This window comes from Lysobacter sp. 22409 (assembly GCF_052045105.1).
Taxonomy (GTDB): domain Bacteria; phylum Pseudomonadota; class Gammaproteobacteria; order Xanthomonadales; family Xanthomonadaceae; genus Lysobacter; species Lysobacter antibioticus_B.
Genome location: NZ_JBQEOE010000020.1, coordinates 33,366 through 90,451 on the forward strand (window position 1 = coordinate 33,366; position 57,086 = coordinate 90,451).

49 protein-coding genes and 1 tRNA gene are annotated in these 57,086 nt (G+C 63.4%); 30 read left to right on the forward strand and 20 right to left on the reverse strand.

All coding sequences use genetic code 11. The features are described from left to right. Positions 1-15 precede the first annotated feature (15 nt). Positions 16-1,086 (forward strand): CDP-glycerol glycerophosphotransferase family protein, encoded by a 1,071-nt coding sequence (locus ACTJJK_RS12150; protein WP_440730342.1) that lies wholly within the window; start codon positions 16-18, stop codon positions 1,084-1,086. Between the two features lie 10 nt (positions 1,087-1,096). On the opposite strand, the gene ACTJJK_RS12155 is transcribed toward ACTJJK_RS12150, so the two are convergent. The 4 genes from ACTJJK_RS12155 to ACTJJK_RS12170 are packed head-to-tail and all read right to left on the reverse strand — an operon-like array spanning position 1,097 to position 5,567. Beyond that, positions 1,097-2,608, reverse strand: a complete 1,512-nt coding sequence (locus tag ACTJJK_RS12155) for a PH domain-containing protein (RefSeq protein ID WP_440730307.1) — start codon at positions 2,606-2,608, stop codon at positions 1,097-1,099. After that, on the reverse strand, positions 2,608-3,174 hold the full coding sequence (locus ACTJJK_RS12160) for a PH domain-containing protein (protein ID WP_440730308.1): 567 nt from the start codon (positions 3,172-3,174) through the stop codon (positions 2,608-2,610). The genes ACTJJK_RS12155 and ACTJJK_RS12160 overlap by 1 nt, the downstream gene beginning before the upstream one ends. After that, complete coding sequence (locus tag ACTJJK_RS12165) at positions 3,174-4,613, reverse strand: tetratricopeptide repeat protein (RefSeq protein WP_440730309.1); 1,440 nt, start codon at positions 4,611-4,613, stop codon at positions 3,174-3,176. Before ACTJJK_RS12165 ends, ACTJJK_RS12160 begins: the two co-directional genes overlap by 1 nt. Positions 4,614-4,646: 33 nt before the next feature. Then, positions 4,647-5,567: a lauroyl acyltransferase gene (locus ACTJJK_RS12170; RefSeq protein WP_440730310.1), complete on the reverse strand. Its 921-nt coding sequence runs from the start codon at positions 5,565-5,567 to the stop codon at positions 4,647-4,649. A 154-nt stretch (positions 5,568-5,721) separates the two neighbouring features. On the opposite strand from ACTJJK_RS12170, the gene dtd reads away from it, so the two are divergent. After that, positions 5,722-6,162, forward strand: coding sequence for a D-aminoacyl-tRNA deacylase (gene dtd / locus ACTJJK_RS12175; protein ID WP_440730311.1), 441 nt, complete (start codon positions 5,722-5,724; stop codon positions 6,160-6,162). Positions 6,163-6,233: 71 nt separating this feature from the next. Then, the gene (gene rpoD, locus ACTJJK_RS12180; RefSeq protein ID WP_031372147.1) at positions 6,234-8,099 is read left to right on the forward strand and encodes an RNA polymerase sigma factor RpoD; all 1,866 of its coding nucleotides are present in this window, start codon (positions 6,234-6,236) and stop codon (positions 8,097-8,099) included. A 280-nt stretch (positions 8,100-8,379) separates the two neighbouring features. Here the strand turns inward: rpoD and ACTJJK_RS12185 are convergent, their stop codons facing one another. The 5 genes from ACTJJK_RS12185 to ACTJJK_RS12205 all read right to left on the reverse strand — a co-directional run bounded on the left by ACTJJK_RS12185 (position 8,380) and on the right by ACTJJK_RS12205 (position 14,042). Continuing rightward, on the reverse strand, positions 8,380-8,745 hold the full coding sequence (locus ACTJJK_RS12185; RefSeq protein WP_031372148.1) for a nuclear transport factor 2 family protein: 366 nt from the start codon (positions 8,743-8,745) through the stop codon (positions 8,380-8,382). Between the two features lie 728 nt (positions 8,746-9,473). Beyond that, positions 9,474-10,688: an AGE family epimerase/isomerase gene (locus ACTJJK_RS12190; RefSeq protein ID WP_440730312.1), complete on the reverse strand. Its 1,215-nt coding sequence runs from the start codon at positions 10,686-10,688 to the stop codon at positions 9,474-9,476. After that, entirely contained in the window at positions 10,685-11,695 is a 1,011-nt protein-coding gene (locus tag ACTJJK_RS12195; protein ID WP_440730313.1) for a carbohydrate kinase family protein, read from the reverse strand. The genes ACTJJK_RS12190 and ACTJJK_RS12195 overlap by 4 nt, the downstream gene beginning before the upstream one ends. Beyond that, positions 11,695-12,993, reverse strand: coding sequence for an L-fucose:H+ symporter permease (gene fucP, locus ACTJJK_RS12200; RefSeq protein WP_031372151.1), 1,299 nt, complete (start codon positions 12,991-12,993; stop codon positions 11,695-11,697). The genes ACTJJK_RS12195 and fucP overlap by 1 nt, the downstream gene beginning before the upstream one ends. Continuing rightward, positions 12,990-14,042 (reverse strand): LacI family DNA-binding transcriptional regulator, encoded by a 1,053-nt coding sequence (locus ACTJJK_RS12205; RefSeq protein ID WP_031372152.1) that lies wholly within the window; start codon positions 14,040-14,042, stop codon positions 12,990-12,992. Before ACTJJK_RS12205 ends, fucP begins: the two co-directional genes overlap by 4 nt. Before the next feature lie 239 nt (positions 14,043-14,281). Between ACTJJK_RS12205 and ACTJJK_RS12210 the strand changes: the two genes are divergently transcribed. From ACTJJK_RS12210 to ACTJJK_RS12230, 5 genes are all read left to right on the forward strand, one after another. Beyond that, the gene (locus ACTJJK_RS12210) at positions 14,282-16,663 is read left to right on the forward strand and encodes a GH92 family glycosyl hydrolase (RefSeq protein WP_440730314.1); all 2,382 of its coding nucleotides are present in this window, start codon (positions 14,282-14,284) and stop codon (positions 16,661-16,663) included. Between the two features lie 249 nt (positions 16,664-16,912). Then, positions 16,913-16,988 (forward strand) — tRNA-Ile (locus ACTJJK_RS12215). 472 nt (positions 16,989-17,460) lie between these two features. Next, complete coding sequence (locus ACTJJK_RS12220) at positions 17,461-17,811, forward strand: tail fiber assembly protein (RefSeq protein WP_440730315.1); 351 nt, start codon at positions 17,461-17,463, stop codon at positions 17,809-17,811. Positions 17,812-18,417: 606 nt separating this feature from the next. Further along, positions 18,418-18,786: a hypothetical protein gene (locus ACTJJK_RS12225; RefSeq protein ID WP_440730316.1), complete on the forward strand. Its 369-nt coding sequence runs from the start codon at positions 18,418-18,420 to the stop codon at positions 18,784-18,786. Positions 18,787-18,802: 16 nt separating this feature from the next. Beyond that, positions 18,803-18,964, forward strand: a complete 162-nt coding sequence (locus ACTJJK_RS12230; protein WP_440730317.1) for a hypothetical protein — start codon at positions 18,803-18,805, stop codon at positions 18,962-18,964. Positions 18,965-19,633: 669 nt separating this feature from the next. On the opposite strand, the gene ACTJJK_RS12235 is transcribed toward ACTJJK_RS12230, so the two are convergent. Both ACTJJK_RS12235 and ACTJJK_RS12240 read right to left on the reverse strand, forming a co-directional pair. Next, on the reverse strand, positions 19,634-19,843 hold the full coding sequence (locus ACTJJK_RS12235; protein ID WP_440730318.1) for a hypothetical protein: 210 nt from the start codon (positions 19,841-19,843) through the stop codon (positions 19,634-19,636). After that, positions 19,840-20,739 (reverse strand): hypothetical protein, encoded by a 900-nt coding sequence (locus tag ACTJJK_RS12240; protein WP_440730319.1) that lies wholly within the window; start codon positions 20,737-20,739, stop codon positions 19,840-19,842. Before ACTJJK_RS12240 ends, ACTJJK_RS12235 begins: the two co-directional genes overlap by 4 nt. 734 nt (positions 20,740-21,473) lie before the next feature. On the opposite strand from ACTJJK_RS12240, the gene ACTJJK_RS12245 reads away from it, so the two are divergent. The 4 genes from ACTJJK_RS12245 (at position 21,474) to ACTJJK_RS12260 (ending at position 25,062) form a co-directional block, all read left to right on the forward strand. Further along, positions 21,474-21,782, forward strand: a complete 309-nt coding sequence (locus ACTJJK_RS12245; RefSeq protein ID WP_440730320.1) for a helix-turn-helix transcriptional regulator — start codon at positions 21,474-21,476, stop codon at positions 21,780-21,782. A 712-nt stretch (positions 21,783-22,494) separates the two neighbouring features. Further along, entirely contained in the window at positions 22,495-24,105 is a 1,611-nt protein-coding gene (locus ACTJJK_RS12250) for a hypothetical protein (protein WP_440730321.1), read from the forward strand. A gap of 64 nt (positions 24,106-24,169) precedes the next feature. Further along, entirely contained in the window at positions 24,170-24,547 is a 378-nt protein-coding gene (locus tag ACTJJK_RS12255; protein WP_440730322.1) for a hypothetical protein, read from the forward strand. Between the two features lie 233 nt (positions 24,548-24,780). Continuing rightward, a complete protein-coding gene (locus ACTJJK_RS12260) occupies positions 24,781-25,062 on the forward strand; it encodes a hypothetical protein (protein ID WP_031370199.1) in 282 nt (93 codons plus the stop codon). A 130-nt stretch (positions 25,063-25,192) separates the two neighbouring features. Here ACTJJK_RS12260 and ACTJJK_RS12265 read toward each other — a convergent pair whose 3' ends face one another. Then, positions 25,193-25,264: a DUF3489 domain-containing protein gene (locus ACTJJK_RS12265; RefSeq protein ID WP_440730343.1), complete on the reverse strand. Its 72-nt coding sequence runs from the start codon at positions 25,262-25,264 to the stop codon at positions 25,193-25,195. Here ACTJJK_RS12265 and ACTJJK_RS12270 point away from each other — a divergent pair. The 10 genes from ACTJJK_RS12270 (at position 25,238) to ACTJJK_RS12315 (ending at position 35,976) form a co-directional block, all read left to right on the forward strand. Continuing rightward, positions 25,238-25,564: a hypothetical protein gene (locus ACTJJK_RS12270; protein WP_440730323.1), complete on the forward strand. Its 327-nt coding sequence runs from the start codon at positions 25,238-25,240 to the stop codon at positions 25,562-25,564. The genes ACTJJK_RS12265 and ACTJJK_RS12270 overlap by 27 nt on opposite strands. 579 nt (positions 25,565-26,143) lie before the next feature. Continuing rightward, positions 26,144-26,569 carry a hypothetical protein gene (locus ACTJJK_RS12275; protein ID WP_440730324.1) on the forward strand — a complete coding sequence of 142 codons (426 nt, stop codon included), beginning with the start codon at positions 26,144-26,146 and terminating at the stop codon, positions 26,567-26,569. A gap of 126 nt (positions 26,570-26,695) precedes the next feature. Next, a complete protein-coding gene (locus ACTJJK_RS12280; RefSeq protein WP_440730325.1) occupies positions 26,696-28,465 on the forward strand; it encodes a hypothetical protein in 1,770 nt (589 codons plus the stop codon). A gap of 557 nt (positions 28,466-29,022) precedes the next feature. Continuing rightward, positions 29,023-29,265 (forward strand): YegP family protein, encoded by a 243-nt coding sequence (locus tag ACTJJK_RS12285; protein ID WP_081930524.1) that lies wholly within the window; start codon positions 29,023-29,025, stop codon positions 29,263-29,265. 58 nt (positions 29,266-29,323) lie between these two features. Then, positions 29,324-29,923, forward strand: a complete 600-nt coding sequence (locus ACTJJK_RS12290) for a hypothetical protein (RefSeq protein ID WP_440730326.1) — start codon at positions 29,324-29,326, stop codon at positions 29,921-29,923. Between the two features lie 306 nt (positions 29,924-30,229). Beyond that, the gene (locus tag ACTJJK_RS12295; RefSeq protein WP_031370194.1) at positions 30,230-31,510 is read left to right on the forward strand and encodes a urate hydroxylase PuuD; all 1,281 of its coding nucleotides are present in this window, start codon (positions 30,230-30,232) and stop codon (positions 31,508-31,510) included. Beyond that, positions 31,500-32,459 carry a Rieske 2Fe-2S domain-containing protein gene (locus ACTJJK_RS12300; RefSeq protein ID WP_440730327.1) on the forward strand — a complete coding sequence of 320 codons (960 nt, stop codon included), beginning with the start codon at positions 31,500-31,502 and terminating at the stop codon, positions 32,457-32,459. Before ACTJJK_RS12295 ends, ACTJJK_RS12300 begins: the two co-directional genes overlap by 11 nt. 106 nt (positions 32,460-32,565) lie before the next feature. Continuing rightward, positions 32,566-33,567 (forward strand): urate hydroxylase PuuD, encoded by a 1,002-nt coding sequence (locus ACTJJK_RS12305; RefSeq protein ID WP_440730328.1) that lies wholly within the window; start codon positions 32,566-32,568, stop codon positions 33,565-33,567. 59 nt (positions 33,568-33,626) lie between these two features. Then, complete coding sequence (locus ACTJJK_RS12310) at positions 33,627-34,928, forward strand: MFS transporter (RefSeq protein ID WP_255611031.1); 1,302 nt, start codon at positions 33,627-33,629, stop codon at positions 34,926-34,928. A 61-nt stretch (positions 34,929-34,989) separates the two neighbouring features. Continuing rightward, entirely contained in the window at positions 34,990-35,976 is a 987-nt protein-coding gene (locus ACTJJK_RS12315; protein WP_036147804.1) for a Rieske 2Fe-2S domain-containing protein, read from the forward strand. A 180-nt stretch (positions 35,977-36,156) separates the two neighbouring features. Here the strand turns inward: ACTJJK_RS12315 and ACTJJK_RS12320 are convergent, their stop codons facing one another. Then, positions 36,157-36,576: an H-NS histone family protein gene (locus tag ACTJJK_RS12320; protein ID WP_031370189.1), complete on the reverse strand. Its 420-nt coding sequence runs from the start codon at positions 36,574-36,576 to the stop codon at positions 36,157-36,159. Between the two features lie 581 nt (positions 36,577-37,157). Here ACTJJK_RS12320 and ACTJJK_RS12325 point away from each other — a divergent pair. Continuing rightward, positions 37,158-37,367 carry a hypothetical protein gene (locus ACTJJK_RS12325; RefSeq protein WP_440730329.1) on the forward strand — a complete coding sequence of 70 codons (210 nt, stop codon included), beginning with the start codon at positions 37,158-37,160 and terminating at the stop codon, positions 37,365-37,367. Between the two features lie 112 nt (positions 37,368-37,479). Here ACTJJK_RS12325 and ACTJJK_RS12330 read toward each other — a convergent pair whose 3' ends face one another. Both ACTJJK_RS12330 and ACTJJK_RS12335 read right to left on the reverse strand, forming a co-directional pair. Next, positions 37,480-37,824 carry a 5-carboxymethyl-2-hydroxymuconate Delta-isomerase gene (locus ACTJJK_RS12330; RefSeq protein ID WP_440730330.1) on the reverse strand — a complete coding sequence of 115 codons (345 nt, stop codon included), beginning with the start codon at positions 37,822-37,824 and terminating at the stop codon, positions 37,480-37,482. Between the two features lie 64 nt (positions 37,825-37,888). Further along, positions 37,889-38,383, reverse strand: a complete 495-nt coding sequence (locus ACTJJK_RS12335) for a lipocalin-like domain-containing protein (RefSeq protein WP_440730331.1) — start codon at positions 38,381-38,383, stop codon at positions 37,889-37,891. 110 nt (positions 38,384-38,493) lie between these two features. On the opposite strand from ACTJJK_RS12335, the gene ACTJJK_RS12340 reads away from it, so the two are divergent. After that, positions 38,494-39,333 (forward strand): LysR family transcriptional regulator, encoded by an 840-nt coding sequence (locus tag ACTJJK_RS12340; RefSeq protein WP_031370186.1) that lies wholly within the window; start codon positions 38,494-38,496, stop codon positions 39,331-39,333. Positions 39,334-39,565: 232 nt separating this feature from the next. On the opposite strand, the gene ACTJJK_RS12345 is transcribed toward ACTJJK_RS12340, so the two are convergent. Continuing rightward, positions 39,566-41,794 carry a S8 family serine peptidase gene (locus tag ACTJJK_RS12345; RefSeq protein WP_440730332.1) on the reverse strand — a complete coding sequence of 743 codons (2,229 nt, stop codon included), beginning with the start codon at positions 41,792-41,794 and terminating at the stop codon, positions 39,566-39,568. Positions 41,795-42,472: 678 nt separating this feature from the next. Here ACTJJK_RS12345 and ACTJJK_RS12350 point away from each other — a divergent pair. Both ACTJJK_RS12350 and ACTJJK_RS12355 read left to right on the forward strand, forming a co-directional pair. Next, entirely contained in the window at positions 42,473-43,681 is a 1,209-nt protein-coding gene (locus ACTJJK_RS12350) for a urate hydroxylase PuuD (protein ID WP_440730333.1), read from the forward strand. Positions 43,682-43,815: 134 nt separating this feature from the next. Next, positions 43,816-44,856 (forward strand): alpha/beta hydrolase, encoded by a 1,041-nt coding sequence (locus ACTJJK_RS12355; protein ID WP_440730334.1) that lies wholly within the window; start codon positions 43,816-43,818, stop codon positions 44,854-44,856. Positions 44,857-45,049: 193 nt separating this feature from the next. On the opposite strand, the gene ACTJJK_RS12360 is transcribed toward ACTJJK_RS12355, so the two are convergent. Then, positions 45,050-45,577: a hypothetical protein gene (locus tag ACTJJK_RS12360; RefSeq protein WP_152566020.1), complete on the reverse strand. Its 528-nt coding sequence runs from the start codon at positions 45,575-45,577 to the stop codon at positions 45,050-45,052. Positions 45,578-46,015: 438 nt separating this feature from the next. On the opposite strand from ACTJJK_RS12360, the gene ACTJJK_RS12365 reads away from it, so the two are divergent. From ACTJJK_RS12365 to ACTJJK_RS12380, 4 genes are all read left to right on the forward strand, one after another. Beyond that, positions 46,016-46,366, forward strand: a complete 351-nt coding sequence (locus ACTJJK_RS12365; RefSeq protein ID WP_031370181.1) for a hypothetical protein — start codon at positions 46,016-46,018, stop codon at positions 46,364-46,366. A 359-nt stretch (positions 46,367-46,725) separates the two neighbouring features. After that, positions 46,726-47,961: a WG repeat-containing protein gene (locus tag ACTJJK_RS12370; protein ID WP_440730335.1), complete on the forward strand. Its 1,236-nt coding sequence runs from the start codon at positions 46,726-46,728 to the stop codon at positions 47,959-47,961. Between the two features lie 306 nt (positions 47,962-48,267). Beyond that, positions 48,268-48,408 carry a hypothetical protein gene (locus ACTJJK_RS12375; protein ID WP_223621278.1) on the forward strand — a complete coding sequence of 47 codons (141 nt, stop codon included), beginning with the start codon at positions 48,268-48,270 and terminating at the stop codon, positions 48,406-48,408. 762 nt (positions 48,409-49,170) lie between these two features. Then, positions 49,171-52,017, forward strand: a complete 2,847-nt coding sequence (locus tag ACTJJK_RS12380; protein WP_440730336.1) for a pre-peptidase C-terminal domain-containing protein — start codon at positions 49,171-49,173, stop codon at positions 52,015-52,017. A gap of 257 nt (positions 52,018-52,274) precedes the next feature. Here ACTJJK_RS12380 and ACTJJK_RS12385 read toward each other — a convergent pair whose 3' ends face one another. From ACTJJK_RS12385 to ACTJJK_RS12395, 3 genes are all read right to left on the reverse strand, one after another. Continuing rightward, positions 52,275-52,871, reverse strand: a complete 597-nt coding sequence (locus tag ACTJJK_RS12385; protein WP_440730337.1) for a hypothetical protein — start codon at positions 52,869-52,871, stop codon at positions 52,275-52,277. A 115-nt stretch (positions 52,872-52,986) separates the two neighbouring features. Continuing rightward, the gene (locus ACTJJK_RS12390; protein ID WP_031370174.1) at positions 52,987-53,496 is read right to left on the reverse strand and encodes a hypothetical protein; all 510 of its coding nucleotides are present in this window, start codon (positions 53,494-53,496) and stop codon (positions 52,987-52,989) included. 57 nt (positions 53,497-53,553) lie between these two features. Next, positions 53,554-56,430, reverse strand: a complete 2,877-nt coding sequence (locus ACTJJK_RS12395) for a hypothetical protein (RefSeq protein WP_440730338.1) — start codon at positions 56,428-56,430, stop codon at positions 53,554-53,556. Between the last annotated feature and the right edge of the window lie 656 nt (positions 56,431-57,086).

Consider the following 57,086-nt stretch of genomic DNA (forward strand, 5'->3'; position numbering starts at 1 on the left):
CCCGACTCCACCCCCATGTCCGATTACCTGCTGTTCGCGACCGAGCGCTACGCCTTGCCGATCCTGCGGCCGCTGGCCGATGCGCTGCATGCGGCCGGGCACACCGCCCACGCCTGGTTCGCCGATGGCGCCGCGGCTTCGACGCTGCCGGCGCCGGTGCGCATGCTCGCGCCCGGGCGCGAAGGCCTGCGCGCCGCGGTCGCGCTGAAGCCGCGCGCGGTGTTCAGTGCCGCGAACTGGGTGCCGCCGTTCGTCGCCGGCGCCAAGGTGCAATTGTTCCACGGCTTCAACGTCGAGAAACGCGAAGACGCGCGCGGCCATTTCCGCGTGCGCGGCCTGTTCGACCTGTATTGCACGCAAGGCCCGGCGACGACGGCGCCGTTCCGCGCCCTGGCCGCGCAGGCCGGGCATTTCGCCGTGGTCGAGACCGGCTGGCCCAAGCTCGATCCCTTGTTCGGCGACGACGACGGCGGCGCGGCGAAATGGCGCCGCCTCGCCGGCCGCCGCCAGACCGTGTTGTTCGCCTCGACCTTCACCGAACGCCTCAGCGCCGCGCCGCACCTGCTGGAGGCGATCGCCGCGCAGATCGCCACGGGCGAGCGCTATTGGCTGTTGACCCTGCATCCCAAGTGCGCGCCGGAGCTGTTCGAGCGTTATCGCGCGCTGGCCGGCGCGAACGCGACCTTCGTCGAGACCGAGGACCTGATCTCGGCGCAACGCGCGGCCGACGTGCTGGTCGCCGACACGACCTCGGTGGTGTCGGAGTTCGTCGTCCAGCGCAAGCCGGTGGTGACCTTCCGCAACCGCGCGCCGAAGCCGCACATGATCGATTTCGACGATCCGGCGGCGCTGGCGGCGAAACTCGAGCAGGCGTTCGCGCCGAGCCCGGAGTTGCAGGCGGCGATCGACGCCTATGCCGATGCGATCCATCCCTATCGCGACGGGCGCTCCTCGCAGCGCGTGATCGCCGCGACCGAGGACCTGCTCGCCGGCCGTCTCGGCCGTCTGCAGCGCAAGCCGTGGTCGTCGCTGCTGCGCGGCCTGCAGATCCGCCGCGAACTGGGTTACTGGGGGCGCGGCGCCTGAGCGCTGCGCCTCACCAGCGCAGCGGGCGTTGCGAAAGGATCGCCGCGAGCCGGGCGTAAATTTGCCGGGCCTCGTCTTCGGGCAGGAAGCGGATCCGCAGCGGCGGCGCCAGGGCGCCGGCGCCGGCGGTGTCGAGCCACAGGGTCGCGGTGCCGCAGCTGCGGTCCAGCGGCGAACGGGTGAGCTGCAAGGCCTGCAGCTTGTCGAGTTCGGCGAAGCGCCAGGAACGCCGCCACCAGCCTTCGCGCACCGCGATCAAGACCTCGCCGAACGCGTAGCCGATGCGTCGGGTGCGCCGCTGCGCCTTGAACGCCGCCCACGGCAGCCACAGCAAGGCGAGTGCGCTCCAGGCGCCGACCTGCCAATACAGCGAGAACACCGCGAGCAAGGTCCACGGCACGTCGGGCAGAAACAGCCGCCACCACGCCGCATCCGGCAGGGCGCGCCACTCCAGGCGATCCCAGTCGGCGCGCGGCAGCAAGCGTTCGATCAAGGCATCGCAAGCCTGCGGCGTCGCGATCGGCGCGAGCTCCTTCAGCGAACGGCCGTCTTCGTTGGCTTCGGCGCCGACCGTGTCCACGCTCAGGCCACGGCGCTTGAGCAAGCGGTGCATCAGGCCTTCCTCGAGCGTCCAGGCCTGGATGCGCCGGCGCGGCACGGTGGTGCGCCAGCGCCCGAGCAGGCCGCGTTCGGCGGTCAGGCGGCGGCCGTGTTCGCTGAGTTCGAAGCCGTAGTAGCGCAGCAGCGCCAGCACGATCGACAGCAGCTTGAGCAGGCCGGCGATCAGCGCGATCAGGGCCATCGCGATCAGGGCCACGCCGATCGCGTCGAGGTGGTAGGCCTCGACATGGCCGGACAGCCAGTGCGTCGCCTGGCTGCCGATGCGTCCGGGAACGCGCGCGTTGAAATCCGGGGTGTACTGCGACAGGCCGGCCAGGGCGGCGCCGATCAGGACCAGGCCGCCGTTGGAGACCAGGCCCAGGCGCAGCACTTCGGCCGGCGGCAGCCGCAGCAGCACGTCGGCGCTGTCCTCTGCCTGGCCTTCGGCGACGGCCGCGCCGCGCCGGCGCACCAGGGCTTCCAGCGCCAGCGCGTCGTCGAGCTTGAGCACGCGCATCTGCGCTTCGGGCTCCTTGCTGCCGGCCGATTCCATGCGCACTTCGGCGACGCCGAACAATCGGTGCAACACGGTCTGGTGCAGGGCCACATTCTGGATCCGCACGAACGGGATCACCCGCAGGCTGCGGTTGAACAGGCCGCTGCGCACCACCACGGCATTGCTGCCGATGCCGTAGCGGTAGGTGAAATAACGCCACAGCGCCACCGCCACCAGCGCGCCGACGCCGATCAGCGGCCACAGCTCGTTGCGGTCGCCGCGACCGAAGAACACCAGCGCGGCCAGCGGCACGATGAACTGCTTGAGCTGCTGGATCAGCACGAACAACCACGACATCGGATGCAGGCGGCGGTCGGCCCGCGTGCTTTCGTCGTCCGGCGATACGGTCGAACCCGGCGCGCTCATCAGGCGTCTTCGTCGTGGTCGAGCTGGCGGCCGAGGCGCTCGCGCAGGCGCTCGGCGTCCTGCGCGTCGAGGTGATCGATCGAGACCGCGTTGTGGCGGGTGCCGGCGGTGTGCACGACCAGGGTCGCCAGGCCGCGCAAGCGTTGCAACGGGCCGTGCTTGAGGTCGAGGTGTTGCACCCGGGTCAGCGGCACCAGGGTTTCGCGTTGCCAGGCGACGCCGCGGCGCACCGCGAAGCCGTGCGCGTCGAGCCGCCACAAGGTATTGCGGTAGCGGCGCAGGCCGATCCAGGTGCCGATGCCGGCGCCGAGCAGGGCGCCGCTGAGGCCACTGGCGATGCCGACCCAGGAGCCGACGGTGAGCACGCCGAGGACCACCCCGGCGATCGCGAACACGACCGCCAGCGACAGGCTGACGTCGATCGTGCACAACAGCACCGCACGCGAGGGCAGTTTCTGCCAGCCGGTCGAGCCGGTATCGGCCGTCGTCGCGGCGACTGCGGGCGGGATCGGGCCCGGCTCGATGGAGGTCGGTTCGGCAGCGGTGGGGTCGGGCGTATCCGTCATCAGGGTTCTTTGGCGTACAGCGGTTCGGTTTCGGTGTAGTCGCGGCCCTGACGATACAGCGCGAGACGGCCCTGCATGCGCTCGCGCGACTTCGGGTCGAGCTCGCCGTCCTTGAGCCGGGCCAGGGCATCGGTCTGGAACGCGATCGCCTGGGCGAAGTCGCCGTTGGCGGCGAGCGCGGCGGCGACGGTGTCGAGTTCGGCGGCGCGCAGTTGCTCGCGCCGGGCGATCATGTGCTGGCTCAGGGCCAACGATTGCTTGGCGTCGCGCTGGCCGGCGATCGGGCAGGTGGCCAGGATCCAGACCCGGTCGTTGCGTGCCTGCGCCATGCCGGCGTCTTCGGCCTTGCGCAGCCATTCGATGGCTTGGCTGCAGTCGCTGGTCAGGCCAGCGGCGCCGGCACGGATGAAATCGGCGTAGCCCATCATCGCCTGCGGGTTGCCGCTTTCGGCGCTGCGGCGCAGATGCGGCAGGGCGCGGCGCAGGGTCTGCGGGCTCAGCGACAGGCGGTCGTTGGTCGACAGCAGGATGTTCGCTACCGCCAACGCCGATTCGGCATGGCCGCTGTCGCTGGCGCGTTCGAGCACCGCCAGGGCGGCGTCGCGGTCGGCGGCAATGCGGCGCGACTCCAGCCCGGTGTAGAGCAGGCGTCCGTACAAGTACTGCGCCAGCGCTTCGCCGGCATCGGCCTTGCGCTTGATCGCGGCGATCTGGGTGTCGACGTGGGCCTGGTAATCCGGCCAACGCTCGTTGAGGCGATTACGCTGCGCGGCGTCGTCGCGCGGCGCCAGTTCCAGCGCGCTGAGGTTCGACGGCGCCTGGCCGTCGCCGAGGAAATCGCCGAGCAGGTGCTGCAACAGCGCGGTCTCGCCGCCCGATTGCGCGGCCACCGCGGTCATGAACTTCGACAGCTCTTCGGTCTGGCGTTCCGGACGGGTCTTCCAGCCCCCGCCTTCGCGCACGAATTCGGGGCCGAACACGTAGCGCTCGCCGGTCGGCGGTTGCACTTCGCCGAGCGCGCTATCGGCATCGATCATGGCGACGTGGCTCAGCGACGGAAAGTTGCCGTCGGCGTGGCGCATCACCACGTGGCAAAGCTTGTCCTGCACGCAATGGCGATACGTCGCGTGGCCGTCCCATCCGGCCAGCGCCGGCGCTTCGTACTTCGCGCGCAGGCCGTACACGGTCAGGCGGTCGGCGAGCGGCAGGCGGCGGACTTGTTCGGTCGAAGCGTACAGGGCGACGTCGCGCAGGAAGGCGTAATGCTGCGCGGTCGATTCGGCGATCAGCCCGGCGCTCGCGCCGTCGTCCTTGGCGGCGAGCCGGGTGTAGCGGTTCCAGGCCGCATCGACGGCGTTGACCTCGGCCTGGTCGTCGCCCTGCGAGGCGGCCGTGGCCGGGCCGCACAGCAGGGCAAGCAGCAATAGCGCATAACGCATGAGGCGTCCTTGTCGAGCCGACGGACCGGCGTCCTATCTCGAACGATAGGGGTTGTCGTCGCCATTGCCGGATGGGCGCAGCGTATAGCGTTTGTAGGTCCACTGGTATTGGGCCGGATCGCGGCGCGCAATACGTTCTACCGCCGCGTTGAGGGCGATGCAGGCGCGTTGCGGATCGGGATCGGCGATGCCGTCCGGCGCGGCTTCGATGCGCAAGGCGAAGGCCGGATGATCCGGATGCGTGTCGATGCGTTCGCAGTACGCGAACAACACCGTCGCGCCGGTGCGTTCGGCCAGGCGTCCGAGCAGGGTCATGGTCAGCGCGGGCACGCCGAAGAACGGCGCGAACTCGCCGTCGCCGGCCTTGGGCTGCTGGTCGGGCAGGATGCCGACCACGCCGCCGGCGTTGAGGCGCTTCCACAACTGGCGCACCGCCGAGCCTTCGGCGCGGACCTGGGTCACACGTTCGGCTTCGGTGTCGGCGCGCACCAGGTTGAGGAAGGCCTCGCCGATCGGCGACTCCGGCGGGCGATACAGGATCGCCAGCGGGGTGCGGAAGGCCAGCCACTGGTTCAGCAGCTCCCAGTTGCCGTAATGCGGCGCCGCCACGATCAGGCCGCGTCCGGAAGCGAGCGCGGCGTCGAACAGCTCGGTGCCGTGCTGCTCGCGCAGCAGTCCGAGATTTTCGGCATGGGGCCGGGTCCACAGGCGCAGGGTCTCGACCGCCTGGCGCGAGGTGGTGCGCACGATCGCGCGCTGCCACTGCTCGCGTTCGGCCGGCAGCAGTTCCGGGTAGGCCAGCTCCAGGTTGACCCGGGCGACCCGGCTCTCGCGGGCGTTACGGCGCTGCCACACCGCGGCGATGGCGTCGCCCAGGCGCATCTGCCAGGACCAGGGCAGGCGGCCGAGCGCGCTGGCGAAGACATACAGAAGGCGGGCGACGAATCGGGTCATCGCGCGAGTGTAGCCGCTGGCCTGTGCGCGACCGTGGCGGCCGGACCGTCCGATACGTGCCGGATGCCGCACAGATCGGGCCCGGCACGGCGCCGATGCCGGCACGATGCAGGCTTTACACTCGCGTCCGACTTTCCAGATCGTACGAGCCCGCATGCTGAGTCTGATCCAGCGCGTCACCCAGGCCTCGGTCGTCGTCGACGGCGAAACCGTCGGCGCGATCGGCCCCGGCCTGCTGGCTCTGATCGGGGTTGAACCCGGCGACGGCGAACCCCAGATCGCCCGCATGGCCGAACGCCTGCTCGGGTACCGGGTCTTCGCCGACGAGGCCGGCCGCATGAACCGCGGCCTGGCCGACACCGGCGGCGGCCTGCTGTTGGTCAGCCAGTTCACCCTGGCCGCCGACACCAGCAGCGGCATGCGTCCGGGCTTCAGCACGGCCGCCGCCCCGGGCCTGGCTGAACCGTTATTCAACCGTCTGGTCGAAACCTGCCGGCAACGTCATGCCGGAGGGGTGGAAACCGGCCGCTTCGGCGCCCATATGGTCGTCAACCTGGTCAACGACGGCCCGGTCACCTTTCTCCTCCGGTCCTAAGACCCGGCCTCCCAGGCCGGACCTGATATACTGGAGCGTTCCCTACCCTCAATAGCGCGGTGGCGCAGCCCATGGCCAACGAACGTCAGCCCCCTCCGTCCGATATCAAGCTCCTGATCAGCAAGGGCTTGGAGCAGGGCTATCTGACCTATGCCGAGGTCAACGATCACCTGCCCGACGATCTCGTCGACGCGGAACAGATCGAAGACATCATCGGCATGATCAACGGCATGGGCATCGAGGTGCACGAAGTTGCCCCCGATGCCGAAACGCTGTTGCTCGCCGACGGCAACACCGGTAATCGCGAAGTCGACGACACCGCGGCTGAAGAAGCCGCGGCGGCGTTGACCGCACTCGACGGCGAAGGCGGCCGCACCACCGACCCCGTGCGCATGTACATGCGCGAGATGGGCACGGTCGAGCTGCTTACCCGCGAGGGCGAAATCGCCATCGCCAAGCGCATCGAAGAGGGCCTGAACCAGGTCCAGGCTTCGCTTGCCCTGTTCCCCTCCACGATCCAGCTGATCCTCGAAGACTACGAGCAGCACAAGGCCGGCAAGAAGCGCCTGGCCGAGATCGTGGTCGGCTTCAACGATCACCTCGACGAAGAGCCCGAGCCGCCGGCACCGCCGGTGGTGGTGGCCGACGCCGATGCCGACGCGGACGACGACGAAGAAGTCGAAGCCGCCGGCGACGATGCCGAGACCGAAGAGACCACCTCCGGTCCGGACCCGGTCGAAGTCGCCGCGCGCATGGAGGCCATCGCCGACCTGTACGGCAAGTTCCTCAAGGCCCAGGGCAAGGGCGGCGCCGGCGCCAAGGCAGCGACCAAGCTGCGCGAAGACATCGCCGCCGTGTTCGTCACCCTGAAGCTGCCGCTGGCCCTGACCGACAACCTGATGCGCAACCTGCGCGACGTGGTCGGCTCGATCAAGGACCACGAGCGCAAGATCCTCGACCTGGCCACGCGCATCGCCAAGATGCCGCGCAAGGACTTCATCCGCGCCTGGGAAGGCAACCAGACCAATCTGGAATGGGTCGACGAGCTGCTCAAGCGCAAGCAGAAGTGGTCGTCGGGTCTGCGCGACGTCAAGGACCAGATCATCGTCGAGCAGCAGACCACGATCGAGATCGAGCAGGCCTCGTTCCTGACCCTGGCCGACATCAAGGAAATCAGCCGTGCGATGGCCTATGGCGAAGCCAAGGCGCGCAAGGCCAAGAAGGAGATGGTCGAGGCCAACCTGCGCCTGGTGATCTCCATCGCCAAGAAGTACACCAACCGCGGTCTGCAGTTCCTCGATCTGATCCAGGAAGGCAACATCGGTCTGATGAAGGCGGTCGACAAGTTCGAGTTCCGCCGCGGCTTCAAGTTCTCGACTTACGCCACGTGGTGGATCCGTCAGGCCATCACCCGTTCGATCGCCGATCAGGCGCGCACCATCCGTATCCCGGTGCACATGATCGAAACGATCAACAAGCTCAACCGCATCTCGCGTCAGATGCTCCAGCAGTACGGCCGCGAGGCCACGCCGGAAGAGTTGGCGAAAGAGATGGACATGCCCGAGGACAAGATCCGCAAGGTCATGAAGATCGCCAAGGAACCGATCTCGATGGAGACGCCGATCGGCGACGACGAGGATTCGCACCTCGGCGATTTCATCGAGGACACCAACGTCGAGTCCCCGGTCGAAGCCACCACCAACATCAACCTCTCCGAGACGGTCCGCGACGTGCTCGCCGGCCTGACCCCGAGGGAAGCCAAGGTGCTGCGCATGCGCTTCGGCATCGACATGAATACCGATCACACCCTCGAAGAGGTCGGTAAGCAGTTCGACGTCACCCGCGAGCGTATCCGCCAGATCGAGGCAAAGGCGCTGCGCAAGCTGCGTCACCCGAGCCGTTCGGAACAACTGCGCAGCTTCCTCGACATCGATTGATCGGCGTCGCTTCGGTTGCGTAAGGAAACAGGCCCCGCTCGCGGGGCCTGTTTCGTTTGAGGGGTCGGTTTCTATACGGTGCCTCGCGGCGCGCGGTTTAGCGTGCGGATGACGGCATCAGGTCGTCGTTGCCGATGTCGCGGGCGTTGCGCTGAGGCATGGGGCGCGGAATCCTCTCAGCGCATCACATCTCATCGCACAACAAAGCACTGCGCTGTATCGCGCCATGCCGGGCCGAGCGAATGAGCCGCGTCGCTGAGTGCAGGTTCCGGTGCCGCGCTCAGCCGTAGAAGAACTGCTCGTGCACGATCTTGCCGTCGCGCACCTTGTACACCGCGACCTCGGCCATCGGCATGCGGCCCATGCTCTTGTAGGTCGCGTCGATGCTCATGGCCAGGCTGAACCAGTCGCCGCCGACGGCTGGGTCGCTGCACCAGCTGTCGTGGATCTCGATCACATCGGCCATGAAGTCGCGGCCTTTCTGGCGGATCGCCGCCAGGCCTTCGACGTTGCCGAGCGGGCCGCCCTGATTGCCGGGCGCCTCGATGCTGACGGCGTCGTCGGCATAGAGCTCGTCCTGGATCTGTTCGTGTTTGCCTGCGCGGCACAGCTCGACATAGCGGTTGGCGATTTGCTGGGTGTCCATGGCGGGCGATCCTTGGGGGTGGAGGTTCAGGATAGGGCCGGGTTCGCCCGCTAGTGGCGGGGAGCGACGCGATTGCAGGCCCTCTCCCGACGAGCGGGAGATGAATGCGTCGTGCCGGCCGGCGTTGGCCTGTTGCGATTCGCATCGGGCCTACAGAAAACGACGCAACCAAGGATAGGAGCGGCGCAAGCCGCGACCGCGATCTTTCGGTTGCGGCGTAACCATCGGTTCGCGGTCGCGACTCGCGTCGCTCCTACTCAGAGGCAGGGTGCCGGTGCTCTGCATCTGCAGCCGCCGTTGCCGTAAGAATCTTGTAGTTGCTGTGCGCCGCCTCGCGCTAGCGAAGGCAATAGAAGACCCAAAGGGCGGCGCGCAGGGATGCGCGCCGTTTTTCATCGGGACAGGGATGTCCCGTATGTAGATCCCTGTGGAGCCATCGCTCGTGCCGGCCTTTGACTCAAAGAGAAGCATTTTTCTTTGGTTACCTTTCTTTTGTTGCTTATGACAAAAGAAAGTAACCCGACGCTTCAGCGGCGGAAGCTCTTAGCGTTTGATCCCGATCCCGATCCCGATCCCGATCCCGATCCCGATCTTGCTTGAGCGATACGCCGCGAAACCGAAGCAGCGCGGTCGCGACTCGCGTCGCTCCTACCCCGAAGCAAAGGCCACGTCGCAACGCAAACGGGGCGCAATGCGCCCCGTTTCGATCCCGCGATAACGCCGCGCGGTCAACCCTGACGCAGCAACCGCATCACTTCGTAGCACGCGCCCATGGTGTGGTAATCGGTCTTGCCGGCTGGGCTCTTCTCGTCGCTGTACTTGCGGTTCTCGCGATCGAGGATGCGGTACCAGGCGCCGTAGCGGTGATCGACCATGTGCTGCCAGGCGTAAGCCCACAGCTTGTCGTACCACTGCCAGTACAGGTCGTCGCCGGTGCGCGCCGCGAGCAGCGCCGCGGTCGCCAGCGATTCGGCCTGGACCCAGAAATACTTGTCGTCGTCGCAGACCGAACCGTCCGGGGCGAAGCCGTAGAACAGGCCACCGTGCTCGCTGTCCCACGAACGCGCCACCGCGAGGTCGAACAGATGCCGCGCGGTCGGCAGCAGCCACGCCGGCGCCTCGCCGCTCGGCGACAGATGACGGTCGAGGATCAGCAGCAGCTTGGCCCACTCGGTCTGGTGGCCGGGCTGGAAACCCCAGGGGCGGAACAGGTGCTTGGGGTCGTCGCGGTGGTAATCCCAGTCGATGTTCCAGTCGCGGTCGTAATGCTCCCACACCAGGCCTTCGGACTTCGCCGCCTGGCGCTGGGTCATGTTCTGCGCCAAGGTCAGCGCGCGGTCGAGGTAACGGCGCTGGCCGCTCGCCTCGTAGGCCGCCAGCATCGCCTCGCACATGTGCATGTTGGCGTTCTGGCCGCGGTAGTCGCTGAAGTTCCAGTCGGCGTCGGCTTCGTCGCGGTACAGGCCGTGCTGCGCCTCCCAGAAGCGCGCTTCCAGCAGCTCCCAGGTTTCGTCCATCCAGGCCGCGGCTTCGTCGATGCCGGCCTTGAGTGCGGTCGAATAAGCGAGCAGCACGAAGGCGCCGCCGTAGCAGTGGTTCATCCGGTCTTCGGGCTGGCCGTCGCGGATCGTCCAGGCATAGCCGCCGGTCTGCGCATTGCGATGCTTCTCGCGCAGATAACGCAGGCCGTGACGCGCGAGCTCGCGATAGTCCTCGCGCTCGAACTCGATCGCGGCCATCGCGTAGTTGAAGACGAAGCGCGTGCTGCTGACCAGATGCCGGTGCGAGGCGTCGTAGACCGAGCCGTCGTCGCGGAAATAGTGGAAGAAGCCGCCGTCCGGGTCGCGCGCGACCGGGTCGTAGAACGCCATCGTGTCGGCGATGTGCGCGCGCAAGGTCTCGGCCTTGCGGAAATCGGGAAGCGGGTGCAGCGGAAGATTCATGACTGTTCCTGCATCAGGCGTTCGACATCGGCCGCGCTCGGCATCGCCGCGAAGGCGCCGTGTCGGGTGGTGGCGAGGGCGCCGGCGGCCGCGGCATAGCGCAGCGCGTCGATGAAGTCGGCTTCGCGTTCGAGGAAATCGGTGAAGCCGGCGGCGTTCACGCCCAGGGTCGACAGCCGGTGCAGCAAACCGCCGACGAAGGCGTCGCCGGCGCCGGTGGTGTCGGAGGGGGCGACCCGGAAAGTCGGCACTTCGCCCTGGCGCGTGCGCGTGTGCCAGCGGATCGGCGTGGCGCCGTCGGTGATCAGCACGCAGGTGGCGTAACCGTGCCACAAGCGTTGCAATGCGGCTTCTTCGCCGCCGAGGTGGCGGGCCAGGAATTCGAACTCGCTGCCGCACAGTTTGATCAGGTCGGCTTCGAGCAGCGCCGCCAGCAGGCGCGGCGCCGGGTCGAAGCCGGCCGGCCACAGCGACGGCCGCAGGTTCATGTCCATGCTGACCAAGGCGCCGGCCATGCGCGCGCGGCGCATCCCGGCCAGCGTGGTCGCAGCGATCGATTCCTCGGTCAGGCTGTTGGAGCAGACGTGGAACACGCCGGCCTCGGCGAAGCTGTCGCCGCTGAAGTCCGAGTCGCGGAACAGCAAGTCGGCGGCAGGCGGCCGGTAGAAGCTGAAGCTGCGTTCGCCGTCGCCGTCGAGCGAGACGAAAGCCAGCGCGGTCTTGGCCTCGGCGGTGCGCAGCAGGTGGCGGGTGTCGACGCCGTAGTCCTGCAACTGCGCGGCGATGAAGTCGCCGAACATGTCTTCGCCCAGCATGCCGACGAAGCGCGCGTTGCCGCCCAGCCGCGCCGCGGCCACGGCGACGTTGGCCGGCGCGCCGCCGGCGTATTCGACGAAGTGACGCGGCTCGCCGGCGACCGACGAGGGACGCGCGAGAAAATCGATCAGGGCCTCACCAAAGCAGACGATTGCGCCGTTGCGCGGTTCTGCGGATAGCACAACGGACATCAATGCATCACTCCCGAAGCCTGGGCGGTGACGTGCTGGCCCTGGCCGGCAAGCACGCGCGAACCGCGCCAGCCGTACCAGACGATGAAGGCGTAGCACACCACCGGAATTACGAACGAAGGTTGGATACCGATCCGGTCGGACAACACGCCCTGCAACCACGGAATGACCGCGCCGCCGACGATGCCCATGATCAGCAGGCTCGAAGCCTTGCTGGTCATCGGCCCGAGGCGCTCGATGGCGATGGTGAAGATGGTCGGGAACATGATCGAGTTGAACAGGCCGATCGACAGCACCGCCCACATCGCGACCGAACCCTTCGTGCTCATGGTCAGCGCCAGCAGCGCGATCGCGGCGACCGCGAACAGCGCCAGCAGGCGGCGCGCATCGAAGCGGCGCAGCAAGGCCGCGCCGATGAAGCGGCCGACCATCGCGCCGCCCCAGTAATAGGCGAGGTATTCGCTGGCCTGGGCGTGGTCGATGTTGCCGATTTCCGGTGCCGAGATGTAGTTGATCAGGAAGCTGCCGATCGAGACCTCGGCGCCGACGTAGACGAAGATCGCGACCACCCCAAAGAACAGATGCCGCTGGCCCAACACTTCGGCGAAGCTGTGGTGCACAGGGTCGGCGCTCTCGGTGGCTTCGGCCAGCGAGGGGATGCGCATCTGGTACACGAACACCGCGAGCAGCAGCAGACAGCCGGCGATGATCATGTACGGCATCTGCACCGAAGCCGCTTCATGCGCGCGATACGCGGCTTGTTCGGCGACCGACATCGCCGCGAGTTCGGCCGTGCCGAGCACCGCGGTCGACAGGATCAGCGGGCCGATCACGTACGGGAACAAGGTGGTACCGAGCGAATTCAGCGCTTGCGCGAGATTGAGGCGGCTCGGCGCGCCGGCCGGGTCGCCGAGCAGGCTGATGTAGGGGTTCGCCGAGACCTGCAGCAGGGTGATGCCGCTGGCGAGCACGAACAACGCACCCAGGAACAAGGGATACGAGGGTATGCGCGCGGCCGGGAAGAACAGCGCCGCGCCGGCCGCCGCCACGATCAATCCGATCACGATGCTGTTCTTGTAGCCGACCTTCGCCACCACCTTGCTCGCCGGCAGCGACATCAGGAAGTAGGCGCCGAAGAAAGTCGACTGGATCAGCATCGACTGCGCGTAGTTCATCTGGAACACGGCTTTCAGATGCGGGATCAGCACATCGTTGAGGCTGGTCAGGCCGCCCCAGGTGAAGAAGATCGTGGTCACCACCGCGAGTGCGGCGGTGTAGGACATGTCGCGACGGGTCATGCGGACTCTCCGGGCGGCGGAACGAGCACCTCGCTGCTGCTGCGTGCCTGCAGCCGGACGGGGGCGACGGTATGGGCGGGCGGCATGTCGGGATCGCGCAGGCGCTTGAGGATCAGCTCCGCGGCCTGGCGGCCGCGTGCGCGCGGGTCGACCGCGATCGTGGTCAGGGTGGGCGAGGCGACCGAGGCTTCGGGAATATCGTCGAAGCCGATGACGGCGAAATCGCCGCCCGGGCGGCGCCCGCGTGCGACCAGGCCGGCCATCAGGCCGAGCGCGACCGCGTCGTTGTAGCAGACCGCCGCGGTCGGCGCCGGATCGCGCACGAACAGCGCACCGGTCTGCTGCGCCGCTTCCAGACGCGTCGGCGCGCATTCCACCAGCCACTGCGGCTCGGGATCGACGCCGGCCTCGGCCAAGGCTTCGCGATAGCCCTGGCGGCGTTGCCGGCACGAGCTCGAATCGCGATGGCCGCCGAAGAAGGCGATGCGGCGGTGGCCGCGTTCGAGCAGATGGCGCGTCGCCAGGCGCGCGCCGTGGGTGTTGTCGAGGGCGAGGAAATCCCAGTCGGTGGAATCCAGCTCGCGGTTGAACACCAGCACCGGCGTGCGTTCGCCGACCTGGGCGCGCACGCGCGCGCCGTCGCTGCCTTCGGCGGGCGACAGGATGATGCCGGCCGGGTCGTGCTCCATCAGCGAAGTCAGCACCGCCTGCTGGCGTTCGACCGATTCGTTGGTGCTGCCGAGCAGGGTGACGAAGCCGGCCGTGGCCAGCCATTCGTCGACGCCCGCGGCGAATTCGGCGAAGAAGGGGTTGGACAGGTCGTTGATGACCAGGGCCACGCCGGTCGAGACCTTGCGCCGCAGATTAGCCGCGCCGCGGTGGTAGACGTAGCCTTGGCGCTTGAGTTCGGCCTCGACCCGGGCGCGGGTGTCGGCATGGACCAGCGGGCTGCCGCGCAGGACCAGCGAGACCGTCGCACGCGACAGACCGCAGGCACGGGCGATGTCGGCCAGGGTGACCCGGCCGCGGGGAGCGGGCGCGTCGTTCATCGTTGACACCTCACAAGGGGTGGTCGGTCGGCAATCATGGCGTTCGGCGGCTTTTGGATCGTTCTAAATGCCGTCATCCTGCGGCCTCAGGCCCGTCCCTGCATTCTGCATTGCAGCATGAAGGGGCCTAGGTCGCGTGTTAGCTTGCCCGCATTTAGAACGATCTAAAAGTGGCCGCCGGGATTTTTGCCGGTCCGGCCGTGTCCGGGCCCCTGTGCCCTATAGACGGAGTGCCCCGGATGACCCGGCCGACCCAGCCTCTCACCTCCCGCCGCGCCTGTCCCACCCTGCGCTGGCTGGCCGCCGCCGCCCTGGCCGCTTGCGCCCTCGGCGCGAGTGCAGGTCCTGCTGATGAAGCCGGCCGCCGGGCCTACGAATCGGTCGACCCTTTCATCGGCACCGGCGGCGAGGGCCACACCTTTCCCGGCGCGGTGGTGCCGTTCGGCATGATCCAGCTCAGCCCCGACACCGAGATCCAGCCGCGCAAGCAGGCCTACGGCTGGGCCGCCGGCTATCGCTACAGCGACAGCAGCATCGTCGGCTTCTCCCACACTCACTTCTCCGGCACCGGCCATTCCGACCTCGGCGACGTGCTGCTGATGCCGATCGCCGGCGAGGTCAAGCTCGAACGCGGTGACTCGAAAGTGGCGCGCAGCGGCTACCGCTCGCGCTTCCGTCACGACGACGAAGTCGCGCAGCCCGGCTATTACGCGGTCACCCTCGACGACTACAAGATCCGCGCCGAACTCACCGCCACCGAGCGCGTCGGCGTGCATCGCTACCGCTTTCCGAAAGGGCAGCCCGCGCACGTGCTGGTCGACCTGCGCACCAGCCTGTACGACTACCCGGGCAAGATCCTGTGGTCGCGACTGCGCCTGCGCGCCGACGGTACCGTCACCGGCTACCGCGAAACCCGCGGCTGGGCGCCGGGCCGTCAGCTGTATTTCGCGATGCGCTTTTCGCGCGCCGTCAGCGGCCACGGCTTCCACGACACCGAGGCCGACGTCGCCTACAAAGGCTTCCCGCCGCCGGGCGAAAAAGACTCGACGAAACGCGCGCAGATCGAAGGCCGCCAGGTGGTCGGCAGCCTCGATTTCGCCGACGCCGACGGCAAAGACCTGGTCGTCAAAGTATCGATTTCGCCGGTCAGCGAAGACAGCGCCATCGCCAACCTCGACGCCGAAGTGCCCGGCTGGGATTTCGACGGCGTGCGCGCGCAGGCGCGCGCGATCTGGACTGAAGCGCTGTCGGCGATCGAGACCGACGCGCCCGAGCCGATGCGCAAGAGTTTCTACACCGCGCTGTATCACACGCTGATGGGGCCGAGTCTGTTCATGGACAGCGATGGCCGTTATCGCGGCCCCGACAATGCCGTGCACCAGGCCAAGGGTTTCCGCTACCACTCGACGTTCTCGCTGTGGGACACCTACCGCGCGCTGCATCCGCTGCTGACCCTGGTGCAACCCGAGCGACGCAACAACGACTTCGTCAATTCGCTGCTCGCCTCGCGCCGCCACAGCCCCTACGGCATCCTGCCGGTCTGGTCCTTCCACGGCCAGGAAACCTGGTGCATGGTCGGCTACCACGCCGTGCCGGTGATCGCCGACGCCTACATGAAAGGCATCCGCGGTTACGACACCGGCGAAGCGCTCGACGCGATGGTCGCCAGCGCCAGCTACGGCCCCTACGACGGCATCGCCCAATACATGGAGCTCGGCTACGTGCCGATCGACGAAGAAGGCGAGGCCGCCTCGAAGACCCTCGAATACGCCTTCGACGACTGGACCATCGCGCGCATGGCCGGCGACATGGGCCGCCAGGACATCGCGGCGAAGTTCGAAAAACGCGCCGGCAACTGGAAGCACGCGTTCGACCCGAACAGCGGCTTCATGCGCGCACGCAAGCGCGACGGCGCCTTCCGCGAACCCTTCGACCCCACCGCCAGCGGCTACGGCACCGACTACACCGAGGGCAACGCCTGGCAGTACTCCTGGTATGTGCCGCAGGACGTCGCCGGCCTGATCGACGCCCACGGCGGCGACGCCAAGCTCGTCGCCAAACTCGACCAGGTCTTCGACGCCAAGGTCGACCCGAAAGTGTTCGAACACATGGAAGACATCACCGGCCTGATCGGCTGGTATGCCCACGGCAACGAACCCAGCCACCACGTCGCCTACCTGTACGGCTACGCCGGCCAACCCTGGCGCACCCAGGAGCGCCTCAAGCAGATCATGGCCAGCCAATACGCCCCGCGCCCCGACGGCCTGGCCGGCAACGACGACCTCGGCCAGATGTCGGCCTGGTACGTCTTCACCGCGCTCGGCTTCTACCCGGTGGCCCCGGCCAGCAACGAATACGCCATCGGCCGCCCCTTCCTGCCCAAGGCCACCCTCAAGCTGCCCAACGGCAAACGCTTCACCGTCGTCGCCGACGGCCTGGACGACGCCCACACCTACATCGGCGCCGCCACCCTCAACGGCCAACCGCTGGACCGCAGCTTCCTGCGCCACGAAGAGATCATGGCCGGCGGGGAACTGAGGTTTACCATGCAGGGGGCGCCGAATAAGGCTTGGGCCAGCGATCCGGAGCAGCGGCCGTATTCGATGAGTGCGAAGCGCTGAGGGGGGCGGTCGTCGCCTATCTCTGTCCCTGCACCGATGAGCGCTGTTTGGTAAGGCGCTTCGACTGGTGAGGTGCCTCGATTGCGCCTCGATACGGTCCATCGATTGGCAGGAATCGATGAGGCAGGCCACACCGCTGCAGCGCGCCGTCTCTGCGTCGAGGGCCATGGGCCCCCCGTGCGACGGCGCTGGCACATAACCGCGCCGCTTACGCCTGCCCCGCCCAACCATTAGAATCCCTGCTCGCGCGGGCCTATAGCTCAACGGTTAGAGCAGAGGACTCATAATCCTTTGGTTCCAGGTTCGAATCCTGGTGGGCCCACCATAAAACAAGGGGTTTCGTGATACCCCGCCGCAAGCCTCTGGAATTGCCTCTGGAAATGAGGTCACTTTGCAGAAGGTTTCACGAGCGGCCGGCTCTTATCATAGACCGTCATCATCGCTTCGCTGAGGCCTGCCGCGTCTTGCTTCGCCGCCTTCGTTCCGGGTGTGTCGGTCACGCCCTTGCGCTTGAGGTCGTGCGGGGCTGAACCGCTCGTCCTCGGCGATCTTCCCGAGCTCGATCGCCAGTTTGATAAAGCGCTGCCACAGCGTGTCGAGCCCCGACTTGTCCAGCGGCCGACCATCGCGGGCTCTGGCGCAGCCGGCACGGATTTCACGTGCGTGGCCAATCCAAAGCAGGTGATTCCAATCGAGCTCCCGCTCGGTGCAAGTCAAACTTTCAACTACCAGGCAGTTTCGTCGACCAGCACCGGTCTATACGCCGACGCCCTCGGCTACACATTCGAGCTCTGACCATGTACGCAGTGACCACAAACGGCTACCGCTCGATCGCTCCAGGAGACGTGCTTCAGTCCGGCGAGCGCGTGTTTGCTGAAGTCCCTCTGGAGACGCTCCGCGCCATCGAGATCGCCGAGAAGCGGCTCCTTCGAAACGACATCCTTCGCGGGTGCGACTGGACGCAGGCACCGGACTCGCCATTGGCGCTGATCGACAAGCAGGCCTGGGCGACGTACCGAGCCGCGCTCCGGGCGCTGCCGCAGCAGCCGGGCTTCCCGGACGTCGAATGGCCGAGGCCGCCGAATCTGGCCGACGGCACGGCGGACCAGCCTGACCCCAGCAGTAGGACTTCTCCGACCAGGGCATAGGCAAGCGCCGACGCCGTCGACGAGGATGTAGCGGCAATCTAGCCTCGCTGGCGGCGCGGACCTTTGGTAAGTCCCACCGCGGGATAGGGATGTCCGGGACGGCACCCCGCCAGCGTTCAGCTACGTGGTGCCGAGGCGAGCTTGGCCCGTGCCATGCGTATCGGGCGCTCCCGGATGACCGCCCGTCGGGACGGGACGACGGACCTGTTCAGGCGGGGTCGCGGGTATTGCGATCCAGCAATGGAACAATCCCTCGTGGCTACGCAACAAATACTTCACTAGCGGTTGCGTTGCTACGTTGTAGGGTGTAGGCATGACCTGAGAAGGCCCCCACCGCCCCCCCTAAATCCCTTCGTCGGGACATGGCCGGTAGCACAGTTGACTTTCGTGTACTTATGTTATCGTGCCGGCCGCTGGTACAGCAGTTGCTAGCTGAAAGCTGAACAAAACGGCAAAAATCTGACTTTGAGTACCATTTTTGGGGAGAGGATCCCCATATGTCGAGCACAGGGAAGCGCTCACCATCCGTTTTGGCCGCGCCGATCGTAAGCCGACGCATTGTCGGCTATAGCTGTGTCTACGATCTGCAATCCAAGGGGGTGGTTAATGGCAGACATGCCAGAAGCAGGGCAGCAAAGCGTGAATGAAGCTCTTGAGCTGATCACGAAGATTTGGTGGGAGGTTGTGACCACAGCTAGCAAGCTGCTTGAAGCCGATGGGAAGTTCGGGTTTCACATGATTGAGGGTAACCTCAACCCAAAGCTTGAAGATATAGCGCGTGGTTTAGGTTTTTTGGAGCACATCCTGAACGCTATGGCCGACAGCCCTTATCTCGGACATGACGAAAGAAGGATGGCACTGAATAGCAAACAGTGCATCTTGATCATTCGGCTTCTAGCAGACGCTTTGAAGGCGAAAGACCAAGAGGAATATGACAAGGCCATCAGGCTCTTGGACTTGCAAGCGAAAATTTGAACTTAGGAGTGACCGTATGAACGCCGCCGCCTTGAATTTTGACCTGTATGCGCTCGCCTCTCCGAAGTCGATGCAGGATCTTATTGCTCTGGCTCATGAGGCGTTGTTCGAGATCAAGCGTATCAACGGCTATCTCGATGGAATGTTTGCCGAGCTCGACTGCCCGGTGGACGCGTGACAGGGGAATAAATTTCAAAGAAGGCCCGCTTCGGCGGGCTTTCTTTTCATAAGAGATACCCCACAGGGACCCCCGCCAGCACTGAATGATTCACTGGCCGCGACGACCGGGCGCACCCTGTGAGAAGGCCGGGGACAAAATGCGGCTCATGGTCACAGAACTGCCGCCCCCGGGTTCCCGGGAACTCACTCCCCACGATCTAGCGTCCTTGCCGGCGCTGCCGGCTGGCTTTGAGTGGGCGCGGCCCAACCTCGGCAATAACATCTCCACTATCGACTACGTGGAAATCCGGGTCGCGGGCCAGATGGTGGCGTCAATTGTCCCCCTCGCAACCCGGCGAGGGTTGGCTGGCTCAGATCGGCTGCCATCGGGAGTCAAGGGAAGGCCGGCATCACATCTGGACAAGGTCCTTCGGACGGGGTGTCGACTACGTGGGCGGCTGGGTCCGGCGGTACGGCCCAGCCATTGCCCTTGAGGCTACAGCCCAAGACGAAGCCCTCCTCGGCCGCCATACGCGCCGAGACCTTGCGGGCGGACGCGCAGAGGCTTCCTGACTGGGCCGGGGGCCCGTACCGGCCCTGCGGCGGTGTCCGCATTCGTTGAATTAGCGCCGCCCACAGCAAAAACCCCGCCGGGGCGGGGTTTGAATCGGCTTGCTTATTGGTTCAGCTAGAAGACGAGTTCGCCCTGCTCGGCAATCTTCACTCGAAGGCCGTGGAAGAGGGCAGGTATTTGCAGCCTGTTCTTCCAGTCCCGGGTTACGAAAACTGTTAGAACGTCGCCCTTGGAATCGCTGCCCGCCATCACGTTCACATGCTCTGACGGAGCATGCAGCGATTCGCGCAGTTGCTCAGCAATGTGTCGTGTTTTTGGCTTCATATGTTGTGTCCGCTAACCAGGGTCATTCCTAGGCGTGCCAGGATCGGCTGCAGCGGTAGCACGAGGGAGTAACCGCCGCCCTTTGCGGAGCTGCTCTGCATGCCGCCGAAGACTATACCAACTGCATGTCGAGCCCCATGTGAATCCATGTGCGTCACCAGCGACCCAGAATCGCCACCCTCTGAGAATCTGGTCGCCAAGCCCTCAATTAAGTAGACAGGGGCCAGGTGCACAGGGCCTTTGAAGTCGTAGACCGCCGCGTGGTAGGGCATGCTCAAGCTTCCGGCCATAACTCCGACGACAGTGCCAACTGTATGCCCAGTGGTTCTCCCTACCTTAGACACGCTCATCCCGTCTGCAATCGGCAGAACGGAGGCAGGGGTGTCGTAGAAATTTTGCTGTGACGAGGACATCGCCCCCATGTTCGCCACTTCGAAGAACGCCACATCGCAGTTGTCCTTCCATGGCACGGTATCAGGTGACCCAGGTATCAGCGGCAGGCCGCCGGCATAATAGCCAATCGTGAAAGGAGCGATGTTTTGCGCGCAGACATCAACAATGCCTGGGGCAACAATAGGTGTGCGCAAGGCGGCATGATTACATCCGGAAACTACGTGTCCATTGGATAGTCCGTAGAACCTTTGCCCATTGCTAAGCAGCGCGCCTAACGTCCCAGCTTCCCTATAGTTTCCAACGGATATCGAGCTGCCGCATGTGTAGTAGTTGATGTTGTTCAATTGCTTCAGTGCATATGGCGCTCCGGCAAATGTTGTAGGGGCATCCGGACCGATTGGTGTCGTGACACCCTGCTTGTAGATCACAGCGACATCATCGACGAGTGATGGGAGCTTCTGCAGTAGCTTTTTAGTTTTCGGAGCTGCTTTCTTCAGATACACGAAGATCTGATGTCCGGAAGCGTCAGACGCAACCGCTTGCACAAGGCGGTCACGAAGGATCTCTTTGGCTTCAGCGCTGACTGCGGCAAGAGGGTGCGGCGGAGGCGGAGGGGGGACAGGCTGCGGCGGAGCGTCGAGATTCGAAAGCCCCTCGGAGTAAGCCCAATGCAGAAATAGCTGTGCGGCATAACTTGGCTGCATAACATCCCCTGTTTGGCTGCGATCGTCGCAGCCGTCCCCTTGCCTACGTAAATTGTGCCCCGGTCAGGCCATGACTCTGCAAGCTTCCGCAGGCGCAGCTCTCAAACCGCCTTCATCCCCAGCACCGAGACGACTTTTCCGGTGGTCAGCGGCCTACCTGTCGTGGCTCCGATCCGGAGATTACCTGTGTTAATAGGGGTTGTGCAGGAGAGCGCCTTTTCGCCGGCACAGCCGCGATTCTCAGGCCGTGCGAATCAGCGCCTCTAAGCTCAGTCCCATGACTGTCGCAGACAAGATCCCGTGGCAAGAACTTGCCCTCACCGCCCAGGAGTGCGGCGAGTTGTGGGGCATCTCGCCGGAGCACTTCCTGGCGACGATTGCCTGTAAGCCAACATTCCCGGTTCGTACTACACGGAAGCCGGCGACATGGAAGGCTGGAGAGGTCATCGAGTGGCGAGATAGCAATAGGAGCGGCCACCGGCAGCGGAGGATGCGTCGCATCACCTTAAAGCTCAAGGATGAGGGGGCGGCAGATGGCCAGTGAGTCCCTTCTGACACGCAAGCAGGTGGAAGCGCGGATAGGCTTCAAGCACTCGACGCTGTACAAGTGGATCGCTGCCGGCGAATTTTCCCGATCGCGTCGCGATCCGCTCACCGGATCTGTTCGTTGGCTGGAGTCGGAAATTCAAGCCTGGATAGAGGCCTGGATTACCAGGTCTGAAAACGGAGGGCGAGCGGTTGGCGGTCGTGCCAATAGATTGATGAGTAAAGGTGGAGGGCCATGCCGTGAACCGATCCATCGAACCCGAATCACCCGGTCCGAGCCGCCGGACGCCGTCTGAGCGTCCCGAGGGGCTCTGGAAAACTCCGAACCGGACTGTTACGTAGCAATGGTTCCACGGCCCGCCCTCTGGAAATGAAAACGGCCGAAAGCCTTGGTATATAAGGCTTGCGGCACGGACTCATAATCCTTTGGCTCCGAGTGCGAATCCTGGTGGGCCCACCACTTCGCTCGGAAGTGGCCTTTATCTCCCCCTCCGTAGGTCGAGAAAACCCTTATTTCACGGGTTCCAGCGTAAGCCGTGGTTTCGGAGAATCGGCGAAAAACGTGACCTGGCGAAAAAATCGCCACCCGGTCCTCTGGCTCCACATCGGCTTCTTACGCTGCACGCTCCTGGCCCATAAGGCGCAGGAAATCTCAGGTGGCGATAAATGCCGAAAACCGACTTGACGGCCCCGACGAACATCGCCCGCGCCAGACTCTGGGCGGGAGCCAAGTCCGGCGCCGACATATTTGTCGCTTAGGGCGATTTGCCGCTGCCAGGCCAAGCCGAGTCACGACATTGCTCGCCGGCCGCGCAAGCACGACGCAGGATTATTTGCGACGCATCGGCGTGATCGCGGTCACGGCGAAAAACGCCGTGTGCGGCAGTGATCGGGCTCGAAGCCGCGGCCGCGCAGGCGTCGCCGCGGCGCTAGGGTCGTTCCTAGCTTGCGGGCGCCCGAGCCCCCATTAAGGTTTCCGGCAAACCCCACTCGCGCTCGCGTCCGTCCATGACCGACCCCACCCATCCCGTCGCACCTCCGCCGATCTTTCCGCTGCCCACCACCGGTTCCAGCTACGACGCTGCGGTGCTGGCCGAAGCCGACCGTATCGTCTCGACCCACCAGTACTGCGGCCGTACCGATGTAGAAGGCATGGCCTACGCGGTCGCCGACTATGCGCGCCAGCATCCCGAGCAGGGCCAGCAGCTGCAGGACGCGATCGGCTCGCGTCTGCTGCCGATGGATCAGATCGCCCTGACCAGTGCGGTGCAGACCGTGCAGCGCCTGGACCAAGCCAAGCCGATCGGCACTCAGCACGGCGTCGCCGTCGACGTCGCCCCGGGCGACAGCGAGCGCAGCGTGCTCGACAAGGGCTACCGGCAGATGGCTGCCGACGCCGGGCTGTCGCCGCAGGCCGTCGCCGAGTTCGCGCGCCGCGCGCCGGCGCTGGACGACGGCACGCTGCACGCGCCGTCGGGCGATCCGCAAAAGCAGGGCCCGGCCATCGACTTGTCGGCCGCACGCGACGGCAAGATCGAACTGGCGCCGACCTCGGCGCAGTCGGGCCTGCTCAAGCTGCTGGCCGCGCAGGACCGCTCCAGCCTGGATCCGAGCGCGCCGACCGGCGCCGCCGCCGGCATTCCGTTCATGCCCGACGGCAGCCGCGCCGGCGCGCCCGGCAACGGCGCGGTCACTCCGGAAATCGCCGCCGAAATGCTGCGCAACGTTTCCGAGGGCAAGCCGCCGTTCCGTCCCGACCTCGGCAAAGTCGGCCCGGTGTCGTGGTTCGTCACCGAAGGCAATCCGCACGTCGGCGTCGGCAACGACAAGAGCGTGGTGGTGCCGGTGGAAGTCGCCAACACCAGCGGCAAGCCGCCGCTGCAGTTCGGCGAGCGTGAACTGCTGGAGATCTACGACCGCAAGTACGCCGCCGCTGCCGAAGCCGTGGAGCAACAGGTGCGCGAGAAGGCCGGCAAGGGCCCCGACGAGCCGCTGTCCAAGCGCAACCAGAACACCATCGAACGCAGCGCCAGCAAGATGGCTGAGCGGCAGATGTGGACCGAGGTCGGCGAAGCCGTGGCCAAGTCCGAAAGCGGCGTCGGCAAGGTCAGCCTGCAAGACAGCATGTTCTCGCGCTCGGCCAACGGCGAGTTCACCCTGACCAGCCGCCCCGAGAACGTACGCGTCCAGGGCGGCGCGCAAGGCCTGCTCGACGTGATCAAGAACCACGGCGTGAAGGCCGACCCGGAGGTGCTCAAGTCGGCCAACGACCTGGCTGCGCGCGAAGGCTGGGCCGGCAAGGTCGAAGGCGCGTTCCGGGTCGGCGGACGGGTGCTGATCGTGGTCGGCGTGGCCGCCGACGCGTACCGGATCTACACCGCCGAGGACAAGGTCAAGACCGTGGTCGAAGTGGCCGGCGGCTGGGCCGGCGCGGCCGCCGCCGGCGGCACGTTCGCTTCCGTCGCCGCGCCGGTCAACGCCACTGGCCCCTGGGGCTGGGCCGCGTACGGCCTCGGCACGCTCGCGTCCGGTGCGGTCGGCTACATGGCCGGCTCGGAAATCACCAAGACCATCTACGAGCTGGTGGTGGAAGGCAAACCGATCGAGGTCGGCGGCTGACGGCGCGGGCCGACAGCGGTCCGCCCCGATCCGATAGCGACCCTATTCCGGCAAGATGCAGGCCATGAACGCAGAACATCGATCGCACATCCTGCTGCGCGGCCCGGTCGGGCGCTGGCAATCGGCGCTCGGCACCGCCGCCGGCCTGACCGGCGACCGCATCGAATTCCACGACGGTGGCCGCGGCGTGCTGCACAGCTGGTCGCCGGCATTCGGCCAGGAAGTGCTGCCGTTCGAATGGCGGATGCAGGCGCCGGGGCATTTGTTGGTGCGCCAGATCTACGACGACGGCGACGACGAAGTCGAAGCCTGGACTGCACTGGAGCTGGAGTTCCGCGAACGCGCCAGCGACCTCGGCGCGCAGATGGTGCTGGCGGAAAAAGGCGCCGAAGGCTTCTGGCTGTTGCTCGATCCGCTGGCCTGGGTCGGCCCGCCGCAGTGATGCGGCGGCGCGCGGCTCAGAAATCACAGGCTTCCCAGCCCCGCGCGGTGCCGTCGGTGGGGCGACCCTTGAAGCCCGCATTGAGGGTGTTCTGCGCCCAAGCGAGTCGCCAGACTCGCATTCGCGACACTAGATAGCGGTGCCAGTCCTGTTTGGGCTATCTGCGGCGGCAGGGGTTCACACAGTCGTCACGATCATTTCGCAGCCTTCAAACTTCACTCGCAGGAGCACGTATGAAGATGAATAAGTATCGCGCCGTCGGCACTGCCTTCCTGATGTCGATCGTGTTCAGCGGCGCCGCTCTTGCGGACCGGCATCACTACCAGGTTATCGGCGAGGGCTACGGCCACGACCGCGATCAAGCGTACGAAGCCGCATCGTATTACGCGAACCAAGCTTGTTACTTGGGATGGGGAGAATCCACTCAGGAGGAGACGATCCTCGTCGAAGAGTTTCAGCCGGCATCGGGCTACTGGTACGTTAAGCTGGCGCAAGGCTGCTTTTCGGACGACTAACCGAGTGCGGCCAGCGTAATTCAAGCGGCAAGCCGGGCAACGCCCGGCTTACCGTCGGCGCCGAGTTGCGTGGCCTTGGGCTGGATGCCAGTAGGCCCGCTCCTCCTTCTTCCTTAGTAGAGCTTAGCGGCTAGCCCCTCTTCTTCAGGGCGCCCGCAAAGAATCCGCGCACCGAGTGCTGCTGCCATTCGGTCGTTGCCATCACTTGCGCGATGGTCGCCCGCCTCCGGACGCAGCAGCAGGCCGGCCGCTTGATGCAGCTTACTCTGAACGCGTTTCCGGTGGGTTGGGCCTACTGGCCCCGGTGCTGCCGGTGCTGCCGGCATCTATGTCCCGGCCCCAGGTCAGAACTGACTGTCGCATCGATCGCAGTGTTTTCGCCTGCGTCGTCGTCGGCGTTGCCGAGCTCATCGCCATCGGCGTGTTCGGGCTGTGCGAACGCCTCGATTTGGCTGCTGCACGCACGGAACTTCTCACTCGTTGGCTGCTGATTCTTTTGTGAGTCGAGTCGCATTGGGGCGAAATAGAAGCCGAATTTTGTGAGACGTATCAAGCATCGGTCAAAAAGATTGGCCGCGGCTTCCGCCTAACAGCGTAGTAGCTGGCGATGCGCTAAGACGCAGATGCTTGAACCTAAGGCGACGGTGCTTCCGTCGAATCACAGAAAGGCCATCCAGGAACCTTAAGACTACTTCGTCACTTGTCGCCCTGTGTCGTTGACTAAGGAAAGTCGCTGCGCGAAGCGCCAGGTTCTGATTCAGGCCTGCGTGTTTTGACGGCAGTCGAGCTGGGCCGTGATGTGGGTATGGAACGAGGCTCCTCTGAATTGTGGAACTGTCGCCGGAACGGTAGCGGCCATTCGGAGTGTCCTTGCAATAGTTCTGCACCGCCATGCACGACGCTGTCGACGTGAGCCGGCGGAAGAAAACTCCGTGCTCCACAAACTGCTCGACGACACTATTGCGGTAAGCAATGCCATGCGGCGCGGGTTCCGCGAAGCCCGCGGCGTGACAGCCGATGAAGGCAGCAGCGGTGCCTCACTCAATCCTGGAAGCCAATCAAGATAAAAGGAGATTTAATTATGGCAAACATCCAATGGTCGAACCCTCAATCCCTGGAATACATCCCCGACGGCAAGCTCGTGACGTTCACGGCGATGCATCAGGCCTCATATACGCAATACGTCCAGGTCATCGACTCCGGTGGCAATCCCATCAGCTTCAATCTTCTCGATGGCACTCAGGAGACCTTCCCGATCTCGGGAAGCGGCGTCGAAGTCGGCTTCCTCCAGAACGGAGCCGGCAGGTTCATCATGGCGGAGGGGATGCAGGTGCAGTTCGGCAGCAGCGGGCCGTACATTCCGAAGGTCTCGGCGGGCGACCCAATCGAGTTCTTCGGCGACAGCAAAATACTCGGTGGGGGCACTTTATACGCGACGGAAGACGGTACCGATAACGATTACAACGATACCAGCTTCGTGATCCAGTGGTACGCGCTCGCGGGCTGACCCGCCTTCGTTCCCGTTCCCGTTCCCGGCTGAGGTGGGGGCGGCACGATAACTCATGAATTCCCATGGCTGCCGCGATGGATCGCATGGATTCACCACGGGGCGCAACAATGACGGAGTGCAGCAATGAAGACCCGCATCATTATCTTCGGTGCACTCGCCGGTACGCTGGCGATGTCCACATCGTGTACGAAAACCGAGCCCACTGTCGCCGCTTCATCGATCTCCAAGGATCAAGAAGCATCGTTTCCGGGCGGAAAAAAAATCACGCCGACTGACCTGACCGCGACCCCGGCGCCTCTACCCGCCGCCCCGCCGGCGTACAACTACGACCCCTACAAGCCCAACATCACTCACGAGGAATACGCCCGCTTTGCCTGGCGGCAGTTCATCCATTTCAATTCTCCCGCGAAGAAAAACGGCGTCGATGCCGCCGGCAAGTCTCCGGTAGTGCGGGGGAGTATCGATCCGAGCCGCAACTTCGCCGCCTCCGGCGCAAGCGACTTCCACCAAAGCGGCAGAAGCGCCGGTTCCAACTTCAGCAGCAATCAGCTGGTCTGGGAAACCTTTGCTCACCGGTCCGAGCTGTTCCCGGCGGGATCGGCCCCCAGAGGGAACCTTGCCACCCTGGACCCTGAGTACGTCTTCCAGAAAAAACTCAAGGTCGCGTCGACCGATGCCCGATTCAACAATCTCGACGAAAATACCCAGATCGGCCAGAACCAGATCTTCTTTCCGAAAAACGGCAACACGCCGTCGGCCAATCCCCAGGAAGATCACATCATATTGTTCCAGGCCAAGGTGAACCCTGTTGAATATGATTATGTGAAATCCATCTACAACGCCAACAATCCCCCGACTTCACTGGAACTGCCCCCCAACGGGACGAACCCGGGAGAGTCCGTGGAGGTCAAGTCGGCATGGCGGGAAATGACCCCCGAATTGATCGCGTCCGGCCGTTATCACACGGCCGAAGCCCTGTACTACTACAACGAGAATGGTCAGACCAAGGCTAAAGTGGCCACTTTCGGTCTGGTCGGCGTACACATCCTGCGCAAGATGGAGAACTACCCGACATTCGTCTACACCACCTTCGAACAGGTGGACAGCCTGATCACGCCAGAAAAGAAAGACACCGGGTTGTATATCGTCAACCTCTATGACCAACTGCAATACGATGCATCGGTACCGCCAGGGACGCGGCCGTCGGCCATCCTCAATACCGGATCCAACCGGACCCAGGTCGCGCTGCCCTTGGCAGGCGCAATAGACAGTGCCCACGGCTACGATGTCGTTCCCGGTAAATTCGACGTGCCAAAGGGGTTTTCGGGGCCGATCAAGGTCCAGAATCCACCGGTAACGACATTGGCTGTCTATAACGTCAACACCGAAGTCCAGCAAGCCATGGCCAGCACGCCCGAGTTCAAGAATTCGGTGTGGCAGTATTATCGTCTCGTGGGGCTGCAGGTGTTGCCGACGAACGAGGACAGCTCCATCACGCCGAAGACGCCCGATCCGCTTACCCAGGACTTTTACCTGGCGAATATCGTGGTCGAGAGCAGTCAGCCTGGCATCCAGTTGTTCAAGGGCGGAGTCAAGGATCCCCACCCCGACAAGAAGGATTTCACCCTGCTTGCCAAGCGCGGGTTGCCAAGCATCCTGGGCGTGAAGGCGAAGGGGTTGCCTCCGAATGCCGACCAGTTGGTGATGGGTGGATGCATGGGTTGCCACGGCAACGCGCAATACCCCAGGGACAAAGTTACCGGCCAGGGGCCGAGTATCTTCAGCTTCCTGATCGACGGGAACACCATGGGCGGCCAAGGCTTCAGTGCCGACGTGCGCAACGAATCGGCTGCGGAGTTGAGCGCGAAACGTCTGGAGTATCTGTCTTATTAGGTAGGGCGTGAGCCCGGAAGCGTTCGCGCTTCCGGGCGATGCGCAGCGGTTACGCGGCGCCTTCGAGCCTGGGCCAAGCCGCGGAAAGCCGGGGTGGCTCAACTTCGCTCGCTCATGCCGACTTGTGTTGGCCTTTGCTTTCTCATCTGGCTTGGCCCGGGATTTCTGTCGGTGGCCATGTCTGTCTAGGCGCGTGGGGCCGAACAATTCATTCAAGCCGAAGCCGAAGCCGCTGCGTGGTTTGACGTCCACCAGGCTAGGTGGGCGGACCGGTTGGGATCAACGATTTCCGGCGCCTGAGTCGTCATGCCAAGCACTCTCCCGACGTAGCTGACGTCTACCCGCCTTCCATGCAGTGTGCTTTCTATTGCGGATAACACCATTCGCGGCGGCGGCTGCATCAGCACGTTCTGATTCGAAGCACGCCAGGCATAAGCCTCGGCAAGCGGGAACACTCGGCCAAGCCGCCCAACGCCAAGGCCCCGGCCGCATCGGATGACTATTGGCCGCAAGCAGCATCGAGCGCCGTTGTCCCAGTAACCAGGGGAGGGAGCGCCATGGCTGGTAAACCGCATTTCGAGGTTTATCGGGAAGGCATGAAAGCCGGTGGGCAGCGCTCGTTGTCCAATGCGTTCTTGGCGGGATCTCCGACCGATGGACAGTGGCATTGGCGACTGGTCGGTGGAAATGGGGAGCCGATGGCCTATGGCGAGTCCTACCCAGACAAGGACTCGATGCTGCGGACCATTACCCTCATTGCGAACTTGGGAGGCGCTGAGATATTGGAAGTCAACGGCTAAGGAATTAGCAGCCCTTGTTCCTTCTGTGCGCTCGGCCAGTCTAAGGACGGAACCATTCATGAGGATTCACGTCAGCTATCACCCGTTTGCGCCGGCCGACGCGCACAGCTTTTGCTTCGACGATATGGGCCGCGATGCATGCATCGAGCGCTTGACCCAGCAGCTAGGGCTGGAGCCGGACGCCTCGGTCACGCTGAAAGCCGTCCTGTCGCACGGCGGTTGCGTTCGCCCCGAGGGGATGAGCCTTCGCCAAACGCATGCATACAACATGGCGAAGGTGTCGGACTTGCTATGCAACTGCTGGTATACGAGTAACTACCGCTTTTCCGCGTTGCTGGAGTTTCCCGATTTCGGCCGGTACGTGACCGATTGGCGGTACCTCATGCCTGAGGGGAGTGGTCGCGAGCCCTCTGCCCATGAGAGGTTCGTGCCCCGCAACGACGTTGTTTTTCTAAGCTGCGCAGGACTGAAGCGGTTGCGTGCCGATTACGCCGAACATGGGGCCGTGCGCTCGCAGTTGCATCGTGCGTTTCCACGCGGCTGGCTACCGATTTTCTGGGCAGCGGCGGACTACGCCGTCGCTCGCGATCGTGGGCTGATTGAAGCGAAAAACCTTGTACGCCCTGACGCCATCGCGCCGTCGTCGCTTATGGCGTAGTGAGAAATGGTGAGCGTCCGACGTTATGAGGATGGGTGCACAGAAGTGTCCAGCGTCCTGTCCTATAGCGTTGCCACACGTACCGCATCCGCAGCGCGGACCTGGCAGGGAAGGGGGATAGAGGGGGTTTGTAAAACGATCAGCGCAGCTGCTGCAAGCGGCTCGAACGGTTGCACTCGTTTCCCGGGGCTCCAGAAGTCGTCTCTCGCCGTGGCTACAGCGGCCGAGCGTTAAGTCCGTATGTCGAGCCCTCGGCGCACCGGAGTCGTGCTTGAGTCGCCCTGAGACAGGCTAGGAGATTGCGCAATGATAGGCACTTTGCTCGACTTGGCGGCCGATGTGGCCCGTTGGCTGCATGTACTCGCTGCGTTCGGTTGGTTGGGTGCCGGCCTTTGGATAAGGCGCCTGACGCTGCGGGCCAAACCGCTCCTGGATCAGCGCTCCGAGCTGGAGGTCTGGGACACGCACAGTCTGTCGTTTTGGCGGACCTCAAAAGTCGCGGCGCCTACCGCAGAAGAGCTGGACGGCCTGGTTTGGTCGTTCAATCAGATTCGCTGGCTGGTCGGCTCTGGCATCGTGTTGTTTTGCCTAATCTACTATCGGCAACCCCTGGCGTATTTGGTCGACCCGAGCATCGCTCCGCTATCGGCTCGGGAAGCGATTGTGGCCTCGCTGCTTGGCCTGGTAGGCGCGCCTGCGATCAACGAGCTCGTCAATCGCATACCGCTGCATTTCAAAACTCTATACATGACCGCGACCATCGCCCATGTCCTCGGTTGGGTGGGGCTGTACGCGAACCTGTTCTCCCAGCACGGCGCCATGATCCAGATCGGCGCCATGCTGGGTGTAGTGATCGCGTCCAATGTTATCTGGTGGCTCTATCCCAGGATGCGTAAGGCGTATAACGCGGTGCTGAAGAGCGAGCAGCCGGATCCCATCGACAGGCTGTACTGGGATCGGCGGGGCCGCCATGCGTACATCACTTTAGCGATCGTCTTCCTGATGCTTTCCAGCCACATGGGAAGTCTCGTCCGGGCTAACGGCCACCCTTTCCTTACCATCACCGCCGTACTCGCTTTGAGCGTGGTGGCCCGATGGGTCCTCGACGCCACCCACCAGAACGGCGGGGTCACGCCGATAGAACCCCGCTGGATCGCTGCGACAGCAGTCCTGGCGCTCGGCCTGGGGATAACCTGGATGGCTTTGCCGCGGATTCCAGCCAAGCAGGTCGGCACTCCCGCCAGTACCCAGGTCTCGGCAAGCATCGCTACGCACCCGGCCATGCACCGGCCTGAGCACCCGATAGCGAGTTCGATCGCGAGCTCCGCCGCCATGAGCGCCGTCCCATTGCGCGCCGATGCGATCGTTCAACGGCGCTGCGCGGTTTGCCACGCCGCGCAACCCAGCTACCCAGGCATGGCTTCGCCTCCGCGCGGAATCGTCTTCACGTCCGAAACCCTACCGCTGTATGCAGGCCTCATCGCCGCTGTAGTGCAGAGCGAACGCATGCCGCCCGGCAACGCCACGGACATGCAGCCGGACGAGCGCAAGGCCGTGACTCAATGGGCGAGCGAGCATGCACGCTGAGCTGCTCCCCTATTGGTACCCGATAGCGCGCAGCGAAGACGTGCGCGAAGGTCCCGTCAGCGTATCGCTGTTGGAAACCGATCTCGTGCTGTATCGGTCCGGCCAAGACATCGTGGTGGCCGCCGATCGTTGCCCGCACCGCGGCATGCGGCTCAGCTTGGGACAGCATCGAGAGGGTGCCTTGATATGCCCCTATCACGGTTTGGCATTCGGGCAGCAGGGGCGCTGCGTCCATATACCGGCGCATCCGCACCTCACGCCATCGCAGCAGTTCCGGCTCTCCACATATCCTGCGGTGGAGCGCTATGGATTGGTCTGGACCTGTCTTGGCACTTCGCCTTCGCCGTTTCCGGAGCTGAGCTCCGATTGGGCCGATCCCGCATTTCGCAAGGTGACGCCCGATCCCGTACCGATCGCCGCCAGTGCGGGGCGACAGGTAGAGGGCTTCATAGACGTGGCGCATTTCGCACACGTGCACACCACGACGTTTGCCGATCCCGCCAACACCGCGGTGCCTGCCTACGCGGTCCAGGTCGACGAAGATGGGTTGCGTTTCGATTACTGCAGCACGGTCTCGAACTACGCCGTCGGCAGTGGGATGACTGCGAAGGGCTTCGTGTGGCGTCGAAGCTTCGATGTTCGCCTTCCATACCTGGCTCACCTGACCGTGCATTTCCCCAACGGGCGCCTGAATATTTTGAACGGCGCCAGCCCGGTGGCGAGCGATCGTAGCGTACTGTTCTCGCCGGTGTGTTTCGATTTCGAGATCGGCACCGACGAGGCGGTCAAGGATTTCAACGCCCGCATCTTCGCCGAGGACCGTCTGATGGTCGAAAACCAGCAGCCGCGCCATCTTCCGTTGGAGGCCGCCGAAGCCTCCTTCGCCGCGGACCTCGCATCGGTTTATTACAGGCGCCTGTTACGACAAATGGGGTTGTCCACCGCATAAGCAGCACCTCTCCACTTCGGTCGAATTCTTAGTGCCGACGGAAGTGGGGTGGCACCAACGCAGCAGGATAGGACGCCTGCCGGATTACCCGGAGGAGGCCATCACGATGGATGCTTTGATCGATTTCATGACCGACATCGTGCGCTGGCTGCATGTCATTGCCGCGATCGCCTGGATGGGCTTCGTGCTGTGGCTGCGCAGGCTGGTGATGAGGGCCCGCCCATTCGCCAGCCCGCCGGCGGATCTTGAGGTCTGGGACACGCATAGCCTCGGGTTCTGGAAAACGGAAAGAATCGCTCATCCCACAGCATCCGATCTCGAAGGACTTATCTTGTCTTTCAATCTGATCCGTTGGCTGTTCGCTACCGGCCTGGTTCTTTTCGCGCTGATCTATTACCGGCAACCCCAGATCTACCTGCTCGACCCCAGCGCCCCGTCGCTGTCGTCTCGCGCGGCAATCGCCCTTTCGTTGGTCGGATTCATTGGCGCTCCGCTGATCAATGAGGCGATCAATCGTATCTCCCTGCAGCGCAAGGCCCTCTATTACTTCGCATGCGCCGTTCATCTTCTGGCCTGGACCTCGCTCTACGCGAATTTGTTAGCGCAGCAGGGTGCGATGATTCAGATAGGGGCGATGCTTGGAATAACCGTATCGGTCAACATACTGGGTAATCTTTATCCGGCGACGCGTGAGGCGATGGCCGCGGCGATACGGGGCGAGCGAACCGATCCGGCCAAGAAGCAGTACTGGGATCGACGCAACCAGCATTCATTTCTGCTGCCCGCTATCGTCTTCCTGATGCTTTCCAGCCACATGGGCAGTGCCATAAAGGCCAATGGCCATGCGTTCTTGACCATCGTCACCGTACTGGCCCTCAGCCTGGCTTCGCGCCATGTGCTGGAGATAATCCATCGCAACGGTGGCACGTTGCCGACGCGACTTCGCTGGGTGGCTGCCTCCGCCGCGGTCGTTCTGGCGATGGCAGTGGCGTGGTTGCTAAGCATCGAGCACAAGGCCGATCCCCAAGCCAGGATATACGCCCCTTCCGGCGTTGCCGAAGCCAGCACACCTTCCGCAAGGACGGTCCCGCGCAGATCCGCTTTATGAGCCCCCCGCGCGTATCGCGACGAGTGTGGTCTATCGGTCTGGTGTCCGGGATGGGCGGCATGCTGGTGATGCTGGACGCCACCCTCGCCGCACTCGCTCTTATCGCTGTCCAGGCGGATCTGAACGCACCTCTCGAAGACGCGCAGTGGGTCGTTTCCAGCTATCTGATATCCATGGCCGTTTCGCTGCCGACCTCGACATGGTTCGGCAACCGGTTCGGGCACGGCCGCATCTGGGGCGCCGCGCTGGCCGTCTTCATTGCGGCGTCGATAGGCTGTGCGTTTGCGGCCAGTCTCGAAACACTGATTGCCGCTCGTATCGCCCAAGGGCTGGCTGCCGGCATCTTGCTGCCGACCGGGCATGCCATCCTGATAGCAGGCGCTCAGCGCGACCAAATAGGCCGTGTCTTAGGCGTTGTCGGCACCTTGATCAGCCTGGCCGCTGCGATCGGGCCTGGCATAGGCGGTTGGTTGGTCGACGTCGCCTCGTGGCGCTGGCTGTTCTGGATCAACGTGCCGTTAGGAGCGATCGCCGCGGTGTGGGCGGCGAAGGTGATGCCGGGCGGCGTCGCCCAGCACGGCCTTAAACTTCCTCTAGGGCAGCTTTTCCTCATCGTGACCGGGCTGCCTTTGGCTCTGTACGGCGCGTCGGAGATCGCCTCCCGCTATCCATCCGGAAACGGTTGGCTGTCTATCGGCGGCGGCGCCCTGTTGCTGGCCCTCTTCATCGCGGTTGCCCGTACGAGCAAATCGTCGCTCCTGGCGCTCGAGCTGATGCGAAATCCCCAGTTCCGCGCGTCGTCGCTGCTGGCCGTGGGAAACAGCGCAAACCTGTTCGGAGGATTGCTGTTGTTCCCGCTGTACTTTCATGCCAAGGGGATGAGCCACTCGCAGATCGGTGTGATGCTGCTATTCATGGGGGCCGGAACGTCCTGTGCGCTGTATCTCGCCGGCCACTTTGTGGATCGCTTCGGCCCCCGGCCGGTGGTCCTGGCCGGAGCCGCCATGCTGGCGGTATCTGCGGCGCCCTTTGCCCTGGTATCCGTGCCATCCGACATCGCTGCGGTGTTCATGTTCGTCCGCGGCATCGGGCTGGCCTGGACTACGAACCCGACCACCGCGGCCGCCTATGCCGCGGTGGACCGAAAGGACATCGGCGGTGCGGCCACGCTGGTCAACATCGTGCAACGCGTCAGCGGCGCGCTGGGCGCGGTAGCGGTAGTCGCAATTATCGGATGGCTGGACGGAGGCGGGGGGCATGGCGAAGTCCGTGCGATGGGACTCATGGTCGTCCTGCCTCTGCTGCAGGCCTGGTGGGGAACCTATCTGACCGGATATCGCGCCATGCGCGAACCGGGTTAACCCTTCCTCGCGTCAAGCCGCACGCTGTCGAGGCGTTACCGACAGAGCGGTCGGAGGCTTTATGAGCTACTCGCAGAAACTCATGGATTACTATTACCCGGTTGCCAGACTGCAGGATCTCGAGGCAGCCACGATAGAGGGTAAGCCGCTGGCGGCCGTGCTGCTCGGCAAGCCCCTGGTGATCTATAAAATTCAAGGCGAAGTGGTGGTTGCAGATGACCGCTGCCCGCATCGCGGCGAAATGCTCTCTGCAGGAGCCGTGAGCGAAGCAGGGTTGCAGTGCCCTTACCACGGCTTGCAATTCGCCCATCTGGGGGCATGCGCAAGAATTCCAGCGCATCCCCAAGTGCAAAATTTGAAGCGGTTCGATCTCTGCTCCTATCCGGCCGTGGAGTCTCACGGGCTGCTGTGGACCAGTCTTGGAGCAGGCGCATTCTATGAGCTTGGGCTTGGGCTTGGGCGCGAGAGCGAAAGCCAGCGGCTGGTCGTGGCGCCACCGGTAAACGTCAATGCTTCCGCTGGCCGACAGGTCGAAGGCTTCATGGATATTTCGCACCTGCCATTCGTACATCGCACAACATTCAGCGAATGCACTGCAGAGGCTATGCCGGCGTATAAGGTCGAATCGTTCGGTCGGGGTTTTAGTTTCGAATACAGTAGCTCGCTTGGAAATTATCCGTTTGAGCATGCGTCGCCAAAGGATTTCACCTGGCGCCGCGCCTATCGAATACACGCGCCTTTCATCGCCATTCTGGATATCTATTTTCCGGACGGGCTATTTACCATCTTCAACTGCGCATCCCCCGTCAGCGAGGAGCAGTGCGTCTGGTTTTATCCCATCCAATTCGATGAATCGTTGGGGTTGGGCTCGGATGCGGAGGTCAATGCATTCTCGCAAAAGGTGCAGACGGACGATCTTACTGTCGTGGAAAGGCAACGCCCCAGATACATCGATCTGACCAGCGACTCCGAGCAATCCTTCGGCGCAGATTTGGCATCCACTGCCTATAGGAAAATGTTGCGAAACCTTGGGCTGGTCAAAGCCTGAGCTTCTGCGGCGTTGCCGGATTATTCAGATCAACGGGCACAGCTAAAGCTCCGTGATTTTGACGGTTCACAGCGTTGCTGGGTTGGCACATCGACTGAGCGGCGATCGCGGCGCGCCTGTCGATGCATAAGAGACCGAATGGATCCCGCGTGAGCTTCCTCGCGCATCAAGAATTCTGCGTCAACCCTGCTTGATGAGCGTTCGTTGGCCTATTGGACTGTTCTTACGGGCGGTGGGCTTTGCCAGGCCGGGAATCAGGAAGTCAGTGACGCTCCGGCCATACTTCGTCTTCTGGGCCAACCACACCGGCATCCGGCCACGGCCCGACCAAGTGTTGCGCTTGTTATCCGGGTCGCGGTACTTGGCAGCCACCTTGCCCGTCTTTCGCCGCGGCGCCCGCTTCTTGCCGGCAATCTCGGTTACCGGCCGATCCCCATAGAGTTCCTCGATCGTGTAACCGTGCTGGGCGACCAGTGCGATCACGTTTCGACGCACCAAGGCAATGGGCCGGCGGCTGGATATCAACTGCCTCCGCCGCTCCGCGGCGGTCAGAAGGGACGTCAGTTCCGACAGGCTGAGCTTTTCGATATCGATATTCATAGCGCGCAGGGTCCAGCTCTACCCGGCAACCTGTCAAGCAGCAGCGCCGATGGCCCGGGGAAGCCGCTTCGGGCCGGCAGCTGCAGCCCGTCGGAGCTGGGGCTGCGCAAGAGGGGGCGTATGAGCCTCGGATGCCATTCCTCTTGGCCCTCACCGCCCTCCAATCGCCCTATCGGCCCGCCAAGAGGGGGGGCGGGTACCTGTGGCGCCACCGTGCCACCGCGTCGAACTGAGGCTGGCGTAACGGGTGGACGCCTGGTGATGCGGGTCGGGCGCCATATCGGCCAAGCGATCAGTTGGATACGCTAACGTCTAACAATTCGTTCAAACCGAACTCGCGTCGTGGCCTCGGCACTCGCGCCGTAGCTGCAGCCGCGTCGGCTCCCTGCTGTTCGCGCTGCGGGTCGGGCTTAATATAAATATTTAGGAGTGAGTCGATGGAATGTTTCGCGCACCCCAACACGGCAGCCGTGGGGGTCTGCAAATCCTGTGGCAAGGGTGTCTGCCGCACATGCGCTGTCCAAGTAGAGCGAGGACTCGCTTGTTCCGAAAGCTGCCGACCATTCGCCGAGTCTTTGTCGATGGTGCAGCAGGCGTCCATCCGCAATATAGGTTTGTTGTCCGCCCAGCGCGCCGTGCAGCCTCTATTCGCGGCATTATCTTTTGGTCTTGGGCTGTTTCTGGCCGTTACCGGTCAGAGAGACATCTTTACTTGGTTCTTTCTCGCTTTGGGTGCCGGCCTCGGCGTCGCCTTCCTCCTGTTTCGCCAAAAAAAAAGGGGTGGCAGGTGAGCGGCGTCACTCCTGACAATTCATCAAGCCGAAGCCGTTTCGCGGCCCGGTGGCATATCTATCAATCGATGCGGATCGCCGCGCCCAGCCGCGCCCGAGCCTGACCGGTGAGTCAGATCATCGCGCGATTGAAGTAGGTCGTCTGCTCGAATTCGGCGATATTCGCGGCAATGCGGGGAAGCATCGGGAACATCTCGGCCAGCTCGCTGACGATAGCCTTCGACAGGGCAGCGCGTTGCTCGACACTGCGTCCCTGCATGATCCAGGCGAAGGTGTGAATGAAATCTTCCCGCCCGCCACCGACGGCATGAATTCCGAAAGGGCGTACGCGGACCTTGATGTCCGCTTCCTCGAACAATCCCGAAGAGCTCGCCACTCGATGCAGCCGAGCGATGATCGATTCTTCGTCGTGGATCTGAAGTATTCCCTGAGAACAATCGACTACGAAGTGCGGCATGAGGGTTCCATCGGCTAAAGGGTGAATCGAGGGCGCGATCGCCTCAGAACGAGGCGGGCAGGGCTTAATCGAGCCGGCGCCACACCGACACCGGAATACTCCCATCCGCCCGCGGCGGCACCTTGTAACGCAGTTCCGCGCCGTCCAACTTGTATTGGCGCTTCTGGGTCGTGCCTTCCCAGTTGGGGAAGGACGAGCCTTCGATCGAGAACGCCAGCAACCCCGCCCGATCGTCGATCGCCATCGTGCCGTAGTGGGTGCTGCTGCCCATGACCGCGGACTTGAATTCGTCGGCACTGCCATCGGCCTTGCTCTCGCTGGCGAAACGCAGGCGTTCGGACTTGAAGATCTGCAGCGAATACCGCCCCTTGGTATCGACGACGAGCCTGCCCTTGGGGCTCTCGCCGTAGTCCCGCGTCGTCTTCCCATCCGGCAACAGCTTGTCCGCGGCGACCAGTGTCCAGGTGCCTTGCAATGGGAAGACGTTCGTCGGCATTGGCGCGTCGCGCGCGGCCAGCCCCGCCAGCATTGCGAGGAATGCGCCGGTCAATGGTTTCATCGCGATAAGTCCTTATGGGTTGAGATCGACCGGCCCATCCTAAGCCGCTTGATCGATATGAAAAATGCATTTACAAAGATATCTGGCATTTCAAAATCGAATCCTTACAGATGAAAGCGATGGACGTGGACGCGGTCAGGGCTTTCCTGCTGGCGGCCGACTTGCAGAGCTTCACCCGCGCGGCCGACGTGCTGGGCACCACCCAGTCCGCGGTCAGCCTCAAGCTGCAGCGCTTGGAAGGGCAACTCGGCCGCCGCTTATTGGAACGCACGCCGCGGCACGTTCGCCTGTCGGTCGAGGGTCTGGCCTTTCTCGGTGTGGCGCGCGAACTGGTGTCGTCACACGACCGCGCGGCCGCCGCCTTCGAGACCGAGCAGCGTCGGTTGGCGATCGGCATCAACCAGCAACTGGTCGGCAGCGAACTCCCGTTTCTGTTGCGGCAGATACGCGACCACGATCCGAACCTGCTGGTCGAGATGCGCATCGGCGGCACCAAAGAACTCATGCAAGGCCAGGAGCGCGGGGAACTGGACGCCGTGTTGGTGCTGCGCCCCGAGGATCGCGGCAAGCGCGGCAAGATCGTTTTCGCGGAGCCCTTTTCGTGGTTCGCGGCGGCCGGCTGGGAGCCGCGCGCCGGTCAGCCATTGCCGCTGGCGACGCAAGGCGAGTCGTGCCGCATCCGCATCGAGGCGGTGCGTGCGCTCGACCGGGCCGGCGTTGCATGGCGCGAAGTCTTCGTCGGCAAGGGCGCCGCGATCCTGGGGGCCGCCGCCGTCGCCGGCCTTGCGGTGGCGCTGCTGGCGCGGCGCGCCGCGCCGCCGGGCACGGTCGACGTCGGCGGACTCCTGTCGCTGCCGCCGATTCGCTCGCAGGACGTGATGCTCTATAGCAACCTCAGCGACCGGCGAACGCGCGATGCATTGCGAGTCCTTACGTTGGCGTTTCAGTGAAGGATTTGGGTCGCGGCGCAGGGGTTGTGTCAGCAGCGACTCGTCGCCCATGTGAAACGGCAATGACAGTGAATCAGTTCTGGCTGTCCGGACCGACTAAGGTGTTCCGTCGCATGGCTACGCCTTCACCTTCGAACTTTCCAAAAAGAAACCCCGGCCGAAGCCGGGGTCCTTTACCTCATCTGCAAGCGCAGTGATGGAATCGCTTCACGATTCCTGTCGGCTGCCTTCATCAGAACTTGATGCTCCAGCTTTCGAGCGTGCCGATGTCGTTGGTCGCGTTGTCTTGCACGCGCAGCTTCCAGGTGCCATTCAAGCCTTCGGTGGTCAGGCTGAACGTCTTGGTGCCGCGAACATCGTCGGCGCTGTCGTTGGCATTGAAGCCCTTGATGGAATAGAGCGAGCCGTCCGGCGCGACCAGGTCGACGCGCAGGTCGCCGCGGAAGCTGTGGTCGATCGCCACCGTAACCAGCGCGTTGCTGGGGGCGTTGCCCGTGCGTCCGGCCACCGTGATCGGGCTTTCGATCGTGGTGTTGTCCTTGATCGCATAGTCGGCGTCGTTGGTATAGGTCTGCACGCCGCCGCCCGGGGCCGCCACCGTGACCGAGGCGGTCTTGGTGTGGGTGGCGCCGGCGTTGTCGGTAACGGTCAGGCTGACGTTATAAGTGCCGGCCGCCGTATACGTGTGGCTGGGATTGGCGGCGGTGGAGGCCGCGGTGCCGTCGCCGAAGTTCCAGCTGCGCGAGGCGATGCTGCCGTCGCTGTCGCTCGAGCTGTCGGTGAAGGTCGCCGTCAGGCCGCTGACGGCGGAGCTGAAGTTCGCCACCGGCGCCTGGTTGCCCGGGCCCGGGCCGCCGCCGATCAAAGCGTCCACGGCTTCGAACGCGCGCACCATGCCGAAGCCGTACTCGTTGTCGCGACCGGCCGTGCCCAGGTCGAGTGCGCTGCTCGTCAGCGCATTGCGCACTTCCGTGGCGGTCGCGCTGGGCTTGGCGCTGAACAACAACGCAGCAACGCCTGCGACGTGCGGGCTCGCCATCGAGGTGCCGCTCAGCACGGCATAGGCGTTGACGTCGAAGGTGTAGCTGGGGGTGATGGAGGCGGTCTGGCCGGCCAAGCCGCGCAGCGCTTGCCCGCTGCCCTGACTGACGGCGACGGCGCTGAGGGTGGTGGTGGCCCCACCGGGAAGGCCGGTGTTGTAGGGGAAGGGGTCGGAGACGTTGTTGTACAGAATGATGCCGCGACCGCCGCCGCTCTTGACGAAGTTCACCTTGTCGGACGTCGTGTTGTCGCCACGCTCGCACAACACGATCTTTCCGCTCCAGGCGCCGGCCGCGGCGCAACGTCCGCCATCGATCAGGGCGCCGCTTGCGGCCGCCGAGGCCGAACCCACCATCGGCAGGCTGTCGAAGCTTTGGCTGCCGACGGTGACGGGCTGGCCGATCTTGGGATAGGTGCTAGAAATATCGGAGCCCGGCGCGGCGATATCCACCGCATCGTTGTACTGCGAGAACGAGGCCTTGGCCTTGTTGGCGTCGATCGCCGCGACCGAGATCACATCGGGATAGGAGGCCGGATAGCTCTTGGTGGTGTTGCCGGAGTTACCGGCGGCGGCTACCGACACGATGCCCTGGTTGAACAGATTGGTGAACGCTGTGCTCTCGTTGCTGCTGGGCAGGCCGCCGCCCAGGCTCATGTTGATGACCTTGGCGCCGGCCTGGGCGCAGCGGTTGGCCGCGTTGACCAGGTCGGAGGCGTAGCTGAAACCGCAGCTGGGGCCGTCGAAGTACTTGACGATGTGCAGGGAGACTTTGCCCGGGCTGACGCCGATCACGCCCTTGCCGTTGTTGCCGACCGCGGCGATGGTGCCGGCCACATGGGTGCCGTGGCCGCAGGTGTCGGTGTTCCAGGTCTGGCCCGTGCTGGCATATCCGCTGACGGTAATGCCGGCGAAATCCTCGTGGCTGGCGCGCAAGCCGGAGTCGATCACGCAGACTTTGACGCCGTTGCCGTCGGCGCCGCTGGCGACAGTATCGGGCGCCTGCACTTGCGGAATGCCGTAGGGCAGGTACTCCGCCATCGGGTATCGCGGTACGTCGCGCTCCACCACCAGGTTCGGGTTGCTGCGCAGCTTGCGCAGAACCTGCTCGGGCAGCGACACCACCATCGCGTTGAGATGGTCGAATTCGTAATGCGTCTTGCCGTTGGAAATGCTCGGCGCGGCCGCGCCAGCGGCTCGCGCCATGCTGGCCGTCTCCGCGCGCACCGCGCTCACGGTCTGCTGGATCTGCGTCTTGACCTGGGCCTTCTGGCCCGGTTGGAAGCGGACCCACACACGGTTGGGATCTCCTCCTTCCGGCCGGTTTTCCGGCAGCTGCGCGCCGGCGATGCCGGAGACGCACAGCGCTACCGCCGCCGAAAGCGCGCAAATGCGCGGATGTCGCTTGAATGCACTATTCATATTCACTCCCCTAGAGTTTGTTTTATGTAGTTAGTAACGCGGCGATTGGATTGGCCGCGCAGTGCTGGAAAGATCGGGTGGCACGATCTGAATCCATACTTCGGGAGGGTGTGCGCGAATAGAAGACCAAGACACCGATGACAATCACAGATAAACGCGGGATCAATCACACTTGCGGAAGGAGATGTTTCGCGTGCGAACGCTCGTCTTCTCGATTGCGATTGCGGCCATGAAGCAATCTGTGCCAAGACTTGCACATGAGTGGCGAAAGCGACCGGTGATTGCACTCGCGGTTAGATCCGATCCTGCAGCCGAGGATCAAGCGGGGCTATCGGTCAATGACTAGACGCCGATATATGTGTGTGGGTGAGATCCGGCGAACGCCTGAGAACAATCGCCGCTGCACCGCATCGGATTTCATTGGCGATAAGTATCTCAACTTGCCAGGTGGCCGACCCAATCCAGGCAACCGATTCTTGGCCAAAGTTCAAGGCACCTGTGCGGATGCTTTAAATGGCGATTCTGTGCGACGACCCCATTTGTAGGGGGTAGCGAGAATGCGTGCAGTGAGAGTGCGTGAGTGAAACGCCGCGCTGTTCGGCAGTAGCGTTTTGCAGCGATAGGAGCAGGGACCAGGAAGCGCTCGATTATCGAGACAGGGTTGAAGGAGATCTCGTGATGGTGGACGCCTTGCTCGATTTCGCTGCCGACATAGCCCGCTGGTTGCATGTGCTTGCTGCGGTGGCATGGATGGGGTTCGGCTTGTGGCTTAGGCGCCTGGCATTCCGGGCTCGTCCACTGATCGGTCCGCAAGCCGAGTTGGAGGTTTGGGATACTCACAGCCTGGGTTTTTGGCGGACCACGAAAGTGGCCGCGCCGACGGCTTCGGAGCTCGAAGGCCTGGTCTGGTCGTTCAATCAGATTCGCTGGCTGTTCATGACGGGCCTGGTGTTACTCGGCCTCATCTATTACCGCCAGCCGCAAGTCTATCTGATCGATCCCGGTGTTCTTTCCATGTCGGGGCGAGCGGCCGTCGCTTTCTCGTTGTTGGGGTTGTTGGGCGCCCCGTTGATCAACGAGGCCATCAACCGCATTCCCCTTCGTTATCGGCGCACCTACATTCTTTCTTGCGCGATCCATGTCCTGGCCTGGGTCTACGCATACGCCAGTTTGTTCTCGCAGCAGGGCGCCATGATCCAGGTCGGCGCGATGTTGGGTGTGACCATCACCGCCAATATTCTGTGGTACCTCCACCCGGCGACGCGCGAAGCTGTGGACGCCCTGATCAGGGGCGAGCGTCCCCATCCGGTAAAGAAGCAACTCTGGGATCGGCGTAATTATCATTCGTTCCTCCTGCCGGCGGTGGTTTTCCTGATGCTGTCCAGCCATATGGGGGCCGTCGTGCGGGCCAATGGCCACGCATTTCTCACGATCGCCACGGTCCTCGTCCTCAGCGTGATCTCGCGTCGGATACTGGAAGCGACGCACAAGAACGGCGGCGTGATGCCGGCGCGATTTCGCTGGATCACCGCTGGTGCGGTGCTGACCCTGGGCTTGGGAGTTGGCTGGCTTGCATCGGCCCGGCACGGGTTCGATCGAGTTCGCGTCGAAGCCCGTGCGCATAGTGCCGCAACCGATAAGCGCCCATTGCACGCAGAAGAGATCGTTCTGCGCCGGTGCGCGGCCTGCCACGCTGCGCAACCCAGTTTTCCGGGCATGGCCTCGCCGCCTCGCGGGATCGTCTTTACTCCCGATAACTTGCCTCGCTACGCCGGTCAGATCGCGATAGCGGTGGGAAGCGAGCGCATGCCGCCCGGGAATGCCACGGACATGCTGCCGAGCGAGCGTAGGGCGCTGACAGAATGGGCGATCCGTCATGCGCGATGAGCTCTCGCACTACGGCCCGCGCGGCGTCTGGCTCCGCGTGGCCGGATAGGCCACGTCAACCGTTCGCTTGGTGGTGCGTTGGATGCGATGTCGGCCGCGTCCCGCGCGCCGGCGATCAATCATGGAGCGAAACGATGATTCTGGAAAAGGAAGCAACGAGGCGTAATACGAAGTCGCGCCTGTGGGCGGGCCTGGTGTGCGCCGGGGCGGCGTTGGCCTTATTTGCCACCGGTGCCAGCGCGTGCGTACCGACGAAATTACCGATGGGCGCGAAGGGACCGGGGCTTTGCTACGGGGCGGAGGTCTGGACGGAGCCGACGCTGGGAGGGCGAGCGCTGGAGCAGGAGTTCGACTTCTACCGGACGCCCTCGACAACGCCGACACCGTTGATCGTCTGGGCGCATCCGAACGGGATGAGCAAGGCGTTGCCGGAAGACTCGCCGATGTATCAGGCGCTGATCGTCCCGGCGCTGCGGGCGGGCTTCTCGTTCGCGTCTGTCGAGTTCCGGCATCCGGTGACCAACGATGCGCTGCCGAACAGCGATACCGATCCGCGCGTTCCGCATTACGATCTCGCCTATGCGCTGCAGTTCATTCGCGCCAACGCCGATGCGTTGAATATCGACAAACGCAACGTGTTCTTCGTCGGGCAGTCGCGTGGGAGCTTGGCGGTGTGGACGGCGCTGCAGGACGATATGCGCGATCCCGACAGCCCGGACCCGGTCGCGCGTCAATCCACGCGAGTGAACGCGGTCTATGCGGTGAACGCGCAGACGACATATTCTGGTACGGAATTCGCCAATCGGTTCTTGATTGCAGGCGATCGGGCCAAGTTCATCGCCGCGTTCAATCAGCAGCACCCGAAGCACGTCCAATTCGGCAGCGCGATAGGCAGCGTCAACGCAGGCGTCAAGGCGGATCCTCCGGTCCGCTTGATCTACGACAGTCCGGAGGTGGGGCGGCTGTTGTCGCTGGAGGAAATGAGCAAGCGCGATCCGATCCACTACCCGGATTTCGGACCAGCGCTTTGTCGCGCGTACGCGAAAGCGTTCGGCAGCAGCGCCCACTGCACCTACGATGCGGACACACGCTATGAAGGCGACCCGATAGCGGCATACGCCGGCTATGTCGACTTCTTCAAGAGGTATATCCGCCCCGGCGCGTCCAGCCCTTAAGGCGTCCGTGGCCCAGCCTGGGGCCGGAACGTTGAGTCATTGCACCGAATAGCTGGGCGCAGGCTGGGGGCAACCGAGTCACGCTCCCTGTGTCCCCCAGGACGCCTTTAGGTTCCGGCCCCCCGGGCCAGCGCAGCTATGGCGCTGGCCCGGGGTGTCGGTCGCATCGAACCGACTAGGGTGCTTGCGTGTCCTAGCCGAGGTACCGGAGCGTGAAATCCATCTCGGCGTTATTGCCGTCGATCGAGCCCGGCATGTCGAGTTTGTACCGGTTGTTATCGCTGACGCCGCCGCCATCGGAATTTCTGCCGTTATAGGGATCATCCCAACTCACCGATACCGAGTTCCGCGACTGGTCGAGGATGTAGTAGCTCACCGATCCATACGTCCCGGTCCCGAAGCGGTCGGACTCGGACTTCCACTCGCCTCTTTCTCCAGACCTGATGACCGTCGGAGGATAGTCGTCCCATTTCCCGTCCGGCAGGCTCTCCGAATTGCTGTTGAGTTCCAGGTCGTAAGGCGTGTTGTTCTGCAGGGTCACGACTACCGAGCGTGCGGCGTCCTTGGACTGCTTGCGAGAGGTTAAGTCCGACATGGCGGCTGTCTCCTTCTTTGGGGGCGAGGGTGCGATCTCTCTCTCGGCATCGGCGAGCGCCGACCGGTCGCGTCGCGATCGTTGCCTGGCAGGATGGAAGCACTGGCCGGCCGTAATGTTGCTCACGAATCTTCATTCTGTGATCGCGTGAGCTGGATTCAGATTGCGTCCTCCTCGTGTAGCGGCCATCGCAGGGTCTTCCAACGGGTGCCTTGTGCCGCGTCTGCAAGGAGGGCCACCCCGCAGCGATCGCCTGGTCGCGACTTGTGCGCTGGGCTCGCAATCGACTGTGACCTCGGCCCTAGAACCGAATACCCGTGTCGTCGGAGGTAGGGGATCCGTTAGTTCGAGTTCGTCTGTATAGGCGATGTGGATCTCCACATCCGGCGCCACACCGACTCCGCGTGCAGTTCTTGAACCGGGCCGCTCGCAGGCCCGGAAAATAATTGTCGTCGCAAGCTTGTTCCGCGGATTCCGGCGTCCGACCTACGTCACGAAGAACGGAGCCGTCGCACCTCCAGTGCGGTCTATTGCTCGCTGTTCTTAATCACATGGAGCGTAACTATGAACATCACGAAGATCGCTTTTGCTGGCGCGCTCGCTATCTCAACACTGCTGGGCGCGAACAACGCAGCGGCTGCAACGCCGTATCCCACGGCGACAGTGCCGACCTCGGCGAAGGTAGCCCCATCCCCCGAATCGGTCGAGTTCTTCCGGCAACTGTGGGATAACGCGATGCTTTTTGCATACCGCGGATACGGGAACTTCGCGCAGTCCACCTGCGATATCTATCGGTCGCAGGTTTGGCCGGACCCCGGCGCCAATGAGGTCGTACCGCTCCTGCATCATCAATGCCGGATCAGCGTTGTCAACATTTACATCCACCACACCAATCCGCTGCCGTTCCCCCTGTGAACCGCGCCAGTCGCCAAAACGCTGATGTGGCGGCATCGAGGGCGACAGTCCGATGGCACCGATCGGATCGAAGGGCGAGGACGGCCACCGTTCTCGCCCTTCGCCCTATCGCGAACCCGCGCCGCTCAACCGGGCGATGTTCTTCATGCCTGGTTGGAGCGTTAACCTGGGCCAGCACCTTGCCGACAGTTCTGGCGTCGCTGGCAACCCTCCCGGTCGGCGCGTTTCGGGCGATCTTCCCGGCGCCTTGACCGCCTGTGTGGCGATGCGCCGGTTGCGACTGCCCTTTCACAGGCGTTGAGATTCATGCTAATCATGGCAGCCTTCCGTGATTGGTTACGCGCCCAAGGATCGAGCGTATGTCGAAGGTAGTGCAGGTGCTTGCAATCGCGCTGATGTGTTCGATCTCGGGTTGCGCCCCTGTTCGCTACTATCAGGCGCTCTCCGGAAAATCCGTCGCGGAGCCGGAGCCGCCGAAGATCGTGGAGCGCGGACAGCGCGCGCCGTCGCACGAGAAAGTGTCGGCGATGAGCGACGGTTTGTATCTTGCGCGGATTCGTAAACACGGCGAGCAGCGGTTCGGTGTGGTCGACCGCTCCGGGCGCGTAGTGATCCCGATCGGCTACCAGTACCTGACCGATCTCGGCGGCAAGGGCTTCAAGGCCATCGGGTTGCAGAGCCTGCGCGGTTTCGACCGGCAAGGCAACGAAGTGTCGACGATGCTGTTCGAGCGCGAGCTGCATTTCGAAAACGGCCAGGCGGTGGCCGTGGTCAAGTCGGCAGCGGGCGATTCGGCCGAAGAGCGTTACGGCGTCATCGACGCCCGTGGAGACACGGTGATCCCGTTCGAGTACAGCGGCATCTTCGAAAGCGCCACGGATGCGAACCCTGCCGTGTCGTGGTATCGGGTCCGGCGGGATATCGCCGGCCCGGGCGAGCCCAGGAAGATTCGCGATGGCCTGCTCGATGCCAAGGGGCGGTCCGTTCTGCCGATCGCGTACTACGACATCTCCCCAGGCATCGATCGCCAAGGCCTCGATCAAGGCTGGGCGATGGTGTTCGAGCAGGAATACCAAGGCGTGGCGGTCAACTTCGTCACCGGTTTGCGCATGCCGCGCAGCGGCGGCAGCTTCTATGGGCGGACCGTCGCTTACCGCGCCTTGCTCAATCCGCCGCCGGAAGCGCTCAATCCGTACGAGAGGATGCAGTACCGGAAAGCGCATGAAGAACGGTATCGGCTGGAGTTGTTCGATACCCACGGCAAGCTGGTGTACGACCAGAGCGACATCGGCGCGACTTGGGACCTGCACGGGCTCATCGCGGTGTCCAGGATGAAGAAGTTCGCCTTGCTCGATGCGGACGGGCGGCCACTGACGCCGTTCAAATACGACGAAGTGAAGGATTACGGTGGCGGCCAGGCGTTGATGATCGTCGCCGGGAAGGTGGTATGCATCGATGCCGCCCTGGCGCCGGGCACGGAACGGTCCGCGCGCGAATGCACCAGGGCGACGACCAAAAAGGTAGGCGGGGAACGAAAGCGCCGACAGCGCGATCCCATCGCGGTTCCCGCGGTCTACCCGCGTTACGGTGGTTGAAACCCTGTGCTAGGGAGCATGTGAATGCCACTGCAGATTAGGGCCGGAGCCGTCGTCTACGATACCTGTTCATGAAACGCAGGCTCACGCCTGCTCGATGGGCTCGATGTAGGCCAGGAACATGTCGGATTTGGCCACCGCATAGGCCTTGATCTCCGGGGCGGTTCGCGGCGATTCCGAGAATCGTTTCCCCCCGGGTGCCGAGGGGCGCGATGATGAGGTCGCCCGCGCGTCCGCGAGCCGCTCTCGAGGTGTTCGGCAGCACCTCTCGCATGAAGGCCTGGAGCGTGTGTTCGTCCGTAGCGCGTGCTGGTGGAAGCTCGCTTGCGGGCGGGCGCGCTGATCGTGGCCGACAATTCCGATTACAGCCCGGAGTACCTGGCGCATGTGCGTTCGCTGGCGTCCGGCTATCTCTCCATTCCCTTCTCCGGCGACGTCGAGCTTTAGATGTGGGTTGGATAGGTTGGTGCAGATCTTAACGGTGCGGTCGATGCGGATCCGCTGGTGCGGTCGATGCAGGCAGCTATGGGTAGATCGAACAGGAACGGCACAGAGCCCTTATTTGATCGGAAGACGGCCCGTCGAACAGTGACTGTTCGACGGGCCTCTTTGTGTGCAGGGTCTCGCGGTTCCGTTTTTCCATGGCGAGTCGCACGTTGGCCGGTATAAGCGCGCATGCGGGGCTGCACAGCGAGCCGATGAGTTACAAGAGCGAATGGCGCCTTGCTGAGCGTCCGCTCTCATGCGGCTCGACGCCGCGGAAGCGCAGTTCATCGGAGGGGTGCGAATAGCCTCGACGCCAGAGCCGTACGAGTCCACAGGTGGCTGGAGCGACTGCCGATACGATCCAAGTTTCGCGGCGACTTATCGTGCCCCCGAGTGCTGCGATGTCGCGCCTGAATCCAGACTGAGTAGAGCGTCGATGATCAGTATGTGTGTTGCTCGCATAGATCTGCGATCGGCATCGGTCGGGCGGCAATCACAGAATGGTCTTGCCTCCGTTTCCGAGTGCTTTCATGAAAGGTGGCGAGGATCGAGCGCGGTTGTCCGAATGGGAACGCGGGGTTCGTGTTTTGGATTCTAGGCGGGGCGGCTGGTCGTTGTTAGAAAGAATTGCCGATAAATCCGAAGCCCTGAATCTTTGTCGGTATTTTTTCTCCTCATTGGTTAGGGAATTAAGTTCTCAACGACAAAGGAATACAGCAAGCCATGACCTCTCGAAGCAACACTCTAATGCGGCCCTTACTCACGTTAGGTGCGCTCACTCTTTGCGCGTCCGCGTATGCGGGCGAGCCGTTATTCGTAGGTGAAATCGAACCATCTCCATCGGGTTTGCGCGCTGCCGCCGCTGCGTTGCCGGGCGCTTCGAGTCGCCACATCGTGCGAGTCAATGCGGCTGCGGTGTCGGAGAAGGTCTCCGAGATCGAAGCCGACCTGGATGGTCGTCGGGTGACGTTGGTACTGGAGAACGCACGCAGTACCGACAGCGGCAGCCTGGTATGGATCGGCCACGTGCGCGAGACGTCCAAGACGCGCAGGATGACCGGGCGCGAGGTGGCCCACGACTCGCTCAACTCCGTGGTCCTGGTGCGGCGTGGGAACACCGTGACCGGCACGATGAGCATGGACGGCCGCTCTTTCGGTATTCGCCCGCTGCCGAACGGTGAGCATGCGCTGGCGGAAATGGAAGAATCGCCTCCTATGCAGGACGATGTGCTCATCCCCTCGGCGCCCTCGCCCAGGCCATCGGGGCAAAGCTCGGGGATTCGTCCTGCACAAAGCTCAGTGAATCCTCAATCGTCGGGATATGCCGGGCCGGGACCCGCTGCGCTTAATGCGGGCGAGGACGTTACCGTCCGGGTCATGGTCGTTGTCACGAAGGATGCCAAGGAAGCCATCGCCGCAGCGGGCGGAGATATCCGTTCGGATGTGGAAGCGGGTATCGCCAACGCCAATCTTGCCTATGTCAACTCCAAGGTAGGGATGACGCTCGATCTGGCGCATATCCTGGAGGTGAACTACCCGACGGAAAATCCGTTTCTCGATCTGGATCGTGCAATCAAGCGCGGCGATGGATACATGGACGAAATCCACGCCGCCCGGGATGCGAATGCCGCGGATATCGTCTTGTTGATCAACAACTCGAATGGAACAGCTGGCTTTGTCACTAAACTTCGCCCCGACGAATCGGAGGCGTTCGCTTTCATCGGCAAGTCGAACATACTTAGTCTGAGTACGATTGCTCATGAAATCGGCCATTTGCTGGGTGCGGCTCATGATGAGTTCACGGCTAACAATGGTAAGTACTACAGTTATGGACAGGGCTATTGCACCCCGGACAACAGGTTCTACACGATCATGTCGTACGGATTATGTTCGGCCCCGAATGGCCAACGCCGGCAGCTGAGGTATTTTTCCAGTCCGGAGCTGACGTTCGGCGGCACGACCTTGGGAACCGCGGATCTTAACGATAATCGGCGAGTGCTGATCGAGAACAAGAGGCGTGTTGCTGCATTTCGTGGAGACCCGGCCACGGCGAACTTGCGCCCGGTGGCCGATTTTTCGTTTGCGAGAGATGTCTCCGGCGGCTATGCAAATAGATTGCATTTCACCGATAACTCGACCGACCCGGACGGAAGCATCGTTTCACGCTATTGGGGCTTCGGCGATTACGCAACGTCCGCGGAGGCGAATCCTGCGCACAATTTCCTCGATGGCACCTGGAATGTCACCCTGGTCGTTACCGATAATAAGGGCGCCATCTCCACCGTTACCAAGACGGTAACGGTCCCGGATCCCGGGTCGGCGAATTCGCCGCCGACCGCGGATTTCTCGATTTCGAGCAACGGCCTGACGGCCGCGTTCTCCGATCGTTCGGTCGACCGCGACGGCAGCATCGCATCGCGCAGTTGGAGTTTCGGCGATGGCGCCACGGCGACCGGGTCCAGTGCCAGCCATACCTATGCCAAGGCCGGTACCTACAGCGTGGCCTTGACCGTGACCGACGATAAGGGAGCCAAGCATACCGTCGCCAAATCGATTGCCGTCGCCGCTCCGGTGTCGCCCACGGGCACGCTGAGCAACGGAATTCCCGTCGATAGCATTTCGGGGGCCGCGGGCAGCTATCGATACTGGACCTTGGTCGTTCCGCCGGGAGCGTCGAAGCTGAGATTCGCGACCAGCGGATATGGCGGCGATGCCGATCTGTACGTCAAGTACGGCGCTGCGCCGAGCACGAGCAGCTACGACTGTCGCGCGAATCTTGGCAACGGCGCGGAGACGTGCGACATCCCGACCGCACAAGCGGGAACCTACCACGTGATGGTGAACGGCTGGTCCGTGTTCTCCGGAATGCGCCTGGTCGGCAGCTACCAAGAGGGCGGGGCCGACAGCTTGGCCAACGGTATCGCGAAGACCGGCATTTCCGGCGCGGCAGGCAGCTATCGGTTCTGGACGATGCAGGTTCCCTCGGGAGCGACCGAGCTGCAGTTCGCCACGAGCGAGTACAGCGGCGACGCCGATCTGTACGTCAAGTACGGTTCCGCACCGACGTCCACTAACTACGACTGCCGAGCGAATCTGGGCAGCACGTCGGAAACCTGCCGTATAGCCGAGGCCAAGGCCGGCACCTACCACGTGATGGTGAACGGTTGGTCCGCCTACTCCGGAATGCGTCTGCTGGGCAGCTACCGGGCGGGCAGTGGGGGCGGTGGTTCCTTCGGAGATATCGGTACGGGAGTCGGCATCCTGAGCAATGGCGTTTCGGTAGGCGGCATTTCCGGTTCGACCGGCAGCTATCAATACTGGGCCTTGAGCGTGCCGCTCGGCGCTTCGGATCTGGAGTTCATCGCCAGCGGGTACGGGGGCGATGCGGATCTGTACGTCAAGTACGGCTCATCGCCGACGACGACCAATTACGACTGCCGTGCAAATCTGGGCAGCGCCATGGAAGTCTGTCGCATCGCCAACGTCCAAGCCGGGACGTACTACGTCATGGTCAACGGCTGGTCGGCCTTTTCCGGAATGAACCTGATCGGCACCTATCGTTCCCGGTAATGGCGGCAATCGGACTAAGAGACTTCCGATCCGGATGATCTGTCCGGGTACCGCGCAGCGGCTGCTGCGCGGTGCTTGCCGGTTGCCGGTTGCGAGGCAGCAGGGTTCTTGAATGGCCCCGGCCCACTAGGGGCCAGGGCGTCTCCCTGAAAAATTCGATTCGCCCGTGGGCTTACACTCGTTCGTTCGCGATCGACATGCCCGTCGGGCTAGGGTTGAGAATCGCCGACGGTGGGCTTGCTTGCGTATGCGTGGATCTACTTCGTACCGCCGGCAGCGCTCACTTCGACGAGCAAGGCTCCATCCCATCGAAACTCTTTGGAAGCCATGTTCATCGGGTCGTCCGCAGTCGGCTCCCCGGCCTGCCCTTCGCCATAGCTGATCCAGAATTGCGACGGCCTCTCGGGGTCGGCCTTGAAGTCTTGAACGGTAATTCTGTCGCCGATGAACACCGCATTCGTGCCTTGGTAGCCTTGCGGGGTCTTCAGCGCCGCAGCGGCGTAGTAGAAGGTGCCGCTGCCGCCGCTGTCCTGGGTCAACAGGACAACTTGGTCTTTCTGGCCGTCGTCGTTGAGATCCATCTCGAACGCATGCTCGGTATAGCGCGTCACTTGCTTGGAAGCCGAGCCGGGCACGATGGTTTTCTCCTCGACACCGTCGACCAGCGTGGCCGGCTCCCCGTCGATCATATAGGTCGCATTCTTGGCGTCTTTACCGGGTCGGACGGCGGATGCGGCAGGCGCGGCCTTCGGCGCCGAGTCGGGGGGGACATTAGCCGCAGTGGGCTGTTCCGGCGCGCACCCGGTGATGGCGACCAAAAGAATCAACGGCAAAGCATTTTTGAGTCTGGACAAGGTCAGCGGCCTCGAATCGTCGTGGCTGAATTGTGGCAGGGCAGGCCCGATACTGGGTTAACGAAGGGCGACCGCGCGGGGCGAGGGCGTGGCGAGTCGTGCCGCGCAACTTGATTCATCGCCGCTCTGGATCGCGTTCGACGATGGTCCCCGGCGGGAGATTGGGGCGACTCGGACCATCGTCCGTTATCAGCCAATATCTGCCGTCGCTTTGTTTTTCGATCCGGGCCGTGGGGATGTTGTAGCGAGCGCTTTCGCTCGGGGTGGGCGCAATCCTGGGGCCGAACCGCTCGCGGGCCAGATACGCCATCCGCTCGGCCTCCGGCAGTTTTTCCAGGTCCTCCGGCACGACGCTCGCTTCGGCAGGCGCGGACAAGGCGGCGCCCGGGTCTTGGTCGGCCAAATGCCTGGTGAGCAACTCCTCGTCTCGCACAGTAAGCCCGACGGCCTGCTTGCGCGCGTTGTCGGTGCGGTGCTCATCGGTTGCGGATGGAGATGTCGATCGGCTCGCGTCCTGCTCGAAGAACCCTGTAAGCGTTCGCTGCAACGGATCGGAAACGGCCACGAACACCGACCCGACCAGCGCCGCTAGAACGACGAGCCATAACCACTTTGCCTGCATCATTCGTCAACCTCATCGGTAGGCAGCGCCTCGTCTCCGAGGCGCTGCTTGGGTCCGGCATCACTCCACGAGCTTGCCCGGGTTCTCTCGTACGTACTGATCCTTGGCGTTGCGCATGTTCTGCGAGAACGCTGCTTCGTAGCTATCCCGCAAGCCGCCTGCGTAGTAGTCGTTCGCGGCGGAGTAGCGTCCGGACCGCTTGAGGTCGTTGATGTAGTCGAGCTGGGCGGGGTCCTTATCGATCAGATGCTTGTAGATGCTGGTATTGATGTCGTAGACGCAGCCGCCGCGGTTCTTGCAAAAGGCGGGGTCGTCATAGCGCGCGCCCGCCAGCCAGATGTCGGATGTCGACTTCGCGGCGACCGTGCCTTGGGCGGCATGCACCAGGAAAGAAACCGGACGGCCGGCGGTCTTGGTGGTCAGGTATCTGCTGTCGGCCAGGCGGTCCAGCTCTTCGCTCAGATAGGTTTGCACCACTTCCGCCAGGCCTTCGGTGATCGAGTCCCTCGGCCAACCGGTGTACGAGGCCACATTGGTGTCGTTCGAGTGCTTCAGGAACAAGCTCTTGCGATCCAGTTCGTGCGCGGCCTCGTGGCCGAGCTCCCAGGGAACGTAGTTGCCGGCGCGGTAGGACGGATTATCGGCATACGCATAGATCCAGAAGCCGCGATCCAATGCCGCTTCCGAGCGGTCGGAGAACTGGCCGTACGAGGTGCCGCCCGCGAAGGTGTTGTTCTGGTGATACTCGTTGAAGTCGAAGATACCTTCCACGAACGGTTCGAAGGTGGTTTGCCAGTTGTATGCGTTCGCATTGATGTAGAAATCGCCGGCGCGATAGCTATGGCCGTTCTTCTCCGATTCGCTCCAGCGGTTGTTCAACACCTTCTTGTAGAAGTACTCGTGCGCCAGATCGAGCTCCTTGGTGATCCGCTCCTGAATGTAAGCATTGGAGACCGTAACCAGGTCGCTCGGCTTCTGTGCCCAGATGCGCCAGAGATAACCGCCGCGGTTGTATGGGAACTTGACATCGTAGTAGTAGTCGTCGGCGCTGCTTCTGTCGCGGTAGGGGCGGCACATGCTGTAGTGCTCGCAGTTGCCGAGCAGGCCGGTATAGCTCAGGACGTAGCTCAGAGCCATCACCATGCCCTTGTGCCGGGTACGCCCGGCAACGAGTTCGTCGCTGACGGCCTGGGTTATCGGCTTGATCCGGCCCTTCCACCACTCCAGCACCCCGGTGTCCTGGATGGCGGTCTGGTAGCGCGAGGAGAACTGGTACGTTCCATAGGCCTCCATCAGTTCGCGCATCAACGCGGCCTGCGCTCCGCCGGATTGATACGGATTGTCGGAAAGGATGGCGCTGCGTGCGGTGTCGAAGGCCGCGTTGTAGGTGTCGAAGAACGCGCTGCGCAATGTGGGTTCGTTTCTGATCCGAGCGGCCGCGACCTGTCCCTTCGTCGTCCGGCAGTCATACCTGAACTTGCCGACGCTGACTTCCGACTGGTTGTAAGCGCCGCGGCTGTCCGTAGCCAGCAAGGTTCCGTCGCTGTTCCTGTATACCGGCGAGCCCGGCAGCAGCTGGATGTCGAAGGTGCTCAGGGGATACTCGACGGCGTCGATGCCGCTGCCGGCATTGAGCTTGAACGTCGCCGAATAGTAGAACTTCCCGTCATAGCCGTCCGATGCCTGCAGATAGACCTGCTTCGGCAAGCCGCCCGGGCTGGTCCCGTAGGACAGATTGGTATCGATCTGCTTCTTGTCCTTGGCGTCGTAGTACCCCGCCGATCGGACATTCAAGGTCAGAGGGAAGTAGAGGGGGTTGTCGCCAGCGGATTTCGGTGCGTAGTTAGGCTTGTACACCAGCTCGAAGTGCACGGTGTCGCAATGCGGCGCTACCGCGTTCACCTCGACGTTCGGATTCTGATAGCTCTGATCGTAAGCGCGGTTCGACAGGTTGAAGTATGCCCAATCGCGTGTCGGCAACACCTGGCGGTAACCTTTGTCCGTACCGGTGGAGAACGGAACGTCGACGCGATCGTCGACGCTGGGCAGCGGGCCTGTACCGTTCATGCGCTTCGGATAGCGCACCTCGGTGGTGAATGCCTGGGCATTGTTCGCCAGCTTGGTCGAGAGCAGGCTTTGCCGAAGCGTCCTCATCAGGTACCCGGGAAGCCGGTTCATGAAGGCGCTCGCATTGAGGTACTCATGCGCCCTGTGTCCCGGCGCGTTGGCCGGGACGAACAGGGACACGTAGTTGTTCATGTACTTCAAACGCTCGATGACCGCCTTGGTGGTGGTGATCAGATAGTCCTTGCGCGCATTGTCGTAAGGCAGGGTGTCGGCGCCGTCGGCGAACAGCAGCGCGATGTTGCGGACCAGTTCGCTATTGGTCGCGGTTGGGAAGTTCGCGGGAGTGTCGCTGTTGAACGCATAGATGTACTTGTTCGGCTCGCCCGAGCCGTAGACCAATGCGTCCATGGCGAGCTGAATCTTCTCGATCAGCCAACTCGGCTGACTGGAGATCGGTCGGTCGATCGGTTGATTGACCAAACCCATGCGCAGGAACGCGACCAGACTGTTCAGTTCGTTGAGTTTCGAGTTGAACGCATCGGCGTCGCTCCTCAGGCCCGGCAGTTCCCTTGCCTTGACGGCGATGGCGTCCGCGACCCAGTACATGTGATCGGCGGTATAGACGTCGCTCGCCGAAACCTGGCCCGCGGCCATGCCCACGTTCGCGTTGATGCAGACGATCCCGCCGCTGAAGTTCATCTGCGCCACTTTGGCGGCGAAGTTGGAATCGTTCCAGAACTTGGATACGTTGTTCTCCGGGCGACTGCAACTGTCGTCGCGCGGATTGCTTATCGGTGCCGCCATCGATACCGCCGGCACGGCGCTTACTGCCATCAGCAGCAGCGCCAATGAACCATTTTTCGCTCGCATGATCGAACCCCTGTTGTTGAGATCCGCCCGGAACAGGCCGATCTCGGATACGTTTAGAAACGTTCTGTGGGCACATGCAGTTGCCGGGTTACCCCGTTTCGGAGATGCCCCGAAAGGGGTGTCCCAGCCGGTTCCGATGCCGCGACGACGCATCCCACGCGCACACAAGCCTCGGCCGGCGGATGCGGCCCGGTTTTCAAGGCTTGGTTACGCACTCAGGCGTTATTCGTAGGCGCAGTCCATCGATTCTCCGTTCCCGGGAGCGGCGCTCTGCTCCCGGGCCTTTGAGCCCGATGCATTAGGACAGACTGTCGTCCAAAATCGTATACGGAATACTCTTAGCTGCACTGCAGCAGCGGCGGCCTTGCCGATCCCGTCTGCGACGGATTCGAGGCGGCGTTCGCCGGGTGTTGCCTGCGAAGAAAGCCCAGGACGCAGTACCGGTCGGTGTTTGCTCTGTTGATCGAGCAACAGCCGAGAGTGATTCGTCTCGCCCGTCGATCAGGCGATGTACGTCTGGCGCCGTCGGGGCGCGCGAGCGAATGCATCGGCCCCGCGCTTTGGTCGGGGCCAAATCCACAAACGTTCTCTGCGGGCATCGCGAGGCAAGGGCTCCCAACTCCATGCATCCACCGGCGCCAAGTATCGCCAGGACG

Coding starts and splice junctions, on each gene's coding strand:
- ACTJJK_RS12150 (WP_440730342.1), top strand. CDS start 16: ATGTCCGATTACCTGCTGTTCGCGACCGAGCGCTACGCCTTGCCGATC.
- ACTJJK_RS12155 (WP_440730307.1), bottom strand. CDS start 2,608: ATGAGCGCGCCGGGTTCGACCGTATCGCCGGACGACGAAAGCACGCGG.
- ACTJJK_RS12160 (WP_440730308.1), bottom strand. CDS start 3,174: ATGACGGATACGCCCGACCCCACCGCTGCCGAACCGACCTCCATCGAG.
- ACTJJK_RS12165 (WP_440730309.1), bottom strand. CDS start 4,613: ATGCGTTATGCGCTATTGCTGCTTGCCCTGCTGTGCGGCCCGGCCACG.
- ACTJJK_RS12170 (WP_440730310.1), bottom strand. CDS start 5,567: ATGACCCGATTCGTCGCCCGCCTTCTGTATGTCTTCGCCAGCGCGCTC.
- dtd (WP_440730311.1), top strand. CDS start 5,722: ATGCTGAGTCTGATCCAGCGCGTCACCCAGGCCTCGGTCGTCGTCGAC.
- rpoD (WP_031372147.1), top strand. CDS start 6,234: ATGGCCAACGAACGTCAGCCCCCTCCGTCCGATATCAAGCTCCTGATC.
- ACTJJK_RS12185 (WP_031372148.1), bottom strand. CDS start 8,745: ATGGACACCCAGCAAATCGCCAACCGCTATGTCGAGCTGTGCCGCGCA.
- ACTJJK_RS12190 (WP_440730312.1), bottom strand. CDS start 10,688: ATGAATCTTCCGCTGCACCCGCTTCCCGATTTCCGCAAGGCCGAGACC.
- ACTJJK_RS12195 (WP_440730313.1), bottom strand. CDS start 11,695: ATGTCCGTTGTGCTATCCGCAGAACCGCGCAACGGCGCAATCGTCTGC.
- fucP (WP_031372151.1), bottom strand. CDS start 12,993: ATGACCCGTCGCGACATGTCCTACACCGCCGCACTCGCGGTGGTGACC.
- ACTJJK_RS12205 (WP_031372152.1), bottom strand. CDS start 14,042: ATGAACGACGCGCCCGCTCCCCGCGGCCGGGTCACCCTGGCCGACATC.
- ACTJJK_RS12210 (WP_440730314.1), top strand. CDS start 14,282: ATGACCCGGCCGACCCAGCCTCTCACCTCCCGCCGCGCCTGTCCCACC.
- ACTJJK_RS12220 (WP_440730315.1), top strand. CDS start 17,461: ATGTACGCAGTGACCACAAACGGCTACCGCTCGATCGCTCCAGGAGAC.
- ACTJJK_RS12225 (WP_440730316.1), top strand. CDS start 18,418: ATGGCAGACATGCCAGAAGCAGGGCAGCAAAGCGTGAATGAAGCTCTT.
- ACTJJK_RS12230 (WP_440730317.1), top strand. CDS start 18,803: ATGAACGCCGCCGCCTTGAATTTTGACCTGTATGCGCTCGCCTCTCCG.
- ACTJJK_RS12235 (WP_440730318.1), bottom strand. CDS start 19,843: ATGAAGCCAAAAACACGACACATTGCTGAGCAACTGCGCGAATCGCTG.
- ACTJJK_RS12245 (WP_440730320.1), top strand. CDS start 21,474: ATGGCCAGTGAGTCCCTTCTGACACGCAAGCAGGTGGAAGCGCGGATA.
- ACTJJK_RS12250 (WP_440730321.1), top strand. CDS start 22,495: ATGACCGACCCCACCCATCCCGTCGCACCTCCGCCGATCTTTCCGCTG.
- ACTJJK_RS12255 (WP_440730322.1), top strand. CDS start 24,170: ATGAACGCAGAACATCGATCGCACATCCTGCTGCGCGGCCCGGTCGGG.
- ACTJJK_RS12260 (WP_031370199.1), top strand. CDS start 24,781: ATGAAGATGAATAAGTATCGCGCCGTCGGCACTGCCTTCCTGATGTCG.
- ACTJJK_RS12275 (WP_440730324.1), top strand. CDS start 26,144: ATGGCAAACATCCAATGGTCGAACCCTCAATCCCTGGAATACATCCCC.
- ACTJJK_RS12280 (WP_440730325.1), top strand. CDS start 26,696: ATGAAGACCCGCATCATTATCTTCGGTGCACTCGCCGGTACGCTGGCG.
- ACTJJK_RS12285 (WP_081930524.1), top strand. CDS start 29,023: ATGGCTGGTAAACCGCATTTCGAGGTTTATCGGGAAGGCATGAAAGCC.
- ACTJJK_RS12290 (WP_440730326.1), top strand. CDS start 29,324: ATGAGGATTCACGTCAGCTATCACCCGTTTGCGCCGGCCGACGCGCAC.
- ACTJJK_RS12295 (WP_031370194.1), top strand. CDS start 30,230: ATGATAGGCACTTTGCTCGACTTGGCGGCCGATGTGGCCCGTTGGCTG.
- ACTJJK_RS12300 (WP_440730327.1), top strand. CDS start 31,500: ATGCACGCTGAGCTGCTCCCCTATTGGTACCCGATAGCGCGCAGCGAA.
- ACTJJK_RS12305 (WP_440730328.1), top strand. CDS start 32,566: ATGGATGCTTTGATCGATTTCATGACCGACATCGTGCGCTGGCTGCAT.
- ACTJJK_RS12310 (WP_255611031.1), top strand. CDS start 33,627: ATGCTGGTGATGCTGGACGCCACCCTCGCCGCACTCGCTCTTATCGCT.
- ACTJJK_RS12315 (WP_036147804.1), top strand. CDS start 34,990: ATGAGCTACTCGCAGAAACTCATGGATTACTATTACCCGGTTGCCAGA.
- ACTJJK_RS12320 (WP_031370189.1), bottom strand. CDS start 36,576: ATGAATATCGATATCGAAAAGCTCAGCCTGTCGGAACTGACGTCCCTT.
- ACTJJK_RS12325 (WP_440730329.1), top strand. CDS start 37,158: ATGGTGCAGCAGGCGTCCATCCGCAATATAGGTTTGTTGTCCGCCCAG.
- ACTJJK_RS12330 (WP_440730330.1), bottom strand. CDS start 37,824: ATGCCGCACTTCGTAGTCGATTGTTCTCAGGGAATACTTCAGATCCAC.
- ACTJJK_RS12335 (WP_440730331.1), bottom strand. CDS start 38,383: ATGAAACCATTGACCGGCGCATTCCTCGCAATGCTGGCGGGGCTGGCC.
- ACTJJK_RS12340 (WP_031370186.1), top strand. CDS start 38,494: ATGAAAGCGATGGACGTGGACGCGGTCAGGGCTTTCCTGCTGGCGGCC.
- ACTJJK_RS12345 (WP_440730332.1), bottom strand. CDS start 41,794: ATGAATAGTGCATTCAAGCGACATCCGCGCATTTGCGCGCTTTCGGCG.
- ACTJJK_RS12350 (WP_440730333.1), top strand. CDS start 42,473: ATGGTGGACGCCTTGCTCGATTTCGCTGCCGACATAGCCCGCTGGTTG.
- ACTJJK_RS12355 (WP_440730334.1), top strand. CDS start 43,816: ATGATTCTGGAAAAGGAAGCAACGAGGCGTAATACGAAGTCGCGCCTG.
- ACTJJK_RS12365 (WP_031370181.1), top strand. CDS start 46,016: ATGAACATCACGAAGATCGCTTTTGCTGGCGCGCTCGCTATCTCAACA.
- ACTJJK_RS12370 (WP_440730335.1), top strand. CDS start 46,726: ATGTCGAAGGTAGTGCAGGTGCTTGCAATCGCGCTGATGTGTTCGATC.
- ACTJJK_RS12380 (WP_440730336.1), top strand. CDS start 49,171: ATGACCTCTCGAAGCAACACTCTAATGCGGCCCTTACTCACGTTAGGT.
- ACTJJK_RS12390 (WP_031370174.1), bottom strand. CDS start 53,496: ATGATGCAGGCAAAGTGGTTATGGCTCGTCGTTCTAGCGGCGCTGGTC.
- ACTJJK_RS12395 (WP_440730338.1), bottom strand. CDS start 56,430: ATGCGAGCGAAAAATGGTTCATTGGCGCTGCTGCTGATGGCAGTAAGC.